The organism is Levilactobacillus angrenensis (assembly GCF_003946085.1).
Classification (GTDB): domain Bacteria; phylum Bacillota; class Bacilli; order Lactobacillales; family Lactobacillaceae; genus Levilactobacillus; species Levilactobacillus angrenensis.
On sequence record NZ_RHOB01000017.1, the window covers coordinates 1 to 53,184 of the forward strand.

General features: G+C 52.1%; 45 protein-coding genes. 5 read left to right on the forward strand and 40 right to left on the reverse strand.

Annotated features, from left to right (window positions below; genetic code table 11):
- Positions 1–206 precede the first annotated feature (206 nt).
- The 11 genes from EKM83_RS09960 to EKM83_RS10010 all read right to left on the reverse strand — a co-directional run bounded on the left by EKM83_RS09960 (position 207) and on the right by EKM83_RS10010 (position 15,860).
- Positions 207–413: a hypothetical protein gene (locus tag EKM83_RS09960; RefSeq protein WP_125577002.1), complete on the reverse strand. Its 207-nt coding sequence runs from the start codon at positions 411–413 to the stop codon at positions 207–209.
- Between the two features lie 160 nt (positions 414–573).
- A complete protein-coding gene (locus tag EKM83_RS09965; RefSeq protein ID WP_125577004.1) occupies positions 574–2,196 on the reverse strand; it encodes a peptidoglycan endopeptidase in 1,623 nt (540 codons plus the stop codon).
- A 494-nt stretch (positions 2,197–2,690) separates the two neighbouring features.
- Positions 2,691–3,719, reverse strand: coding sequence for a DUF1002 domain-containing protein (locus EKM83_RS09970; protein WP_125577006.1), 1,029 nt, complete (start codon positions 3,717–3,719; stop codon positions 2,691–2,693).
- A gap of 114 nt (positions 3,720–3,833) precedes the next feature.
- On the reverse strand, positions 3,834–4,727 hold the full coding sequence (locus EKM83_RS09975; protein ID WP_125577008.1) for a C40 family peptidase: 894 nt from the start codon (positions 4,725–4,727) through the stop codon (positions 3,834–3,836).
- Positions 4,728–5,171: 444 nt separating this feature from the next.
- Positions 5,172–7,190, reverse strand: a complete 2,019-nt coding sequence (tkt, locus tag EKM83_RS09980; RefSeq protein ID WP_125577010.1) for a transketolase — start codon at positions 7,188–7,190, stop codon at positions 5,172–5,174.
- A gap of 313 nt (positions 7,191–7,503) precedes the next feature.
- The gene (gene rbsK / locus EKM83_RS09985; protein WP_125577012.1) at positions 7,504–8,424 is read right to left on the reverse strand and encodes a ribokinase; all 921 of its coding nucleotides are present in this window, start codon (positions 8,422–8,424) and stop codon (positions 7,504–7,506) included.
- 130 nt (positions 8,425–8,554) lie between these two features.
- On the reverse strand, positions 8,555–9,562 hold the full coding sequence (rbsR, locus tag EKM83_RS09990; RefSeq protein ID WP_125577014.1) for a ribose utilization transcriptional repressor RbsR: 1,008 nt from the start codon (positions 9,560–9,562) through the stop codon (positions 8,555–8,557).
- A 312-nt stretch (positions 9,563–9,874) separates the two neighbouring features.
- Positions 9,875–10,864 carry an aldo/keto reductase gene (locus EKM83_RS09995; protein WP_125577016.1) on the reverse strand — a complete coding sequence of 330 codons (990 nt, stop codon included), beginning with the start codon at positions 10,862–10,864 and terminating at the stop codon, positions 9,875–9,877.
- A gap of 706 nt (positions 10,865–11,570) precedes the next feature.
- Positions 11,571–12,482, reverse strand: a complete 912-nt coding sequence (murQ, locus tag EKM83_RS10000) for an N-acetylmuramic acid 6-phosphate etherase (RefSeq protein ID WP_125577018.1) — start codon at positions 12,480–12,482, stop codon at positions 11,571–11,573.
- A gap of 225 nt (positions 12,483–12,707) precedes the next feature.
- Positions 12,708–14,357, reverse strand: a complete 1,650-nt coding sequence (locus EKM83_RS10005) for a peptide ABC transporter substrate-binding protein (RefSeq protein ID WP_125577020.1) — start codon at positions 14,355–14,357, stop codon at positions 12,708–12,710.
- Between the two features lie 12 nt (positions 14,358–14,369).
- Entirely contained in the window at positions 14,370–15,860 is a 1,491-nt protein-coding gene (locus EKM83_RS10010) for an amidase (RefSeq protein WP_125577022.1), read from the reverse strand.
- A 231-nt stretch (positions 15,861–16,091) separates the two neighbouring features.
- Between EKM83_RS10010 and EKM83_RS10015 the strand changes: the two genes are divergently transcribed.
- From EKM83_RS10015 to EKM83_RS13475, 4 genes are all read left to right on the forward strand, one after another.
- Entirely contained in the window at positions 16,092–16,970 is an 879-nt protein-coding gene (locus EKM83_RS10015; protein WP_125577024.1) for a transporter substrate-binding domain-containing protein, read from the forward strand.
- Positions 16,971–16,989: 19 nt separating this feature from the next.
- Complete coding sequence (locus EKM83_RS10020; protein WP_125577026.1) at positions 16,990–17,679, forward strand: amino acid ABC transporter permease; 690 nt, start codon at positions 16,990–16,992, stop codon at positions 17,677–17,679.
- 105 nt (positions 17,680–17,784) lie between these two features.
- A complete protein-coding gene (locus EKM83_RS13470; RefSeq protein WP_225418656.1) occupies positions 17,785–18,099 on the forward strand; it encodes a hypothetical protein in 315 nt (104 codons plus the stop codon).
- Positions 18,100–18,119: 20 nt separating this feature from the next.
- Positions 18,120–18,332, forward strand: a complete 213-nt coding sequence (locus EKM83_RS13475) for a helix-turn-helix domain-containing protein (protein ID WP_164505645.1) — start codon at positions 18,120–18,122, stop codon at positions 18,330–18,332.
- Positions 18,333–18,625: 293 nt separating this feature from the next.
- On the opposite strand, the gene EKM83_RS10030 is transcribed toward EKM83_RS13475, so the two are convergent.
- The 27 genes from EKM83_RS10030 to EKM83_RS10160 all read right to left on the reverse strand — a co-directional run bounded on the left by EKM83_RS10030 (position 18,626) and on the right by EKM83_RS10160 (position 48,867).
- Positions 18,626–19,612, reverse strand: coding sequence for a ribose-phosphate diphosphokinase (locus EKM83_RS10030; protein ID WP_125577028.1), 987 nt, complete (start codon positions 19,610–19,612; stop codon positions 18,626–18,628).
- 492 nt (positions 19,613–20,104) lie between these two features.
- Entirely contained in the window at positions 20,105–22,639 is a 2,535-nt protein-coding gene (recD2, locus tag EKM83_RS10035; protein ID WP_125577030.1) for an SF1B family DNA helicase RecD2, read from the reverse strand.
- Positions 22,640–22,656: 17 nt separating this feature from the next.
- The gene (locus EKM83_RS10040; RefSeq protein ID WP_125577032.1) at positions 22,657–23,340 is read right to left on the reverse strand and encodes a tetratricopeptide repeat protein; all 684 of its coding nucleotides are present in this window, start codon (positions 23,338–23,340) and stop codon (positions 22,657–22,659) included.
- 12 nt (positions 23,341–23,352) lie between these two features.
- Entirely contained in the window at positions 23,353–24,012 is a 660-nt protein-coding gene (locus tag EKM83_RS10045) for a histidine phosphatase family protein (protein WP_164505648.1), read from the reverse strand.
- Positions 24,013–24,750: 738 nt separating this feature from the next.
- Positions 24,751–25,878, reverse strand: coding sequence for a tRNA 2-thiouridine(34) synthase MnmA (mnmA, locus tag EKM83_RS10050; protein ID WP_125577036.1), 1,128 nt, complete (start codon positions 25,876–25,878; stop codon positions 24,751–24,753).
- A gap of 1,026 nt (positions 25,879–26,904) precedes the next feature.
- Positions 26,905–27,249 (reverse strand): DUF1831 domain-containing protein, encoded by a 345-nt coding sequence (locus EKM83_RS10055; protein WP_125577038.1) that lies wholly within the window; start codon positions 27,247–27,249, stop codon positions 26,905–26,907.
- 1 nt (position 27,250) lies between these two features.
- The gene (locus tag EKM83_RS10060) at positions 27,251–28,375 is read right to left on the reverse strand and encodes a cysteine desulfurase family protein (RefSeq protein WP_382337367.1); all 1,125 of its coding nucleotides are present in this window, start codon (positions 28,373–28,375) and stop codon (positions 27,251–27,253) included.
- A gap of 96 nt (positions 28,376–28,471) precedes the next feature.
- Complete coding sequence (locus EKM83_RS10065; RefSeq protein ID WP_125577042.1) at positions 28,472–29,164, reverse strand: 5'-methylthioadenosine/adenosylhomocysteine nucleosidase; 693 nt, start codon at positions 29,162–29,164, stop codon at positions 28,472–28,474.
- 122 nt (positions 29,165–29,286) lie between these two features.
- Positions 29,287–29,586 carry a hypothetical protein gene (locus EKM83_RS10070; RefSeq protein WP_125577044.1) on the reverse strand — a complete coding sequence of 100 codons (300 nt, stop codon included), beginning with the start codon at positions 29,584–29,586 and terminating at the stop codon, positions 29,287–29,289.
- A gap of 9 nt (positions 29,587–29,595) precedes the next feature.
- Positions 29,596–30,138, reverse strand: coding sequence for an NUDIX hydrolase (locus tag EKM83_RS10075; protein WP_125577046.1), 543 nt, complete (start codon positions 30,136–30,138; stop codon positions 29,596–29,598).
- 2 nt (positions 30,139–30,140) lie between these two features.
- On the reverse strand, positions 30,141–30,365 hold the full coding sequence (locus EKM83_RS10080) for a cold-shock protein (RefSeq protein ID WP_125577048.1): 225 nt from the start codon (positions 30,363–30,365) through the stop codon (positions 30,141–30,143).
- A 728-nt stretch (positions 30,366–31,093) separates the two neighbouring features.
- Entirely contained in the window at positions 31,094–33,907 is a 2,814-nt protein-coding gene (gene ileS, locus EKM83_RS10085; protein WP_125577050.1) for an isoleucine--tRNA ligase, read from the reverse strand.
- 620 nt (positions 33,908–34,527) lie between these two features.
- On the reverse strand, positions 34,528–35,238 hold the full coding sequence (locus EKM83_RS10090) for a DivIVA domain-containing protein (RefSeq protein ID WP_125577052.1): 711 nt from the start codon (positions 35,236–35,238) through the stop codon (positions 34,528–34,530).
- 19 nt (positions 35,239–35,257) lie between these two features.
- The gene (locus EKM83_RS10095; RefSeq protein WP_125577054.1) at positions 35,258–36,037 is read right to left on the reverse strand and encodes a YlmH family RNA-binding protein; all 780 of its coding nucleotides are present in this window, start codon (positions 36,035–36,037) and stop codon (positions 35,258–35,260) included.
- Between the two features lie 19 nt (positions 36,038–36,056).
- Positions 36,057–36,338, reverse strand: a complete 282-nt coding sequence (locus EKM83_RS10100; protein WP_125577056.1) for a YggT family protein — start codon at positions 36,336–36,338, stop codon at positions 36,057–36,059.
- 12 nt (positions 36,339–36,350) lie between these two features.
- A complete protein-coding gene (locus tag EKM83_RS10105) occupies positions 36,351–36,788 on the reverse strand; it encodes a cell division protein SepF (protein ID WP_125577059.1) in 438 nt (145 codons plus the stop codon).
- Positions 36,789–36,830: 42 nt separating this feature from the next.
- Positions 36,831–38,099 carry a cell division protein FtsZ gene (gene ftsZ / locus EKM83_RS10110; RefSeq protein WP_125577061.1) on the reverse strand — a complete coding sequence of 423 codons (1,269 nt, stop codon included), beginning with the start codon at positions 38,097–38,099 and terminating at the stop codon, positions 36,831–36,833.
- Between the two features lie 22 nt (positions 38,100–38,121).
- The gene (ftsA, locus tag EKM83_RS10115; RefSeq protein WP_125577063.1) at positions 38,122–39,450 is read right to left on the reverse strand and encodes a cell division protein FtsA; all 1,329 of its coding nucleotides are present in this window, start codon (positions 39,448–39,450) and stop codon (positions 38,122–38,124) included.
- Positions 39,451–39,592: 142 nt separating this feature from the next.
- Entirely contained in the window at positions 39,593–40,453 is an 861-nt protein-coding gene (locus tag EKM83_RS10120; RefSeq protein WP_125577065.1) for a cell division protein FtsQ/DivIB, read from the reverse strand.
- A gap of 46 nt (positions 40,454–40,499) precedes the next feature.
- Positions 40,500–41,597, reverse strand: coding sequence for an undecaprenyldiphospho-muramoylpentapeptide beta-N-acetylglucosaminyltransferase (gene murG, locus EKM83_RS10125; protein ID WP_125577067.1), 1,098 nt, complete (start codon positions 41,595–41,597; stop codon positions 40,500–40,502).
- Positions 41,597–42,976, reverse strand: a complete 1,380-nt coding sequence (gene murD, locus EKM83_RS10130) for a UDP-N-acetylmuramoyl-L-alanine--D-glutamate ligase (RefSeq protein ID WP_125577069.1) — start codon at positions 42,974–42,976, stop codon at positions 41,597–41,599. Before murD ends, murG begins: the two co-directional genes overlap by 1 nt.
- 349 nt (positions 42,977–43,325) lie before the next feature.
- A complete protein-coding gene (mraY, locus tag EKM83_RS10135) occupies positions 43,326–44,297 on the reverse strand; it encodes a phospho-N-acetylmuramoyl-pentapeptide-transferase (RefSeq protein ID WP_164505646.1) in 972 nt (323 codons plus the stop codon).
- A gap of 21 nt (positions 44,298–44,318) precedes the next feature.
- Positions 44,319–46,478, reverse strand: coding sequence for a penicillin-binding transpeptidase domain-containing protein (locus EKM83_RS10140; protein ID WP_125577071.1), 2,160 nt, complete (start codon positions 46,476–46,478; stop codon positions 44,319–44,321).
- Positions 46,478–46,879, reverse strand: a complete 402-nt coding sequence (ftsL, locus tag EKM83_RS10145) for a cell division protein FtsL (RefSeq protein WP_125577073.1) — start codon at positions 46,877–46,879, stop codon at positions 46,478–46,480. Before ftsL ends, EKM83_RS10140 begins: the two co-directional genes overlap by 1 nt.
- A gap of 35 nt (positions 46,880–46,914) precedes the next feature.
- Positions 46,915–47,859 carry a 16S rRNA (cytosine(1402)-N(4))-methyltransferase RsmH gene (gene rsmH / locus EKM83_RS10150; RefSeq protein ID WP_125577075.1) on the reverse strand — a complete coding sequence of 315 codons (945 nt, stop codon included), beginning with the start codon at positions 47,857–47,859 and terminating at the stop codon, positions 46,915–46,917.
- A gap of 21 nt (positions 47,860–47,880) precedes the next feature.
- On the reverse strand, positions 47,881–48,312 hold the full coding sequence (gene mraZ, locus EKM83_RS10155; protein ID WP_125577077.1) for a division/cell wall cluster transcriptional repressor MraZ: 432 nt from the start codon (positions 48,310–48,312) through the stop codon (positions 47,881–47,883).
- Between the two features lie 201 nt (positions 48,313–48,513).
- Positions 48,514–48,867 (reverse strand): DUF3397 family protein, encoded by a 354-nt coding sequence (locus tag EKM83_RS10160; protein WP_125577079.1) that lies wholly within the window; start codon positions 48,865–48,867, stop codon positions 48,514–48,516.
- 441 nt (positions 48,868–49,308) lie between these two features.
- Here EKM83_RS10160 and EKM83_RS10165 point away from each other — a divergent pair, with 441 nt between their 5' ends.
- A complete protein-coding gene (locus EKM83_RS10165; RefSeq protein ID WP_125577081.1) occupies positions 49,309–49,431 on the forward strand; it encodes a DUF4044 domain-containing protein in 123 nt (40 codons plus the stop codon).
- 581 nt (positions 49,432–50,012) lie between these two features.
- On the opposite strand, the gene EKM83_RS10170 is transcribed toward EKM83_RS10165, so the two are convergent.
- Positions 50,013–52,364, reverse strand: a complete 2,352-nt coding sequence (locus EKM83_RS10170; protein ID WP_125577083.1) for an FtsK/SpoIIIE family DNA translocase — start codon at positions 52,362–52,364, stop codon at positions 50,013–50,015.
- An 18-nt stretch (positions 52,365–52,382) separates the two neighbouring features.
- A complete protein-coding gene (locus EKM83_RS10175) occupies positions 52,383–52,895 on the reverse strand; it encodes a tRNA (cytidine(34)-2'-O)-methyltransferase (RefSeq protein WP_125577085.1) in 513 nt (170 codons plus the stop codon).
- Positions 52,896–53,184 lie beyond the last annotated feature (289 nt).

Consider the following 53,184-nt stretch of genomic DNA (forward strand, 5'->3'; position numbering starts at 1 on the left):
ATCAAGCGAGTCAGCTACGGATTCGGTTGTTTTAGTAGCTTTAGATTAAGGATTCATCTAGTATTCGGAATTAAAAAGGCTGCCTAATCATAATACGATTAGGCAACCTCAGACAGCCGATTACCAACAACAGTTGACAAAGAGCCAAAAAAAGAGGATTCAACCAGCCATCGACCGGTTGAATCCTCTTTTTGGTTTGGTTTAGATTAATCCTCGGAGGCCGCCATGGCTTCCAAGATCATGTCCAGCTGAGCGCACTTATTGCTCAAGTCATTCATTTCATCACCGAAGCGCGGCTCAATACGGACCGTCTCCGAGCTTGAATGAACACTCTCCGACTCCTGACGTTTTAGCGTGGCTAATTGGGAATTAGCGCGACGATATTCTTCCAGAATTTCAATTCGATTACTCATCTTTCTCACGTCCTTAACCTAGTTTTATTTATGATTATTTCGTGTCTCTAAATGACAAAAAGAATCATAACACTTAGGCGCGGATTTGTTAACGATAATCTTAACTTTTTTCAGCGAAATTCTAAAAGTGGCTAAAACAGACGGTTGGCCTGAAAGCGCTCTACTTCAAGGTTCCGGCGAAGGATGGCATGAAGTACTTGCTGATCGACTGAACCTTGACGTTTTGCCCGGGTTCTGGTGCCGCAACGAATTGGTTATTCCCTAAGTAGATGGCGTCGTGGTACGTGGCGCCCTTAGAACCCCAGAACAAGATGTCCCCTGGCTTAGCTGAGCCCACGGAATGCGTGGAGACGTAAGCTTCTTGGGAAACCGTGTTATGTGGCAGGCTGACACCCATCGCATGTTGATAAACGTAGGCAACCAACCCAGAACAGTCCATTCCACTCAATGAAGAGCCACCCCAAACGTATGGGATGTTGGCAGAGGCTAATTTCAATGCCAACCCCGTAACTGAACCGGACGTTAAGCCGGCCGTACTGGTCTTCTTCTTGGTGCTAGTACTGGTAGCAACGGCACTGGAACTAGCCGCTGCCGTACTGGAACTCGTTGATCCTTGGGCGCTAGAAGCCGTCGTGGATTGCCGAGCCACCGCAGAACGGGTGGTCGTCTTCAGGCGCTTCGTCTTCTTGGTCGTCGTGGTGGCCGTCGCATTTTGCGTCCCGGTCTTTGTCGTCGCCGCGGTACTCGTCACTGCTGGCGTGGTCGATTGACTGGTCTTAGCTGGTTGACTTTGGCCAGACTGACGCTGTGCCGGTTGACTCGTTGCTGATTGACTTTGACTCGTTACTGTCTTAGGCGCGGCCATCCGGCTTTGACGAACTGGTTTGACACTGCTGCTAGTTGCCGCACTGCTGCTCGTTGCCGCACTGCTGCTCGTTGTGTTTGACGAGGACGTCGTGGTTGGCGTCTGAGTTGCCGCTGACGGCGTTTGGGCCGAGGAACTGCTCGTTGATGCTGATTGCGTAACTTTGGCCTGAGACGGCTGCTGAACGGCTTGTGCGGCCCGTTCATGTTTCATGGTCTTAGTCGTCTGCGTAGCGGTAGACTGATTCGTCGCACTAGATTGCGTTGCGGAAGCCGTTTGCGCCTTGCTAGTGGCCGTTTGTGACTGACTGGTTGTGCGCGTTGACGAGGTTGCCGCTTGACTAGTCGCTGACTGGGAAGCTACCGATTGGCTACTGGTTGCGGCCGCTTGTTTTTGCTTGCTAGCAGCGGCTTGCTGGGCGGCCACGATTTGGGCCTGCACCGCGTTGGCCTTTTGGGTCGTTTGCCGCGTTGCACTAGTCTGTGACGTCTGAGTCGTTGCTGATTGAACGTTCTTATTTGCCGACGTTTGCGGAATCGTTAATTTTTGACCGACACTTAACATGTCACCGGTCAGATGATTGGCCTTTTGTAATTGGGCCACGGAAAGGTGATACGTTTGGGCGAGATCCCACAGGGTATCCCCTGATTTAACAGTGTAAGCCTTGTGGGTATTCTTGGCGGACTTGACCTGAAGCCGCTGGCCCACGAAGATTAGATCTGTCTTGGCATCGATTGAATTCTGTTGTTCTAAGTCCTGAACGGAAACACCGAGTTTTTGTGAAAGGTCCCACACGGTATCCCCTTGCTTAACCTGGATGCTATCCGCATTTGCGGTAATCGTGGCACCCGCCGCGAATGCCCCAATGGCACCGACGACCCCAACAACTGCTTTTGTCTTTCGTTGTCCTGTACTCATCTTCACCAACACGTCCTTTTATGACTTTAGATTTTCGAACAAATTTGAACACGGGTCGCTGAAGTCAACTTAACTTCGTCGCCCAGTCGTTCATAGTCAATACGAATCACAAACTAATATTACCACACGTTTTTCCAGTTTATTGTGAAATATTAAGGAATTATTAACGGATTTCAGCCGATAAACAGATGTTCGCTTATCCCCTTTCTGAAACAAATCCCGTGTCTGAAAGCGCTTAATATCAGCGGTTTTAAACAATTCTTCGCTAAAACATTTGTTCTTTTTCATCCTTCAACCGATTACGTGCCACTGCCACGGATTCGCCAAAATGTGATATTTCACTGCCATTTGCAGAATACAAGTTAATATTGGTATCGCTTTCTGTATCTTACAACTAACGGCCTAGACCCTTCGCTTGTGAAATTTAAAATTCTGCACGAAAAAAACGAGCAAACTGCGCTCGTTTATTTGTTAAGTCGCTATTCTTACTGAAATTAACCGAATAATCCCTTGAACCAATTGACAATCTTTTGCCAAATTTGCACGATGAAGTTCTCCGCCTTTTGGGCATCCGCGCTATTGGCAAAGTCTTTCACACCAGCCATTTTATCACCGATACTATTCGCCAGGTTATTGGCAACGTTGGTGACGTTAGAAATGTAATTCTTACTGGTGGAGACTGGCGCTTGTTGCACCTTGCTCAAAGCGATGGCGATGTTGGTAATCTGTGTCGAACTAGTCTGTCCGTCGATACCCTGCTTAGCCAAGGCCTTTTGCAGCATTTCCTCAATGTCTGCCTTCGTGGCGAGATCATTGCCATTTTGCCGTTGTTTAGCCAGGTCAGAAGAGACTGAACCCACAGCGGACATCAGTTTTCCAGGATACTTCTTGTTGCTACTGTTCGAATCGATTGCCGGTTGCGTGGCATCCAAGACCCCGTTGGCGGCCTGCGTGTTTTCTGAATTCAGTGTCAGACCGTCAGCTGCCAAGGCCTTGTAGACCCCGGTCAATGCTGATTCACCGGAAACGGATTTGTCGGCCGTGACCGTGATGATCACGTCCTTGACCCCCGCCATCGTGGCGACCATGGCGTATTGTTGCGAGGTGACTTCCGTAATGTTATTGCTACCGTTATATTCAGCGATATTGACCTTGACGCCAGTTCCCGGATCAGCGGGGGCTAAAGCGACAGAACTGATCATGCTCGCGTCCGTGGTTCCAGCCGCGTTTAAATATTGTGCGTAATCGCTACCCGTCGCGGTCAACGCTGTGTAGTTGGATTTCACGCCCAAGGCCGTGGCTACGGCATCTTTATCTTCGCTGGCCAATCCGGCCCCGTAGACCACGTAGGCTTTGGAGAGCGCCTTGGTCTGCACCGTACTGCCGCTCGTGGCGGAACTGCTAGTGCTACTGGTAGCGGTCGTCGCATCGGTCGTATCGGCGTGCATCGTTAAAGTTGATCCACCAATGCCCACAGCTAAGGCGGCGACTGCCAGGCTTAAAATAACGCGTTTCATCTTCATGAGTAATCCCTCTCTTTTCATTCGGGCGTCACTTTCCCCTTAAAATAAGTATAGCAGGTCCCCACCCGTTGCGTGAGTTCCTGCCATGAACTTAGAAAATTCTTCAATTTCAGCTTATTGCCAGAAACGCCGGGCACCCGCATATTCCGGTGCTAGCTCAGTCGTCGTCAGTGGCGCCATCTCGACGGCCTTCCCTGGCTTCGGCGCGTGAAGCATTTGGCCATTACCCGCGTACATCCCCACGTGATGGGCTTGTCCCGTCCCGTGATCATGGGCAAAGAAGACCAGGTCACCGACTACCAGTTCTTCTGGCGCTACGGGATAGCCGTTGGCAAATTGGTCCTGGGTATCGCGGGGAATCGTGTAGCCCAATGCCCGGTGCAATGCATAGATCAAGCCAGAACAGTCAAATCCTTGCGGCGTGATACCACCCCAGAGGTACGGTGTATCAATAAATTGTTGGCCCAGCATCAAGAGACGCCGGCCATCGTCTGCCCCATTGACACCGAGCTTAGCCGCGTCCGCTGCGATCCAGCCTTGGCCCAAGGGTGTCACGACTTGAATCCACTCTTCATCTTGACCAGTCGTCGTTAAGATTGTCCCCAGTGGCAGGTCCAGCAACGGTTGGCGGTCAGCGTCCAGTAAAGACGTGCCCGGGTGAACCAGCCGAACCGTCGTGGTGGGATATTCCAGTTCTTCATCACTGGCGGTCAGTTGGGTCAATGGAATCCAGCCCGGATAGCCTCGCCGTTCCTGCCGACCGGTTTGCCGCGTCACAAAAACGTGGGCCCATTCGCCCTCAACACGATCTAAAATCACCCGGTCGTTGAATAACGCTTCCGTGACCGTTCGATTGCGGTCGGCCAACTGTTCCTTTTCCGCGGGCTTCAGGCTGGTTAACCACGCCGTTAGGTCCCCATTCTTTAAGTAAGGTCGATCTGTTTTTGTTACGGCCGTTGGTGCTGACCAGACGAGCGCCGTCGGTACCTTGATCCGTCGAATTTCCATTAAAAACCGCCTCCAGTATCTTTACCCCCAATATACCAATAATTCAACCAACTTACTAGATTATCCCGACACCTTTTCCTGATTTTTTTGCTTTCTGGGAATCGGTTGTCGATTATAGCTTCGTAGTTCGAACTAGTTGCCTACCACCCCAACCAACCGCGGAGCGCTGTGGGCGGACCCGCCCACGGATAAATCCATAGTTGACGGATTCTCAGCTACTAGCGTGTGTGCTAGTAACCGGTCTCTAACACTTTATTGCTGGCTGACGCAGGTTCCTGGTAGCTAGGCCATTTGCTGACCGCCCTCTACTTAACCGCTGACACCTAAATATCGCTAACTCACCAGCAATGGTTCTTCACAGCAAAACAGGCCGTGACCTGTGCCACCGCCTGTTTCACTAACATCCCTATTTTTTCCGATAACTGAATTCCCCGAACCCACCGCTTACAGCGCGAGATAGGCTTCTACGATGCGTTCTGGCGTGAAGCCGGCCATGGCAGTAACGGCTTCGCCTGGACCACTGGCACCGAATTGTTCTTGCGTCAACATGGTGCCATCTAACCCGGTGTATTGGCACCAGCCTAAGCCACTGGCCATTTCGATGGCGACCCGGCGGCGTAAGTGTGACGGTAGGATCCGTTCACGGTAGTCTGCCGATTGGGCATTGAAGCGTTCAAAACTCGGAATGGAGACGACCCGCACGTCGTGACCCAATTCGCTTAATTTTTCCTGGGCTGCTAACGCCAGATTAACTTCAGAACCCGAGGCCATCAAAATGCCTTCAGCCTGGTCATGAGCATCGGTGACCACGTATCCACCGCGCTTTACCCCGGCCTTGACCGCCGTTGGCTTCGGTAACGTGGCTAAGCCTTGCCGCGACAACACGATGGCCGTAGGATGGTCTGTCGCTTGGACCGCTGCTAGCCAAGCCGCTGCGGTTTCATTGCCATCGGCTGGCCGGTAAACCGTCAACCCGGGAATTGCACGCAGAGCCGCTAACTGTTCCACGGGTTCGTGGGTCGGCCCATCTTCCCCTACGGCTAGGGAATCATGCGTGAAGACGTAGGTCACTGGCAAATGTTGCAAAGCGGCCAGACGAATCGCTGGCTTCATGTAGTCTGAGAAGACGAAGAACGTCGAACCGTAGACTTGGGTGCCCCCGTGGAGCGCAATCCCGTTCATCGCGGCCGCTTCCGCAAATTCACGGACGCCGAACCAGAGATTCTTCCCTTGAGGATTGTCCACGCTAAAGCGGTCACTGTCCGCTACCGCCGTCTTATTGGAACTAAACAAGTCCGCTGAACCGCCCCAGAGATTAGGAAGCGCTGCACTCAACTTTTGTAGGACCTCCTGACCGCTGGCCCGTGATGCCAATTTATCCTTCTTGTAGTAGGTTGGCAACTGGTCCGCTAAGTCATCTGGTAAGGTCTTGCTGACGCCTTGGGCGAACCGGGCAGCCAGCTTCGGTTGAACGTCAGAGTACCGGGCAACCAGGTTGGACCATTCTTGATGGCTGGCCCACCCGCGGGCTTTGATGGTGGTCATGAACCGTTCGTGGACCGCCGCTGGGACCGTGAAAGGATCACAATTCCAATTGTAATGGGCCCGCGTCGTCGCTAGATCCGCTTCACTGAGCGGGGCACCGTGAACCTTGTTCGTTCCGGCGTTGGGGCTCCCGGCCCCGATCTGCGTCTTCACTTCGATCAGTGTTGGCCCGCTCTGCGCATTTTTGGCCAACCGAATGGCCCGGTCAATCGCCGCCAGGTCTTCACCGTCATCCACGCGCAAGTAGTTCCAGCCGTAGCTTTCGAACCGCGCGGCCACATCATCATGGCACGCGTTGCTCAGCGGCCCATCTAACGAGACGTCGTTGGAATCATATAAAACGATCAATTTGTGTAACTGTAATTGGCCCGCCAAGCTAGCAGCTTCGGCAGCGACCCCTTCCATCAAGTCCCCGTCACCACACAGCGCGTAAGTGTAATGGTCGACCACGTTCAAGTCGGGTTGGTTGTATTCAGCACGCAAATGGCTTTCCGCCATCGCCATCCCGACAGCCATCCCAATGCCTTGGCCTAAAGGTCCGGTCGTGGCATCCACCCCCGGCGTTACGCCGACTTCCGGGTGTCCTGGCGTCTTACTGCCTAATTGGCGGAAATTCATCAGGTCATCGCGGCCTAACGCGAATCCACTTAAATGCAATAAGCTGTACAGCATCGCTGACCCGTGTCCCGCCGACAAGACGAACCGGTCCCGGTTGAACCACTGGGGAAATGAGGGGTCGACGCGTAAGTGCCGTGAGAACAGCACGTAGGCCATGGGTGCTGCCCCCAACGGCAACCCCGGGTGACCAGAGTGGGCCCGCGAAATCATGTCCATGCTGAGCATCCGCACGGCCGTGACCGCTTGCGTGTCTGTTTCGTCAAAATTCACTTGGTTTGAGATAGCTTCTTCATTCAACATTTTTAAATAACCTCACTTAAATCGGCCGGACCAATCACAGCCTAGTTTTTGGTTGATGGCACAAATCCATTGATTTTACCGGTAAAAATCGATTTCGTTCATCGACTTTCATCACTATACCAATTTAAATTAATTAATGCAACCCCTCTTACAAAAGTTGTTGTACCGGGGATTGTCTTTGAATAAAATCGAATATACCAAATAGACCGATTTATCTCAGTTGCAACCGGTTGTCCCAAAACGCAAAAAAAATCGCCAACTTTTCCGAAAATATCGGTTAAGTTGGCGATTTTACAAATTGTTTTCTGTAAACTTATTTTTGACTAGCCGCTTCGATTTGCGCAACGGTTGGAATCGATGGCATAGCCCCTAAACCTTGGACCGTTAAGGAACTAGCACGTTGAGCAAAGACCAGCGCGGTGGCCACGTTGCTCAGGTCTGGCTTCAATTGTGAGCTGAGGGCCCCGATAAAGGTATCCCCGGCGGCAGTGGTGTCCACGGCCTTGACCTTGAAAGCGGGTACGAAGCCAGAATCCTGTTCGGTGGCGTAGTACGCCCCTTTACTGCCGACCGTGATGATCAGGTTCTTGACGCCCATTTCCCGGAACTTCTTGGCGTTGGCGTCCATGGAGGCCTCATCAGTCACTTCAATACCGGTCAATTCGGCACTTTCCGTTTCGTTTGGCACAACCAGATCAGTGACCTTCAAGATCTCAGGGTCGATGGTTGCGGCTGGTGCTGGGTTCAAGATGGTCGTGACCCCATGTTGCTTGGCAATCTTAAAGGCTGCCAACGTGGCGGCTTGGGGCGTTTCAAATTGGGTCACCAAGAAGTCTGCCTTAGCGATTTCGTCTTCGCGGGCTTCGACTTCTGCGGCCTTGATTTGTTGGTTGGAGCCCCCATAAACCAAGATACTGTTCTGGCCGGCTTCGTCCAACAGAATAAAGGCTGAGCCAGTCCCGACCGTCTTGTCCGTGATAATGGCGCTGGTGTCGATACCATCGTTGTTCAATGATTCGACCATGAAACGACCCGCGTCGTCATTACCGACCTTACCGATAAAGCTGGTTTCCGCACCGGCTCGTGCAGCAGCAACGGCCTGGTTAGCACCCTTCCCACCAGCAGCACTACTCTTGTTTTCTGTTGATAACGTTTCCCCTGGTTGTGGCATCCGCGCCACGCGCAGTGTCGTATCGACGTTCAGGCTTCCCAGAACCGTAACTTTGTTTGACATAATTAACCTTCACTCCTTAAAAAGTGTCCGAATTGTAAAACGTTTTACTCCATGCTGACACGAGGAGCAAACGTCCAGATTACTCCTAGCGTATCATGTTTCGAAAAGGCTTACAAGAACTAATTGAAATTTATTTTAACGGGGCCGTACTCTCGCGCTCCTGGAGGTTGACCGGTAAGTCGACCAATTGGGCTGCTTGCCGTTGATCCTTGATCCGGTTGATGAGTAAGCCCGTGGCTTGTTGGCCCATGGTCACAACCGGTTGATGGATGGTCGTCAGCTTTGGCACCACGTACTCATCGAGGTCGATATCATCATACCCCAGTACCGAAATATCTGCCGGCACCCGAACACCTTGCTCGTGCAAGCCGCGCATGAGCCCCAGTGCCGTTTCATCGTTGACCGCAAAGACTGCCGTGGGGTGCTGCGCCAATACGGCCGCCGTGGCCTGGTACCCACCCAACTTGGTCATCGGTGAATGGATTACGGCCGTCTCGGCCAGGTCAACGTGATTGTCGGCCAAGCGACGTTTGAACCCAGCGACCCGAATCTTGAGGTTTTGTGTCGGTTGGTCTGGCATGACGACCACGATGCGTTGATGGCCCAGCGCCAACAAATGATCCGCGGCCAATTTACCGCCCTGCGCGTCATTGATTTGGACGCGGTCAAGGCTCGGCCCACCGTTTTGATCGATCAGCAGGTACGGAATGCCGTTTTTCTTTAAAATATTATCAATGGCTTCCCCCGTGATGGAGGCGCTGGCAATGATCAACCCGTCCACTGCACGCTTGATCAGCTCTTCGAGGTAATAGCTCTCCAACTTTTCATCGTGGTTAGCCCCAAAAATCAGCGGGATAAAATGACGTTCCCGACTGGTCTCTTGGACCCCCCGGATGAACATACTGAAAAAGGGGTTACCCAGGTTCGGGACTAAGACCCCAATGGTTTGTGCCGACTTCATGATCAAGTTGCGCGCATTAAAATCGGGAACGTATCCCATCTCTTCTTGCAATTGATGGACGCGCCGCCGTGTGTCCAGACTGAAGCGTTCACCCTTGCCGTTTAAAATTTGCGAAACCGTTGTGACTGAAACACCCGCCGCTTCGGCCAGGTCTCGAATCGTTACTTTCCGTGTCATAGTAACCCCCACCGTCTAGATTTAACTTCAGTTTCTGAAACACCGGCTCCCCATTTGCACGACCTAAACGCACATAGCGTAACCTAAGTCTTATTATACCCCATGGGTCCTAGTTTTTTGCGACTATTTTTATGAAAATTGACACCCCAGTCATTTTCATCCGCAAACTGCCCCGAACCAGCGCTGGCGAGGCGACTGGTCAGCTGGCATACCACACTTCCGTGAAATTGTGTGGCCCCGTTTGTGAGCGACAAAAGAGGCATCAGGCGCCCACCTCACGTGAACACCTGGTACCTCTTCAGTTATGGCCGATTAAGCCTTTAAAATTTTATCGATTGCAGCCAGTTCTTCTGGATCAAATTCCAGGTTTTGAACCGCCTTAACATTTTCTTGTAAATGACTCGCCTTGGATGCCCCGGTGATGACACTGGTGATGACCGGGTTGTGCAAGAGCCAAGCTAACGCCATGTGCGACAGCTTTTGACCGCGGCTGTGGGCAATCTTGTTCAAGGCCTGCAGCTTTTGCGTCATCTTATCGCGCCCATCGTCCAAGATAAATTCGTTGGACCAGTGGATATCCACGTCAGCTGGGATCCCATCTAAGTATTTATCCGTTAATAACCCTTCAGACAGCGGTCCGTAAGCAATGGCGCCAGCGTTATTTTGAGCCAGCATGTCGAATAATCCATCGTCATTGGCCGTCTGGTTCAGCATGTTATAGGACACTTGGTCAACGACAAACGGCGTGTGCAAGTCCTTAAAGATCTTGATCATGGCTTCCGCCTGTGGTTTGGTGTAATTGGAGATGCCGACGTACAGCGTCTTCCCTGCCCGAACCAGGTCATTTAAAGCCACGGCCGTCTCTTCTGGCGACGTTTCCGGATCGAACCGGTGGCTGTAGTAAATGTCCACGTAGTCCAGCCCTAAGGCTTGCAGTGAACGGTCCAATGAGGCCGTCAGTGCCTTGCGTGAGCTCATTTGCCCGTAAGGCCCTGGCCACATGTGGAACCCGGCCTTACTGCTGATGACCAATTCATCCCGGTAAGGCTTCAATTCACGTTTAAACACCTCACCAAAGAGACTTTCAGCCGCGTATGAACCGGGGCCGTAGTTGGCCGCCAAGTCAAAGCTAAAAATACCGGCGTCAAAAGCCTTCAGGATAATGTCGCGGGTATCGCCGTAGTTGGCGTTTTCCCCAAAACTATGCCACATCCCAAATGAGATGGCGGGTAGTTGGAAACCCGTGTTCCCTGCCCGTCTGATTGGCATTTTTTCGTAACGGTGTTCATCTGCAAGATACATTCTGCCACATTCCTTTCCACTTATACCTAAATTAAAGTATAGAGAATTGGTGTGGACCAGTCAAGTTTCTTATGTGTATTTTGTCAGAATCGTTCGGGATTTGTCTAACCTCTTACCACTGGCTACCCACATCCAAGCTGGCCGCCTACCGTTCACTAGAAATGCGTTGCAACGCGGTAACAAAAATGCCACCAACACCGTCACAGCAGCGTTGATGACACGCGATAATTCTTAAATTAAAGGTTGAAGCTAGAACCATTGTCACCATACGACTTATGACATTAGAATTAGTCGTTTACAGCTTCGTAGTTTGCGCTGGCCACCTACCGTCCGCCAACTATGGGTTGGAACGCGGTGGGCGGACCGGACCGAGCCTGAAAAGCGGTCTCGGCCTCGCTTTGAGCCGAAAGCCCGCGTCTCAAAGACGCCAGTTGTCTAAGCGGCATGAACCGCGCCGCTAAGACAACTCCCACAGCTGAACCCATATTTGGCGGACTCTCGGTTACAGGAGTGCTTGCTAGTAACAATTGGTTTAGCCATAGGTAGCGGCTGATTTGGCAACTAGTCTTTAACTAAGCCAATGTTGCTGACAATCACCAACCTCGCCGGAACCCTGGCTGACGCAGGCCCTGGTTTCACTAATTTTAGCGAACTGAACACTGTCGTTCCGGGGATTACTGCCCACATTTGGTGAACGGTAAAGCAATCACTTTACCTTGGTGTCGCTAAGCTTAACGGCCTGCGAGACGTGACCGTTGGTGGCGGCGAGGAGTGCCTTGGCCTCGGCAATGGTGCCCTTGGTCTCAATCAAGACGATTGCCAACGGAACATTATTGTCGGACCGTTCCAGCGCGCGTTCTGCGGCCAGCGTTGACGTTTGTGTGGCTTCCGCAATGATCTTCTTGGCCCGTTCAAACGTCTTGTCATTGGTTGGGACTACGTTGATCATCAGGTTTTGATAGACCTTCCCCGTCTTGATCATAATTCCCGTTGACAGCATGTTTAAGACCATCTTTTCAGCGGTCCCCGCCTTCAACAGCGTGGCCCCGGTAATAATTTCGGGTCCCACGACTGGGGTGATTGGGTAATCCGCTAGTTCAGCCAGCGGGCTCCCCTCGATGCAGGAAAAACCGATGCCCACGGCGCCATGGTCTTGGGCGAACCGGAGCGCGGCCAGTGTGTAAGCCGTCTGCCCTGAGGCTGCACTGGCGATAACGATATCCTTATCCGTCAATTCGACGCCAGCCATGTCGGCTTGGGCCATTTCGACAGAGTCTTCTGCGGCCTTGACCGTATGGGTTAAGGCCGTCTCGCCCCCGGCAATCAGGCCAAAGGTTTGCTCACCACTCAGCCCATAGGTCGGCTGGAGTTCTGTGGCATCAATGACCCCTAACCGGCCAGACGTCCCCGCACCGACGTAGATCAACCGGCCACCTTGATCAAACAACGGGTAAGCCGCATCGATAGCCGCGGCAATCTGCGGTAATTGCTTCTGGACAGCGCGCGCCACCCGGTGATCCTCCCGGTTGATCGTCGCCACCATTTCCAAGGTCGATTCCCGGTCGATGTGGGTGGACCGGTGGTTACGTTGTTCTGTCAGTAATTCATCAAATTGCATAGTGTCAGCCTCCAACTCCGATTAATTCTCACGGTTATGTATTCGCTTTCATTGCACCTAATCTAGGTATAACATGTTTCATAATTAATTTCAATTACGATTTTGCTTTTCGCGCAAGTTCCCCGCCTTTTTCCGAAAAATAAAAAAGCAGCTGGCAATTGCCAACTACTTTCATAGAAAATCATCGATTGCATGTTTCGATTTACGTAAAGTTAACTGAAAACTTTACTTTTCAACCTTCATCCACTGGTACCCGCGACTCATCCCCGCTGGGTTCCAAACGTAGCCGGAAACCTTGTCGTTCCACATTTCTACTGTGGCTGGTTGATACAGTGGGATGACGCCTTGTTGCGACATCAAGCGCTTTTCAGCATTGACCAGGTCTTGGTAGCGCGCCGTTGGATTGTTGGCGTCCTTATTTTCAGACGCCTTGACGTAGCTATCGTACTTGGCATCCGAGAAGTCACCGTTGTTATTGGTGTTGCCGGTGCTCATCAAGGATAGGAAGTTGATTGGGTCCGCAAAGTCTGCACCCCAGTTCGTCAAGACCAGTTCGAAGTTCCCGGTGTTGGACCGGCTCAACCGCGTCTTGTAAGGTAACGTGTTGATAGTGACCTTCACGTTCGGCAGTTTTTGCAGCTCTGCTTGAATGTATTGGGCCACGGTCTTGGTCACGCTGGTATCATCCGCCATCAGCGTCAGGTTCAACGACTTGGTGCCGGTTGCCTTGAGGCCAGCCTTCATCAGTTTCTTGGCTTGCTGCAGATCATAGGTTACCCCAGATTTGACGTAGGCGTCCTTGGCAAAATCAGCATTGGTCTTTGGGTTGCGTGACAGGTTTTGTGACACGAAGCCTAATGGTGCCTTAGACCCGTCTCGCAGAACGCTCTTGGCCAATTGTTGCTTGTCGATGGCCATGGATAAGGCTTGACGGACCTTCAAGTTCCGCAGTGCCTTGACCTTCTTTTGGTTCATCTGCATGTAGTACGTGCTTCCACCAACGAAGGTCTTCATTTCCTTATTGTTCTTCAGGTTGGCCACCTGCGTCCCGTCTAAGGTCGTGGCATCCAATTCCTTCTTCTGGAAGAGGCTCAGGCCGGTCGATGGATCCGCTACGACTTGGAAATGCATCTGCTTAAGCGTGATGCCTTTCTTGTCCCAGAACTTGGCATTCTTCTTTAACGTCCAGCTCTGACTGGTCCCTTGCCACTTGGTCATGGTAAATGGCCCATCGTACGCCGTTTGCTGACTAGAATGGCCGTAGTCACTGCCGTATTTCTCGACGACCTTTTGTTCCTGTGGGAAGAAGGTCGGGAAGGCCAGCAGTAGTTTGAAGTAAGCGACTGGCTTGCTCAACGTGACTTGTAACGTGTGTTTATCCACGGCCTTGACGCCCAATTGACTCGGCGCGACCTTGCCATTTTGCACGGCACTGTAATTCTTGATGCCGGCCATCAAATAAGCGTACTCAGAAGCCGTCTTAGGATTGACCGTCCGTTGCCAGGAATAAACGAAGTCCTGGGCCGTAACCGGCTTACCGTCGTTCCAGTGGTTGTCGGACCGCAGTTTAAACGTGTACTGCTTACCGTCCTTAGACACCGTGGTCTTAGTGGCCAAGGCGTTGATCAACTTTTCATTCTTACCGAGCCGATACAGCCCTTCTTGCGTGTGGTACAGCATGGTCAGACTGCTGGAATCTGAGGCCTTTGACACGTCCAGCGTGGTGACTTCTGCTTTGGCTGCGAGTTTGACCGACTGATCAGCCGCCAATTGACCCGACTTTGACGTACTGGTCGATGACTTACCGCAAGCGGCCAAACCGCCAGCAACCAGTAACGCTGCCCCCATTAAAATACCTATCTGTTTTCCCTTCAAAACGTTCGCTCCTCATTCATCTAAAATAGTCTGGTGTAACAATTTTAACTTACCTGCGCGTTCAAATAAAGCCCCAAGCTTCAAGAGGACCATTTCTTGCCCCTTGCCGGCATTAAACTGGATGCCCAGCGGCAACCCGTCAGCGGTGACCGCCGTCGGCAAGCTGATAGCTGGTTCCCCGGTCAGATTAGCTTGTTGCGTAAATGGCGACCGGGTTAAGGCTGGCAGCCATTGGTCATAGATCAGCTGCTTTTGTGCGGCGGGCTTTAGGCTAGCAATGTCGGCCATCTTTGCCGCATTTTCCGCGGAAACCAGGGTATCACCGACTTTCGGAGCAGCCCAAGCCGTAGTTGGCGTCAAAATGACCGGATACTTGGCGTGCAGCTGCGCCATTTGCCAAGCGGCTTGGTCCCATTGCCCCAAGGACAAACTGTATTCGGCGGCCGTCGTGTTCAACCCCGTCTGGTACAGTGCCCAGGTCAACAGTTCCATGTCGTCAGCCGTCAATGGTCGGTCCATGCCGGCCTGCATTTGCCCCATAAAGGCGGCCGTCTCACCAGCATTCATGGTGTAGTAGCTTTCCATCAAGGCCACGCCGTCGATGGGATTGTGGACCTCTTCTACGTCAAAGCCCTGGTCACTCAAGAAGGTCACGGCGTCCTTGACCGCCTGTACCGCATCCGGACTGACCGGCGTGCCGACTGGCGATTCGGTCGTATAGCCGATAACACCGGGTTGTACCGGTTGGTCGAGCTGGGCCAAGAAACCGGGCTGTTCCAGCGGTTGTTGGAAGACCGCGGCGGGCTGAATCGTTTGTAAACTATCCAGTAACGCCGCCGTGTCGGCCACAGAACGGGTCAGACCAAAGTCAATGGCTGCTCCTTCCCACGACCGCCAGTCGCCAGGACCCACGGGAACTCGGCCCCGGGTCGGCTTGAGGCCAATCGTTCCGGACCACGAGGAAGGGATTCGAATCGAGCCACCCCCGTCACTGCCGGCCGCCAGAGGTACCATCCCCGCCGCCACGGCCGCACCGGCTCCACCAGAGGAACCGCCGGGTTGATAGTCGGTGTTCCACGGGTTGTGAGCGTCGCCGTAGATCTGGGCATCCGTGATATTCTTAAAGCCAAATTCAGGGAAATTGGTCTGGCCAATCACGATGAAGCCTGCCCGTTGCAAGGCTTCCACGAAGAAGCTGGTCTGCGTGGCCACGTTATTTTTCAGCAGACGCGAGCCACTCGTACTCGACTCACCCTTGAGCTGTTGGCCCAAGCCTTTCAGAAGCAAGGGTACGCCCAAAAATGGCTGTCCGTGGTCCTCAAGAGCCGCCGCTTCCTGTAGCGCCTTCTCCCGGCGCGTGGTGATGACCGCGTTTAACGTCGGGTTTTGCCGGTCGATCTCCGCTAACGCCCGTTCAACCAGCTCCTGACTAGTGACCTCGCCTGACCGTATGCGCTTAGCCCAGGTCAATGCTGGGGTCCCAATCCAATCCGTAATTGCCAATACAACCGCCTCCTATAATCTATGTAACCTGGCCGCGACCACCACGCCGCAGCTCACCTTTACCTTCACTCACCAAATTATTTTTTCTGCCAACCGTGACCGGTCTGACCACAAAATCACTAATTATTGGTAAGTTAATATCTTCATTCTACCACGTACTGGTTGTAAAAGCGTTTCCAAGTAGTTATACTTAAAAAGTCTTAGGTCACAAACTGAAAGGAATGAAAATTGATGAATAAGACGAAAAAATGGTTGGTTTTAGGTTTAGGGTTAAGCTTAGTGATGAGTGTCGGTCTCGTTGGTTGCGGGAAGTCCTCATCAGAGTCAACAAATACCAAGGTCGCTAACAAGAAGACCTTGATCGTGGCGACGTCCGGGACGCTGTATCCCACGTCGTTTCACGCTTCCAAGAACAGCAAGCTGACTGGCTTCGATGTCGAAGTCGTTCGGGCAGTTGCCAAGGGCTTACATAAGAAAGTCCAGTTCAAGGAACTCAGTGTTGATGGGCAATTGACCGCGGTCAACTCCGGTAAGGCTGACATGGCGGCCAACGACTTCGGTCTGTCCCCCGCACGTAAGGATAAGTACGCCTTGTCGACGGTCTACAAGCACTCATTTAACAGCATCATGGTCCGTAACAGCAATGATTCCGGCATCCACAACTGGGCCGACATCAAGGGCAAGCGGTCCGCTGGGGAAGCTGGCACGGGTTACCAACGCCTCGCACAACAATTAGGCGCCAAATTGGTCAACTACGACAATGTTTCCAACGATGTTTACCTGAAGGATGTCAAAAATGGTAAGACCGATTTTATCATGAACGACTACTACCTGCAGAAATTAGCATTGAAGGCCATTCCGAACAACGGCTTACACCTGGTCAAGAACATGTACTTCACCACCAGTGATGACGGCCAAGGGGTCGGTATCCTGATGAAGAAGAGTAACACCAAACTCAAGGCCGAAATCAACAAAGAAATCAAGAAGCTGTTGAAGGACGGCACCATCAAGAAATTGTCCGAAAAGTACTACGGCGCTGACGTGACGCAAAAGCCAAACGTCAAGATTGCCAAGAACTTTACGATCAAGTCCAAGTACACGGGCCAATAGAAAGTCAGGTGGCGCCACTGTGCTCAAGTATTTCTCGATTCCGGGCTTCTTTAATGCCAAACTGGCGTGGTCGTCGATTCCCCAAATCTTAGCGGGGCTGCCGATGACCATCTACCTGACCGTCATGGCCTTTATCCTGGCAACCATCCTGGGGATGTTCCTCACGCTGGCGCAACTCAGCCACATTCGGGTGCTCCACTGGCTGGCGCGGGCCTACATTTCCTTCATGCGGGGCGTGCCGATGCTGGTCGTCTTGTTCATCGTCTACTTTGGCTTTGGCCTCACGGCGATTCCAGCGGCCATCATCTCGTTTACCATCGGGGCAGCGGCCTTCGTGTCCGAGGTATTCCGGTCCTCATTTCTGGGGATCGACCACGGGCAGTACGAGGCGGCCTACTCGATTGGCTTACCCTATCGGAAAGTCATGCGGTTAATTATCATTCCGCAAGCCTTTCGCATCAGCATTCCCGCGCTTGGCAATATTTTGCTCGACATGTTCAAGGGCACTTCGCTAGCCGCCATGATCACGGTGACCGAAATGTTCATGGACGCCAAGATCGTTGCCGGCGCCAACCAGGACTACATGACCATCTACATCACGATTGCCATCCTGTACTGGCTGTGCTGCGTGGTCTTGACGGCGGGGCAAAACCAGCTGGAACGGTACTTAGACTACGACCGGAAAACCATTCACATGAAAATGATTTAACGTTTAAAGCCGCGTTCGCTGGGCAGTAATTCTGTGTTATGATCCCTTTGTGGTTGTCAGATGAAATAATATAAATTCATCTGACAATGACGGAGGGATTTTTGTATGCCAAGATTTAAGTATACTGCCATAGAGAAGCTGGCATTGATTAATGAGTTTGAAGCTTCAGGGCTTTCAAGTAAGGCCTTTGGGAAGATGAAGGGCTTAGGGGCAAAGACCATTGCCCCGTGGTGCGATCGATACCACCGCGATGGCCTTGACGGACTGAGAGAGGCCAAGAAGAATCAACACTATCGTGAAGCCCTCAAGCTTCAAGTCGTTCATGCTTTCTTGCGCGGTGAAGGTTCAAGGCAAGAGGTCATGATGAAATATGGTTTACGTTCAACTTCTCAAGTATGGGCCTGGGTTTCCAGGTCCTGAAGATGAGCCGTAAAACCACATTGGAAGAACGCATTGAAGTTGTCGAGTACGTTACCAATCAGAAGCACTCATACAGTGAGGCCACCGAACGATTCCAGGTCTCATACCAACAGGCCCGTTCTTGGGTCCTAAAGGCCAATCTACGTATTCGCCAATTAGAAGGCCAAGTAGCTGACATGAAGCTATTGGAGGAATTCGTAAAAAAATATCAGGAACTTCAGCGCAAGGGGTGAACAAACAGCATCGGCAAGCTTACCAGGCAGTTAATTCTTTTACTAAAGGCGTCTTTTTCTGAATACTAAATTTAGTATCCCCATCCTAGTCCCCCTTCTCCTGGAACTCATTTCTCCCCCGGTTAGATAGTTCTATCATGCAACCAAGCTGAACCACTTCTTTGACACTGACTTGGGTTCTTAGAACCGTTACGCAAAAAGAGAGCTTGGGTAGCATTGTCCCAAGCTCTTCCGCCGTACTATATGTCAAAAACTGCCCGGCACCAAGTCCGAGCAGTTTTTTTATCTTTCATTTACTGTTTCTGCCGACCGGTCACCTTGGTAAACAAGGAGTCGACGGGTTCTTCATGGTAAATCAGGTCGATGGCCTTGCCGAACATCTCACCGACAGACATGATGGCAAATTTATCGCTTTGTTTGTCTTCTGGCAATTGAATCGAGTCGGTAATGACGACCTTCTTCAATACAGATTCGTTGATCCGTTGGGTCGCGTCACCGGACAAGACGGCGTGCGTAGCTGCCGCGTAAACGTCGGCGGCACCGGCCTTCTTCAAGGCATCGGCGGACACCGTGATTCGGATAGCCGTGTCAATGATATCATCGACCAAAATGGCATGCTTGCCCTTCACATCCCCAATCACGGCCTCTGGATGCGCGGCGTTTTCAGTATCGGAACGGTTGTCGATAATCGCAATCGGCGCGCCCAACAATTCAGCTAACCGCCGAGCCCGACTCACACCGGCATGGTCAGGTGCGACCACGACGATGTCTTCGTCCGCCAGACTGGTGTTTTCTTCAAAGTAACTGGTCAATAACCGGTCGCTTTGCAGGTGGTCAACGGGGATATCGAAGAAGCCTTGCAGCTGAGCCGCGTGCAGGTCCAACGCAATGACCCGGTTGACACCGTCCATTTGCATCAATGACGCAATCAACTTGGCCGTGATGGGTTCGCGGGACCGAGCTTTGCGGTCGGCCCGTGAGTAACCGTAGTACGGAATCACCACGTTGATCTTTTCCGCGCTTGCCCGCCGTGCGGCATCCACCATGATCAACAGTTCCATCAGGTTCGTGTTCACGGGATCGGAAACGGACTGAATCAGGAACAATTCATCCCCCCGGATACTTTCGTCAATACTGATCTGAATCTCCCCGTCACTAAAATGCTTGATTGTCGCCTTGCCCAGTTCCACTCCGGCCGCCTTCGCGATTTTTTCCGCGAGTGGACGGTTAGAATTCAACGCAAAGACTTTCATTCTACCAGCTTCGACGTGTTCTGCCATAACAGCCTCCCTGTGGGATTACCACAAAATTCATCTATTTTCTGTTCTTATTATCGCAATCTTTGCCCGGAAACGCAACGGTTGGCCCTGCAAATTTATGATTGTCTTGGGTTAAGCGCTAAATCACGGTTTGAACTGGCCGCCTATCGTTCGCTAGAGATGAGTTGGAACGCTGAGGGCGCCGGGCCAAGCCAAAGAACGGTCTTGTCCCTTAACTTGGAGCCGAAAAATCACGTCTCCAAGTTACCAGTTTCCTAAGTGCCATGAACCGTGCCACTAAGGGAACTTCCACAGCTGAACTCATCTCTAGCAAACTCTCGGCTACGATGGCGATTGCTGACAACAATTGGTTTAACCCATTTTGCAATTGCACACCAATTAGTGGCTCACCAAACCGTTCTTAACGCCACAGTCCGTCCACATAGCGTACCGACACATCTGGTGCAACGCAGCTAGCTCCCGTCTTACCATAACCATGGGGATCTCGCATCATTAATTTTGAGACGCTGCCGGCATAAATTGTTGCGGGGACACGCCCTGCATCCCAATCATCGGGTCAATTTGCCGGCTCAACACCAGTTCCGGTGTCAAACGGTAATCCTTGGGCGCGGTCGACTCCGGTGCCTCAGTGGCCGTTGGCGTTGAATTCGTTGCCGTAGCATCAGCCGGTTGGTCCGTCGCATTAGCCGTCTCAGTATCAGTCGTTGGGACCTCTTCGTGGGCTTTAGCCGCCCCATCCGGGTCTAAGACCGTTTGAATCCGCGTCGTTAACGTGGTATGGCGGTTAACGGACAAATTGGTCACACAGGCTTCAAAGGCTTGCGGTTCACCAATCAGGATCAACATATCGGCCGCCCGGGTCACCGCCGTGTACAGCAAATTACGCTGGAGCATGCGGTTGTATTGGCCGACCATCGGCAAGATGACCATCTTGAATTCGGACCCCTGCGACTTGTGGATCGACATGCAGTACGCCAGCGTCAGGCGGTTCCAGTCGTTTTTGGCGTAGGTGACTTCGGTCTGTTCAAAGGCAATCGTCAATTGGTCGCTCTTGGCCTTACTGTGCTTGTCGTTGGCCAAATCAATCCCGGTGATGACCCCAATATCCCCGTTGAACACGTTATTTTCCGGACTGTTGACCAGGTGTAAGACCTTGTCGCCAATCCGGAATTTTTGGTTACGGAAGGTGACTTCCTTTTGCCGGTCGGACTTCTTCGGATTCAAAATGTCTTGGAGCACCACGTTCAACCGGTCGATACCGGCCGACCCGCGGTACATCGGGGCCAGCACCTGAATGTCACTGGCACTAAAGCCCTTGGCGTGCGCCTTACCCACGATTTGGTCGATGACATTTTCCACTTGGTTAGCGTGGCAGGCGATGAAGGAGCGGTCCTTTTGGTTCTGGGTGAAATCCGCCGGCAACTTGCCCGCCTTGATGGCATGGGCCAACGGGATGATGGACGAGCCATCCCCCTGCCGGTAAATGGTATCCAGCTGAATCTTCTGGAGTTGGTCGCTGGCCAACAGGTCGTGAAAGACTTGGCCCGGCCCCACGGAAGGTAGCTGGTCCTTATCCCCCACCAAGATGACCTGCATGCCAATGGGCACAGCCTTTAGTAGCGTCTTCATCAAATAAACGTCGACCATCGAGACCTCGTCGATGATCAGCAGGCCACCTTCGAGGTCGTTGGTCGCGGCCTCGTCGGGATCCGCCTCCCGTCCGGTCAATCCCAACAGGCGATGAATCGTACTAGCAGGCAAGCCAGTGGACTCACTCATCCGCTTCGCTGCCCGCCCAGTTGGCGCGGCCAGCAAAATCGGGAATGGTTTGTCTTTGTACTCATTGATATCTAGTGAGACCTCGTGTAACCGGGCGTACAGGTTGACCAATCCACGAATGATGGTGGTCTTCCCGGTCCCGGGTCCCCCCGTCAGTAGCATGACCTTGGCCTGAATGGCGGCGGTCAACGCGGCGGTTTGCGATTCGTCGTACACGATGTCATTTTGTTTCTCAACGATGCGTAATTGCTTGTGAATCGCGTCTTCATTGAACTTGGCCGGCGTATCGTCGCCCTTCAACAGGCGTTGGAGGTGTTCGGCGACCTGCCACTCCGCATCATAGAGGGATTTCAAATAAATGCGTTGGTCATCGCCTACGACCTTTTGTTGCTTAGCCAGCTCGAGGAGTTGGTCGGCTAGCTTGCTGGGGTCTAAGCACACATTGCGCGCGTTTTCCAACAGGCTCAAGGCATTAGCTAGCAACGGTTTGGCGGTGGTATAGGTATCGCCGTTGGCCACCGACAAGTCATTGAGCGTTTGTAATAAGCCCGCCTGCAAACGTTCCGGTTTATCGGCTGCATATCCCAGTTGGGTGGCGATTTGGTCCGCACGCCGGAAGCTCACACCGTTGATGTCCTCGGCCAACTGGTACGGGTTTTCGTGGATGACGTCGAGCGTCTTTTCCTGGTACCGGTTGTAAATGGCCGCCGCCAAAGTACTGCCGAAGCCGTAGCCATTTAAGCCGATGATGATCTGCTCCATCCCGTTGTTGGTCTGAAGTTGACTGACCAGGGTCGCCGAAACCTTGGCCGACAAGCCCAGCGGTTGGAGCACGGCCGAGTCGTTTAAAATCTCTTCGATCGCGTTGGTTCCCAGCGCATCGACGATTTTTTCAGCCGTCTTCTTGCCCAGACCAGGAAAGTCCTCGCCACTAAGGTAGGCCACGACGCCACTCCGGGTCGTTGGCGTTTCATTTTGATAATTGTCGGCCTGGAATTGCACGCCGTACTTGGGATGCTCCACCCGTTTGCCCGTGAACCGGTACGTCACGTCGTCCTTGATGTCGGCGAAGTTCCCGGTCACCACGATCTCGTCTTCGTGCCAATCCAGACTGGTCTCGGAGACCTTGACCAACATGACCTTATAAAAGCTGTCATTGCTGGCAAAAAAGACCGCACTGACGGTGCCGACCACGTAATCGGCCTGCTGAGGATCATCCGCAAATAAATTGAGTGATTCGGTTGCCATCTGCTAGTCTTCCTCCTTTACTGTGGCTGGTCAGGTGACCGTTGTGCTTGCACGAAACGTTCGATATCGGCCAGCCGTTTTTGTCCTTTTTCAAAATAAGTCGGGTCTAACTGCTTGGCTTGGGTGAAGTAATCCTGGTACGGTTCGCCCTGAACCATGGCGACTAAGCCCCGGTCAAATTGCGCATGGCCGTTTTTCGGATTCACTGCCAACACTTGGTCGTAGTACTGGGCGGCTTGGGCCATGTTACCCAGCGCCAAGAGGTTTTCGGCCATGACTTGCAAGGTTGCCTCGTCTTTCGGCTGGCTCCCCAATGCAGTCAACGCAAAAACCAATGCACGTTTGTGGTCACCATTGGCCATGTAGCTTTGGGCCAACATCAAATAGCCGGCACCCTTCCATTGGTCGTTCAACTGGTCAAATTGTTGGATAGCTTTCGGGTAATCCTGGGCGGCATAATACACATTGCCCAGACCATAACGGAGCTTTTCTACCGTAGCCGGTTGGGTGGCGAACAACCCCAGCGCCTTCATCAAGAGCTCCTCGGCTTGCGCGTAGGACTTCAAGTCTACCAGTACCGTCGCCAGTTCGTAATAGGCGTCCGCATCGCCCGGATGGGTATCGATGCGCTGCACCAATTGATGGACTAATTGTTCTGATTTTGCTTTATCTGCTTGACGGTCAATTTTCTTCTCTGTCATTTTATTTATCACCTAAATCGTATCGGTTGCCGTGGGCTTCGCCGTCAAAAAACTGGTGTCGTTCCAGTCGATCAGGTCGTAATGCTGCCCGTCTAATGTCTCTAAAATGGTCACGCTGGTATTGCGCAGACCGCCACGTTTCCGCAGGTCAGCCAGCGGCGTTCCCAATAAGCCGTTGATCTCGGCATTGAGCGCGGCCCCGTGACTGAAGATCAAGACGTTATCTTGCGGGTCAGCGTTGGCGGCCACGATTTTTTGGATAGCGGGCGTCATCCGGTCGATGACCTGGGTAAACGTCTCCCCGCCAATCTTTGCGGCGTCGTATTGGTCGGGATGATTGCGGAAGGCGTCTAATTCGGCCGGAAATTGCTTTCTCACGTCGTCAAAGGCCATCCCCTCCATCTGTCCCAAGTGGAACTCTTCCAGGCGGCTAACCAGCGTTAACGGCACCTGATGATCAAGCTCCTTGATGACGTGCTGGGCCGTGACCCGTGCGCGCTTGATGGGGCTGGCATACGCGTGGGTAAACGGCGTGTCCTTTAAGAAACGGCCAACTTGAACCATTTGTTCGTAGCTCTCCGGTAACAGCGGCGAGTCCCCACCAGCGCCTTGAAAGCGGCCCTCAAGATTCCACTGCGTCTTACCATGACGAATAAAGTATAATTTCAAAATTTGTTGCCGTCCTTTCCGTGAAGTCACATAGTCTATATTATGCCAGTTTTCGCTGGTTTTTCAAAGGAACTGGCCGGGAAAACGATAAATTTCGGTGGAAAAACTTTCGATTTAGCTTTCCCTGTTGTTGGGAAGGTAGTCGCTTGCCAAAATATAGAGAAGCGCTGGCCGCCTTACCGCCTGCTGGATATGAGTTGGAACGCTGAGGGCGCCGGCTTGAGCCAAAAAACGGTCTTAACCCCCACGGCTGAGCTCATATCCAGCAGGCTCTCGGCTACGGTAGTGACTGGCGGTACCAATCCACTTAGTATCCCAGCGCTACTTTGCACCGTGAATTAGGCGATTCTGGCCACTTTCCAATTTATCCTCACACTCTTACTAACGAAATGGCACCATCTTTTGTAACCCCCATGATAGAGTTCTTAACCACTTCTTTAGAAATCGTCACCACAGTTGGTGAGTGTCGATAGTAGCGGCGCTAGCATCACCTAATGCGGTGGGCTAAGCCGGGGAATTTATCAGTGGGTTTTGCTGACAAATTGGTGACTTTGAAACAGTGACCTGCTGGCTCAAAGCAAGCGCCGAGACCGTACTTTGGCTCGACGTCCTCCCCAGCGTTCCCACCTGGAGTTTCACGTAACGGTAGGCGGCCAGCACAGATCACGCCATCATTGCCAACACAAAAAGAGCCCAACCAACCGGCACGCTGCCAGTTCGTCAGGCTCTCATTTTAATGACTTAGATTAACTGTAACTCACGGTCCTTGTTGTAAGCAGCGTCAATGATGGCGCTCCCCAAGCACTCGTCGCCATTGTAGAAGACAACGGCCTGACCAGGGGTGATGGCCCGGGCTGGATCGTCGAATTCAACAGTGACCTGCTGGCCGTCTTCACTCAAGTGTACGGTCACGCCGGTATCCTTTTGCCGGTAACGGAACTTCGCCGTGCAGTGGAAGTCACTGCCGCGGTCGATCGTGTTGACCCAGTGAATGTCTGAGGCCGACAGATGCGTCGCGTACAGATGTGGATTGTGGTAACCCTTGCCCACGTACAAAATGTTCTTGGTCAAGTCCTTACCGATCACGAACCAAGGCTCGTTGTCCTCACCGTCACCACCGATACCTAAACCGCGGCGCTGACCAATCGTGTAGTACATCAAACCGGCGTGGTCACCCTTGACCTCACCGTCGACCGTCATCATCTTGCCGGGCTTGGCTGGCAGGTAGGTGTTCAAGAAGTCCTTGAAGTGACCCTTTTCACCGATAAAGCAGATCCCCATGGAATCCTTCTTATCAGCGGTTGCCAGGCCAGCTTCCTTCGCAATCTCCCGTACTTGTGGCTTGACCAAGTCACCGATTGGGAACATAACGCGATCCAGCTGCTCCGTGGAGAGCTGGCTCAAGAAGTAAGTCTGATCCTTGTTCTGGTCAACGGCACGCATCAAGTGGGCGTCGCCGTTCTCATCACGCGTCAACTGAGCGTAGTGCCCGGTTGCGATGTAGTCGGCACCCAGCTCCAAGGCGTAATCCAAGAAAGCCTTGAACTTGATTTCCTTGTTGCAGATCACGTCTGGGTTCGGAGTCCGACCCTTTTTGTACTCATCCAAGAAGTACGTGAACACACGGTCCCAGTATTCCTTTTCAAAGTTGACGGAGTAGTAAGGAATGCCAATTTGTGAAGCAACCTTAGCTACGTCCTTGTAGTCTTCTGTGGCGGTACAAACCCCGTTCTCGTCCGTATCGTCCCAATTCTTCATGAAGACGCCGATCACGTCATAGCCCTGCTGCTTCAAGCGCAAAGCGACAACGGAGGAATCGACCCCGCCACTCATACCAACGACAACCCGTGTTTGGCTGTTGTCCTGCATGATATCACCATCATTTCTCTCAGATTCTGGAGAATCTACGATTTGAAGGTCGCATAAATCCAGTATTGCCTAGTTTACCCATTTTGCACCGCTTTTGCAAGCCTGGTGTTCCCTGTCACCGGTTGGCCTTCTTTGGTGAAATCAGACGAGGCAAATTGCCCACAGCATTGGTATCAAAAACAGACTAACATTAGTGGTGAAGATTGATTCGACGGAATCTTTCTTCACCACTTTCGTTTTGGCGTAAAGAGAGTGGGACAAAAGGCGGTTAGCAGCTGAAGGTTGAAAGTATCACTAACGCGGTAATTCCCGAAACAACAGTGTTCTGTCCACTGAAATTGGTGAAACCAGGAGCCTGCGTCAGCCAGAGATTCCGCCTGCTCTGGGGAACACCTCCAGCCTGAGAAGCGGTCTTCCGGTTCGCTTGAAAGTCTGGCACAACCCGCCAGTCTCCCAAGTCGTCCCACGCTGTAGGCTGAGAAAGAACCTCAGCCAACACCGTCGACACAGCTGGCTCCATCTCTATCTGTCTCCGGCAGATTGATGATTATCAGCAACACTGTGTTAGAGACTAGTCGCTAGATCAGCCGCCACCTGGGGCTAAGCCGACTTTTACTGGCACACACACTTGTAGCCGGGAGTCCGCCAAATATGGGTTCAGCCGTGGGAGTTGCCTAAGCGGCATGGTTCTCATGCCACTTAGGCAACTGGCGTCTTTGAGACGTGTTCTTCGGCTCAAAGCGAGGCCGAGACCGTTTCCCAGGCTCGGTCCGGTCCGCCCACCGCGTTCCAACCCATAGTTGGCGGACGGTAGGCGGTCAGTTCTCGCTACGAAGCTGTAAACGACTAATTTTTACGTCATCAGTCGCACGGTAACAATGGTTCCAGCTGATTTCCATCTTTCAACCTTCAGTTATCAGTTTTAAGCGGAACCAGTTGCCCTTTGGCGCAGGTTTCAGCCATTTAAAGTTGATGCACAAAAAGAGTTTGGGAGGTTTTGTCCCAAACTCAATTTTTAGTTAACCGCTAATCCTTTTTCTTTAAGATTTCACGGTCAATCAAGTTTTGTAAGATAAAGTGGTATTGTTCCACGTTGCCCTCGGCATGGGAACCCTTGAAGATGTTGACACGGGCATTGCCAGAGGCATTGGTGGTGGACATCTTGAAGCCGCTGAGGTCTTTGGCCACAACCACCTTGAGCATTTGGTTCTTGTTGTACGGTGACGTCGGGTCGACCGAGCGTTCCAGCGTGTAGTTGCCGGCATTTGACACTTGGAAACCGACATCCTTTAACGCGTAAGGCTTAATGTTGGGGTGTAAGACGTAAGTATCTGTATCCCCCGTAACCTTCATTTCTTTTTCAAACAACATGTTACTTCACCTCTGTCTTTGAAAGTCGCTGAACGATGGCACTCACGTTCTTCACGAAAGCGTCGATATCAGCGCTAGTCGTTTGGCTCCCAAAGGATAACCGAATCGACTCGGCAATCCGCGGACTGTCTTCGCCAAACATGGCCGTCAAAACGTGTGACGGTTCGATGGACCCCGCCGTGCAGGCTGACCCACCGGACACGGCAATGCCCGCCAGATCCAGGTTCGTTTGCATCACGTAGGTCGAAATGCCCTTGATCCAAATATTCAAGACGTGCTCTAAGTTGTCACCGGTCAATGAGCCATTGATCTCAAAATCAACGCCGTTAGCCTTGAGGCCTTGAACGACTTGTTCCTTGAAACCGTGGAACCGGGCCCGCTTTTCTGCCTTAACTTCGGGCGTCAACAGCTTGGCAGCGACCGCCATTCCGGCAATGGCTGGCACGTTTTCAGTCCCCGCCCGTCGCTTTTCTTCTTGGTCGCCCCCCTTGATCAAACTGGGGAAGTTGACCCCTTCACGTTTGTACAAGAAGCCAATCATCTTGGGACCGTTGATCTTGTGGGCCGACGTCGACAGCATGTCGATGTGGTCGCGTTGCACGTCGATGTCCAGTGACCCGTAGGCCTGAACCGCATCGGTGTGGAACCAAGCTTGGTGGTCCTTTAAGATTTCACCAATCTCGTGAATTGGCATCCGACTGCCGACCTCATTGTTGCCCATCATGATGGTGACCAGAATGGTGTCATCCCGTAGCGCCGCTTTGAAATCATCCAGACTGATGCGCCCGTGTTCGTCAACGGGGAGATAGGTCACGTCAAAGCCCTGTTCCTCCAAGGCGTGAAGTGGCCGCAAGACAGCTTCGTGTTCGATTGCCGTGGTAATGATGTGCTTACCCAGGCTTTGCCGAGCAATCGCCGTTTGGGTAATCGCCGTGTTATCACTTTCGCTACCACCACTGGTGAAGATGATCTCTTCATCGTGAGCCGCGTTGATGCTCTTGGCGATGACCTGACGACTATTTTCCATGACCGTGTGCGCTTGGCGACCCAAGCCGTATAGCGTTGAGGCGTTGCCGTACACGTTGGCCATCTTGTCGACCATTTCATTTAAAACTTCCGGAGCCATCGGTGTGGTGGCCGCGTTGTCCAGGTAGATTTCCCGGACGGCATTACTGTTATCAATGTGAATCTCTTGCACCCTAAAAACCTCCTGAAAGACCCGCTAGTTCTGTGCGGCTAGCAAGGCCAGTAACATTTGTGCAGAGCGGTGCCCCGCGTCAATAATAAAGTCATCAAAGTTTACGCCGGAATCATTGTCGGCGTTGTCGGACATGGCCCGAACCACCACGTAAGGTACGTCAAATTGGTGGGCAACTTGGCCCACGGCGGCCCCTTCCATTTCACCGGATAAGGCGTCTGGGAAGTGGCTCATGATGTCCTTGATGGTCTCGGGACTGTTTAAGAATTGGTCACCGGATACGATCAGGCCCAGCTTGGTCTTCAAGCCCGTATTGGCCGCAGCCGCCACGATTTTTTCGCCCCATTCTTTGGACGCTTCGAAACGTGCTGGTTGTTGTGGCAATTGACCGTATTCGTAGCCAAAGGCCCGGGCGTCAGCATCGTGGTAAGCCGTTTCGGTGGAAACCACCACGTCACCAATGTTCAAGTCCGGTGCCAAGGCCCCAGCAGAACCGGAGTTAATGACGATGTCCACGTCAAATTGCGTGATCAGCAGGGCCGTCGTTAAGCCGGCTTCAACCTTACCAATACCCGAACGCACTAAGACCACGCTTTGGTTGTGGATAGTCCCTTGGTAAAATTCCAACCCGTGAATACTGGTCGTTTGGGCGTTGTCGAGTGCTTCGTGCAGTTCCTTGATTTCTTCTTCCATGGCGCAGAGAATGCCAAATGTCATGTCTTGTGTCCACTCCTATTCGTTTTGTCTTTTCATTGTTAATTGTGATGGTTGTCCGCCTGCCGTTGCGCGAAAATGGGCGGGAACGCGGTGGACGGACCGGTTGTCACGGCCACGTTGCTTTAGTCTAAAAAGAACAGAATCAAATACACCGCCACAATCAAGAGCACCAGCCAGAAGATAGCCCAGTTCAGGCGGGTCTTCAGTCGCTGTTGCTTACTGTCGGCTGGACTGACGCGTTGTTCGTGAACGTTGTCGTCATCATCTGGTGTGGCCCCACCGTGGTTGCGGGCGTATTCTTTTTCGACTTGAACGCGCTTGCGGTCACGTTCTTGAAACTCTTTTTCGGCCTGTTCCTGTTCCCGGCGGTAATCCGCGCGGGTCTTGGGTTGGTGAGTGTCTTGCTCGTCATCTGGATGCATCGCTGTCACCTACTTTTGTAATAACCAGTAATAGATGGCCGTAATCGTCTTGGCGTCATTGATCTCGCCGCTGTCGATCATGGCCTTCGCCTGATCTTTAGTGACCGTCAAGAGTTCCAGGTTTTCCCCTTGGTCTCGCGGTAATTCCGTGGTGACCGGCTTCAAATCAGTTGCCAAAAAGAGCGTCATGTATTCGTCAGAAAACCCAACGCTGGAATAAAATCCGGTAATTCGTTTTAAATTGCCTGGTTGGTAACGAATTTCTTCATTGAGCTCACGCATCACGGCGTGTTCCACGTTGTCCGCATCCCGGCTGTCCAATTTACCAGCAGGGATTTCCAACGTGGCAGCCGCGATTGGCGCACGCCATTGCCGTTCCAAAATCATCTTGTTGTCGGCGGTCAGGGCTAAAATGCCCACGGCCCCCGCGTGACGCACAATTTCACGAGTCGCCGTATCGCCATTGGGCAAGCGAACTTGTTGCCGTTCCAGCTTAACAATGACGCCATCGTACAATTCTTCAGTTGACTCAACGTGTTCTTCCAAATCCATTATTACGCCTCCTCGCTACTCCCCGTCACAACAGGGGTAACCTTTGCCGCTTGGAGACCACGCATGCCTTGAACAATCACAAATTGCACGGTTTGACCCACTTCTAGCTTCTTGAACCCTTCACCAACGATGGCCGTGTAGTACACGAACACGTCGCCGTCTGCGGGCGTGGTGATGAAACCAAAACCGCGTTGTTCACTGTAACTCTTTACTTTTCCGGTTAACATGCTTGATTCCTCCCATACATAGTCCAAATTATACTCGCTTGACCAGTCGACCGCAAACAATGGTCCTCCACTTAGCATTTCCTTTTAAAATGGTCACCCTAATACCGCCTGCCGTTGCGCGAAAATGGTACCCCGTCTCGCCAGATGTCTGCGGCTGCCAGGGGTTCCGCCTGCTATGGGGAACGGCTCCAGCCAAGAGGCGGGCTTCCACCTCGCTTTGAAGCCTCGCAAAGTCCGCAAGTCTCCAAAGTCGTCCCACGCTGTAGGCTGAGACAAGACCTCAGCCAACACCGTCGTCACAGCTGGCTCCACCCCTGGCTGCCTCCGACAGGCTGGTGATTATCAGCAACACTGTGTTAGGGACCAGTAGCTAGATCAGCTGCCACTTGGAGCTAAGTCGACTTTTACTGGCACGCACATCTGTAGCCGAGAGTCCGCCAAATATGGGTTCAGCCGTGGGAGTTATCTTAGCGGCGCGGTTCATGCCGCTTAGATAACTGGCGTCTTTGAGACGTGACCTGCGGCTCAAAGGCGAGGCGTCGAGACCGTTCTTTGGCTCGACCCGTCCGTCCCAGCGTTCCAACCCATATTTGGCGGACGGTAGGCGGCTAGTCTTCACTAAGATGCTGTAACCGACTAATTTTCGCGCAACGGCAAGGCAACCATGACACTGTTGCTGACAAAAAATGCCGGCCACCAATAACTGGCAGTCGACATTTTGCTAGAGCTTATTTTTCTTCAAAGCCTTCAGTTGCCGTTTCAGGGTAGTTGGCCCGAACGATTGCGGCACAGCGGGCACAGAAGTGTGGGTAGTCTGAATCACTACCGACATCTTCCTTGACCAACCGACACCGTTCGCAAACCTCACCAGCCGCTGGCGTTACCTTAACGGCCACGTGGTCGAAGGTCAACGCGTCAGCTGGGGCATCTGCCAACTTGGCGATGTCCAAACCAGAAACCAAGAGAATCTGTTGAACGTTGACGTTGAGCTTGTCTAATAAGGCTTGCGTGTCGTCATCGACGTACAGATCAAGATGCGCTTCGGCAGCCTTCCCAATCAATTTCGCGTCCCGAGCTTCTTCCAACGCCTTCAAGACGTGGCTCCGCAGGTTCATGAAATGATCCCAGGCAGACTTGTGGTCATCATCTTCTACTTCATTGGCATCAGTCATATCCAGCACAGCTGGCATTTCAGCTAATTGTACGAAGTCTTCTGGTTCTTTCAAGAAGCCCCAGATTTCTTCGGCCGTGTGTGGCAGGATTGGCGTGATCAACTTGGTCAAGTTGACGGCAATTTGGTAGAAGACCGTTTGCATGGAGCGCCGAGCTGGACTGTCTTCAGCTTCGATATACAAGATATCTTTGGCAAAGTCCAGGTAGAAGGCGGACAGGTCACTAACGACAAAATTGATCAATTCCTTGTAGATGTTCAGGAAGTCAAAGTGGTTGTAATGGTCTTCCACGCTCTTGGTAAAGGCGTTTAGCTTGTACAGCATGTGCCGGTCAACGGCCGTCAACTGGTCAGTGGCCACAGCATCCGTCTTGGGATCAAAGTCACTGGTGTTAGCCAACAGGTAACGCATCGTGTTCCGCAGCTTCTTGTAGCTGTCAGAAATCTTCACGAAGGATTCTGTTGAGACCCGCACGTCGGCTGAAGTATCCACAGAAGTGACCCAGAGGCGAACGATGTCGGCCCCCATCTTCTTGATGATTTCATCAGGCGCAATCGTGTTCCCGATGGACTTGGACATCTTGTGACCGTCCTTATCCAGCGTAAACCCTTGCGAAACGACCTGCTTGTACGGAGCCTTCCCAGTAGCGGCAACACTCGTGATTAAACTCGAGTTGAACCAGCCACGGTATTGGTCAGAACCTTCCAAGTAAAGGTCGGCCGGGAAGTCCAGGTAGTCGCGTTCCGCCAGAACACCTTGGTGAGACGAACCGGAATCAAACCAAACATCCATGATGTCGTTTTCCTTCGTGAATTCGCCATTTGGTGAGTGTTCACTGGTGAAGCCTTCTGGTAAGAGGTCCTTGGCTTCGCGTTTGAACCAAATGTTGGAGCCGTACTTGCCAAAGAGATCAGCCACGTGGTTGACCGTTTCTGGCGTGATGATAGCTTCTCCATCTTCACCATAGAAGATTGGTAGCGGCACACCCCAGACCCGTTGCCGGGAAATAACCCAGTCGCCACGGTCCTTGATCATGTTTTCCAAACGACGCTTACCCCAATCTGGTTGGAATTTCACGTCCTTTAAGCTGGCTAAGATTTCATCACGAATCTTGTCGACAGAAGCGAACCACTGTGGCGTTGCCCGGAAGATGACGGGCTTCTTCGTCCGCCAATCGAATGGGTAGCTGTGTTCGTATGGCATGTACTTCAGTAAAGCGTTGACTGCTTTTAATTTATCCAAAGCAATCTGGTTAGCATCTTCATAGAACACACCGTCAAAGTCTTCGCCGGCTTCAGCGGTCATGTACCCTTGATCATTCACGGGTACTAAGACTGGCAAGTTGTAAAGCTTACCCACGTTAAAGTCATCTTCCCCTAAACCTGGTGCGGTATGAACCAAACCAGTCCCGGAGTCAGTCGTAACGAAGTCCCCTAACATCACGACCAGTTTCCGGTCGGCGATGAATGGGTGTTGGGCAATGATGTTATCCATCTCTTGGCCCATCACGGTCTTCAAGACCTTAACGTCTTGCCAACCGAAACGTTCCGCATTTTCAGCGACTAAATCACTGGCCAGCACGAATTTCCGGTCCTCGCCAGCGGGTTGCACAACGGCATATTCGATCCCCGCATCGATGGTGATCCCTTCAGAACCCGGAATCGTCCATGGCGTCGTAGTCCAGACAACCAGGTACGTATCGTCGTCTAAGACCCCCTTGCCGTCAACGACCTTTTCGCCGTAAAACGCGGATGGTGAGGTCACATCATGGTATTCAACTTCGGCTTCAGCCATAGCTGATTCGGAAGACCATGACCAGTAAACCGGCCGCTTACCTTTATAGATCAAACCGCGCTTGGCAAATTCACCAAAGACCCGCACTTCAGCGGCTTCAAATTCAGGCTTCAAGGTCAAGTAAGGCCGGTCCCAGTCAGCCGCAACACCTAGGCGTTTGAACCCATCACGTTGCAAGTTCACTTGCTTCAAGGCGTAGTCACGACACAGGTCACGGAATTCAGCCGTGGACATCTTCTTGCGGTCGTAGCCGGCCTTGGTCAGTTGTTGTTCGATTGGTAATCCGTGGGTATCCCAACCAGGAACGTAAGGTGCCCGGTAGCCGCTCATTGATTTGAAACGAACGATGATATCCTTGGAAATCTTGTTCATAGCATGGCCCATGTGAATCGGACCATTGGCGTATGGCGGCCCATCATGGAGAATAAAGGTGGGCTTCCCTTCATTTAATTTTTGCCGGGCTTCGTAAATCTTGTTTTCAGCCCAGATCTTTTGCCGGTCAACTTCTTTGACTGGTAAATTTCCGCGCATTTTAAACTTGGTCTTACCCAGGTTAAGCGTGTCTTTCACTCGCATACCGTGTTTCCTCCTTAAAATTTTTGTTCCTCGGTTGGTGAACCGGTGAGCTCAAGCCATCCGGCCTCAGCTCACCGGTCAACCGACCGCTTTGTTTACATGTCGTTAAATGACGCCTACCGCAGCGCCCAATTCGATTGCCCAAACCAGTTGCCTGCGGCTGCCAGGGGTTCCGCCTGCTATGGGGAGCCAAAAAGCGGGCTTCCGGTTCGCTTGAAAGCCTCGCAAAATTCACGAGTCTCTCAAGTCGTCCCACGCTGTAGGCTGAGAAAGAACCTCAGCCAACACTGTCGACACAGCTGGTGCCACCCTTTGGCTCAATCCGCCCACAGCGTTCTAACCCATATTTGGCGTCGCGGGCAGCGGCCAGCAGAGCACAAACAAAAAAACGGCCTCGTCGCTAGGGACGAAGTCGTTTTCGTGGTACCACCCAAATTTAGTGCGCCCCGCCTAAGCGAGACTCACCCTCAAACGACGTAACGTGCCGTTCACGCTGTAGCTTACTATTGGTTCAGCCACAGGGCTTTTAAAAGTGATACCAACCAAAAAGAGTGGGTGTTAGCCTTCCACCGTCGCTAACTCGCTAGAACCATCTTTTCGTTGGGCGTCTTTCTCAGTGCCTATTGTTTGTCTTTATCAAATTGTGGTTGGTCATTGTCAGGGAAAATCACAACGGTTTCCCCATTGTCATCCCCACTGTCCGTGACAGGGGCTTCCGTCACCGGTGCTTGATCCGCTACCGGTTGGGATGCTTCTGAGTTTACGCCCTGTGCCCCTTCGTTGTCAAGCCGGTCGCCGACGACCTTCTTGATTTCTTCGTAGCTGGACATGGACCCTTCCTTCAACAGGCTGTCCCAGTCGTTGGACTTGACCACTTCCAATTGGCTTTCCAGCATGACTTGTAAGCGTTGGCGGAAGACCCGCGTGCTCTTCTTCAAGTCGTCGGTCTCCACGGCCAGCTTCTTTGCCCGCTTGGATGCCTCGTTCATGATCTGGTTACCCTTGTTCGTGGCTTCAGAAACGATGTCAGAACTTTGCTTCTGGGCTTCGCGAATGATAATTTCCGATTCCTTTTGGGAGTTGGCCTTAACCTTATCGGCGGCCTCTTGCGCAACTAAGATGGATTGGTTCAAGGAATCCTTCAAGTCGTTGAAGTACTTGAGCTTTTCGTTAGCCGCATCCAGTTGTTCCTCTAACTCTTTGTTGTGGTTCAACGTGATTTGGTAATCCTTGATCACTTGATCTAAGAAATCATTGACCTCATCAACGTTGTAACCGCGCATCTTGGTGCCGAACTCTTTATTATGAATGTCTAATGGACTTAAAACCATTGCTCTGTTCCCTCCACATCTATTTCTGCAGTACCGCTAGGGTGACCCGAATCTTTTCTTTCTTGGTTCGGCCGCCAACTTCATCCAGCCGAATTCGGCCAAATCCCCGAACGGAGACGATGTCCGCGACGTCTAACTCGAAATCTGGCTTCAGCGTTTCCGCCCAGTTCAATCGAACCTTGCCACCTTCGATCAATTCCTTGGCCCGGTGGCGGGATAAATGAAACCCAGTCCCCACGATATTGTCTAACCGCAGTGACGACAGGGTGGCCCCTTCCGTCTCCCACTCATTCATGGGAACCAATAAATCATCCCAAGTATCCGGTTGTAACCGGGATTTGACGCGGCCGATGTGGTCCACTTGCCCGACCAAATAGTCCGCCATTCCTGACTCGGTAATGACTTGCCAATTCGTGCCATCGGTCAGAATATCTCCAAGAATTTCTCGCTCAATACCGGCACCCAACAAGGTTCCTAGAATTTGACTGTGATGAAGCGTCGCGAATTTTACGGGATAATCGACCTTGAGCACCGTCAGTTCAAAGTCCTGCGGCGTCGGTTCGTAGTAATCCGGATAAAATAACGCCCGCTGCATTTCAGCGTGTTCGTGACCACCGCTAAAGCGCACGTGCTGGTCCGCCCGTTGCGCTAAGGTCGTCGCGATGTACACTTGCCGGGGGTTCAAGAAATGAGTGAGAACGGGACGATATTCGTCTTGAACTTGTTGGATCCAACCGCCAATCGCGTCGATCAGCGGCGCTTCATCCGGCCGAAAATGTTGTAGGACATTCTCATCCAATTCCTTCCCCTCCTCTTTCTTACAAAATTAGGCCAAAAATCATTTGCTCTAACGCTGATAGTCCGTATTGGACCAACGTGAGTACGATAATGGCCACCACTGGTCCAAAGCCAAGCGGTCCCACCGAAACGAAATCAAAGTAGTGGAGGAACGGTTCGACTAAGCGCCCAATGATTTGACCAAATTTAGACTGGTAGCCACCAGGGAGCCAACTGAGCAACGCGTACACCACGATCAGTAGGATGTAAGCACTCACGGCCCAGTTCAGGACTTTAAATAGCAAAAGTATGAATTGTATCACTGTGAAGCTCCTTTATTGTGTGACTTGAGTCCCTAGGTTAGCGGCAACATCGCCACTGACCTCAAAATTGTGGGGCGTGCAGAGAAAAATCTGCTCGCCGATACGTTTGATTTCGCCACCCACGGCAAACGCGGTTCCATTTAAGAAATCCACGATACGTTGGGCCTGGGCTTCATCCACCCGGGCGAAATTCACGATAACGGCATCCCCACCGGTAATTTGTTTCGCAATCGACTTGGCATCCGAATAGATTCGCGGTTCGCAGATCGCGATATGACTGGTACTTGGCTTTGCAGATCGCATGGCAACCACCTTTCGACTATCGACTGGCCGATTTGGGGTAGTTGGCGTTGACTGGGCTGTGGGGGTTGCCTTCGGCTCGTCCTCATAGTCTTCGTCATACTCGTCGTTCATTCCGAAAAATTTGCTTAGACTAAACTTCTCCGCCATGGTACGCCACTCCTCTCAACACGAATTCTATCTGAACTGCTACTATTTGCGCCGCCGCTTGAAGAATGGAGGCGTATCTTCACCCTGATTATCGTCTCCCGCAGAGGTGTCGTGATCACTTGGGTTGAAGATGTTGAAATCTGGCTTGTCAACCCCGGCAAATTCATTGCTGGCATTGTTAGTGCTCTTCGGTTCGGGCCGGTGCGCCGGTTCGCGAATGTCCCAGTTGCCGAATGGATCCTTGGTGTTTTCTTGCGTTGGAGCATCGTTGCGGCTATCCGTTGGACGATTGTTCGTTTGGTTGTCCGCCCGCCGTGCGACACGACTGTGCTGGGCAGCTTCCCGTTCTTCTTTCTTCTTATCGATCCCAGTAGCGATAACCGTGACCCGAACTTCATCACCCAGGTCTTCGTCGATCGACGTCCCGAAGATGATGTTGACGTCGCTAGTAGCGGCATCGGAGACGATTTGTGAAGCAGCTTGGGCTTCAAACAAGGACAGGTCTGGCCCACCGGTGATGTTCAACAGCACTTGTTCGGCACCATCGATTGACACTTCCAACAATGGTGAGGAAATGGCCTTCTTGGTAGCGTCTTCCGTGCGGTTTTCGCCGTTGGCAGAGCCGATTCCCATTAAGGCGGCCCCTTGATCCTTCATGACCGTCTTCACGTCGGCAAAGTCCAAGTTGACGTAACCAGGACTCGTGATCAAGTCAGAGATTCCTTGAACCCCTTGACGTAACACGTTGTCGGCTTCTTGGAAGGCTTCCATCATTGGCGTCTTCTTGTCGACGATTTCTAACAAACGGTTGTTGGCAATGACGATCAACGTATCGACGTTTTCCTTCATCGCAGCGACCCCTTCAGCGGCGAAACGACCCCGCCGTGGGCCTTCAAAACTAAATGGCCGGGTGACAACACCCACCGTCAAAGCACCGCCTTCTTTGGCGATCTTTGCGACGATTGGGGCAGCCCCGTTCCCGGTACCACCGCCCATGCCGGCAGTGACGAAGACCATGTCGGCCCCTTGTAAGGCTTCCGTGATTTGTTCTTCACTTTCTTCAGCGGCTTTGGCCCCAACTTCGGGGTTGGCACCAGCACCGAGGCCCTTAGTCAGCTTCGGCCCGAGTTGAATCTTGGTTTCAGCCTTTGAGGCTTCGAGGGCTTGCACATCCGTGTTGGCCACGATAAATTCGACACCCTTGACGTCTTCAGCAATCATCCGGTTAACGGCGTTGTTACCCCCGCCGCCGACGCCAATCACCTTAATGATGGCGCCGTTATTTTGAGCAGAATCTAGTGAGTATTCCATTTGTGTATTCCTCCATCTCGCGTTAGTCGAAGAAGTCGCTGAAGAACTTCTTGATGCCTTCAGTCCGATTTTTCTTCTTTTTTGGTTTCGGTTGCTTACCCTGATTTGATTGCGTTGGTGCGGCTTGCTGGGTCTCAGCGGCCTGTTCACGTTGGCGAATCTCATCGGTTTCATCGGCTAGTTGGGTGGAGCCCGTCAAGGCACTCTTGATGAGCAGGTCGATCTCACTCAGCCCCCCAAAGTATTTCACTAAGGCCAGCGCCAACGTAAAGGACGGATGGCGTAACCCCATTTGATCTGGCACGTAAACCCGAACGTTAGTGTTAAATTCGTCGGTCGCCAAATCGGTGATGCCTGGTAAGGCGGCAACCCCACCAGTTAAGACGATACCACCGGGGAGATCTAAGGCTTGCACCTTATCCAGGTTTCCACGGAGGTGTTTGAAGATCTGGTCCAAACGGGCCTCAATGATCTCCGCTAAGTATTTTTCAGACACTGGCGTCGGCTGGCTTTGCCCAACCACGTCAACTGGGAACTCATCTTCATCACTGGCCTGCGTCGAGTCAGCGTAACCGTAGTCGCGCTTGAGCTTCTCCGCACTGTCCAGTGACGTGTTTAAGACCACGGAAATATCCTTGGTGATAAACTGACCGCCCTCTTGATCGACATCAATGTATTTTAACTGGTGATCATGGATGACAGCGGCAGTGGATTGGCCACCGCCCAAGTCGATCAGGATGGTCCCGAAGTCTTGTTCGCCATCATTCATCACCATCATGCCTTGAGCCATCGGGTTGATGACTGTGCCCCGTAGCTTCAAGCCGGCTTGTTCCACGGCTTTGCGGGTGTTGTGCATGATAGTCTTGGGGCCGGTAAACAGGGTCCCGTGTAGCTCTAGTCGAACACCGACCATGCCCCGGGGATCCTTGATACCGTCAAACCCGTCGACCACGAATTCATCGGACAGAATATCAACGACTTCGCGTTCCGGCGGTAGGCTTTGGATCAACGCTGCCGTCGCCACGTTCCGTACGTCGCGTCCGGTGATTTCGCGGGACTGGTCATCAATGGCAATCATGCCACTGCAAGGTTCAATTTTTAACATATTTGCGGGAATTCCCACAATCACATCGTGAATTTCGATGCTGGCCTTCTCTTCGGCTTGCCGGACGGCCCGTTGAATTGCTTCAGCGGCTTTGTCAATATCCACGATTACCCCGCGGCTGACACCGTTCGAACGTTCGTTTCCCACGCCAATAACGTTCATCTGCCCTTTAACATTCTCAGCAACAATGACTTTTATTGAGGTGGTTCCTATATCGAGACCAACGTACATCCCTGAATTATCCATAGAAAAAGGAACCTCCTAAGTTAATCAATCTAATAACACTGCATGAATTCGCTTTTTCCCTAATTATTTTACAGTTTACCACATTTGCTAGGGGTTAAAAAAGCCTTTACGACGCTTTTTATTCGCTGCAATCAAAATGAAATCATTTCTTAAAGGCATACGAGTAAGCGCCCACTTCCAAATTAACAACGCCCTTTTGCTTCATCTTGGCCGCAATCCCCGGGTAATAAGGCATTTTCTTAGCAAAACTCGAAACACTTGCGTAAACCTCGTTACCATCGTTCATGAATAAATGGACCCGGTCAGGATTATCCTTGGTCGGTGCGTCCTGAATCTCACTGATACTGCGCTTGATGTCGCCGTTCAATTGCGCATACTGCAAAATCATGCGGTGTAAGGTTTTGGCTTGTTTAAAATGGCCGTAAACCGGCGTCCCACTCTGAGGTTGGGTCACCGATTGTTGGCTCACCACGCCGTTTTCCAAGACTTCATAGTAGCGGTTTTGTTTCATCACGTAACCAGCCGTCGCAAATTCCTTGACGTGGATGGTTACCCGATTCGGCCGCTGCAAGGTGATGCGGACCGCCTTGAGCCGCGTGTTGCGCTTGCGAGCCTGTTGCGCCAGCCGTTGTTCGTGGCCCAACACCTTAAACACGGAATCGCCCGCATGGATGTGGGCCGCGCGCTGGACCTGTTTGGCCGACAACGCCGACGTGCCGGTGACTTGGACCGCGGGAAAATGGCTCAGTGGCGACACCAGGTAGACCATGGCCAAGATGACCACGGTGAAGGTCGTCAACAGGATGGTCAACCGCCGGATCAATTTCCGGTTGCGCTGGTGCTTCAACCGCGGTAACTTGTCGCCGATTCGTTTGGCCTTGTGGATCCACTTGGGCGTCTTGGCTTGTTTACGCTTTTCTTCGGCCTGTTCCTGATAGGCTTCCCAGGGGGTCAAAGGATGCTGCTGTTGCTTTGATTCATTACGGTTCAAGCGAAACTTCACAGCCGCCCACCTCCCATCCACTGATTTTTTCGGGTTTTGGCAAAGACTACTTTGTCTGTTTTAAGGATTCGACCACGTCAAGGACGCGATCAGCGGCGTCGGGAACCCCCAACTGCTTAGAAGCCGCTGCCATGTCTTGACGCAAGGCGTCGTCTTTCATCAGTTGGTCGGCCTTACGCAATAGGGTCGTGCCACTCAGATTTTCTTCGGTGATAATTTCCGCCGCGCCAACCGTTGCCAGTGACTGGGCGTTTTTCATCTGATGATTGGCTGTGACGTAAGGACTCGGGATCAAGATTGAAGGAATCCCATCGGCGGTGATTTCCGCCAGACTCGTTGCACCGGCCCGACCGACGATTGCGGCGACCTTGGGCAAGACCTCTGGCATATTGCTGATGTAAGGCTTGATCACCACGTTATCGGCGACCGTCACGTCTTTGAGCTCCGCCATGACGCCATCGTAACGCTTCTGCCCCGTAACGAAGACCACTTGGTATTTGCGCTGGTTGAATTCGGGAATCGCGGCCACCGTGGCGGCGTTGATCTTCAAGGCACCTTGCGACCCCCCGAAGATCAGTAACGTCGGCACATCATCCTTGAGACCATATTCGGTCCAGCTAAAATGACTGACGATTTCCGCAGCTTCTTGCGCCCGCGGATTCCCCGTCTTGACCATCTTGGTAGCGGGCAGCTGATCCAACGCTGCGTCAAAAACGTAGGCAATGCGGTCCACGTACCGGCTCAAGAACCGATTCGTGATCCCGACCACACTGTTTTGTTCATGAATCAACGTGGGCACATGCAACCGGGCGGCGGCATACACCACGGCACCGGATACGTAGCCCCCCGTTCCCACGACCACGTCCGGCTTGAATTGCCGAATCATTTTCTTGGCCGCATGGACACTCTTCAAAAAGAGATAGACGGTTTTAAAATTTTCTAGTGATAATGAACGCTTAAAGCCTTGAATGCGCGTCGATTGAAACGGGATGCCCTTGGCAGGCACGATGCTGCTTTCCAGCCCCCGTTCGGACCCCACGTACATGACGGCGGAATCTGGTTCCCGCTTCTTCAACGCCTTGATGAGCGCGAGTGCCGGGTAGATGTGGCCCCCGGTACCGCCCCCCGATACCATTAATCGCATTATTTTTCCTCCTGTTTCCCGGTCAGCTGTTCAACAGCCTTGATAAACCGGTCACCACGAACCTCAAAGTTCGGGTATTGATCCCAACTGGCATTGGCTGGTGATAAGAGCACGATGTCCCCTGGGTCACTCAATTCGTAAGCCAACGGCACGGCCGTTTCCACGTTATCGGTCAACTTGATCGTCTGGATTCCCGCTTGTTTGGCTGTATCTTCCAGTAACTTGGCGGTCTGGCCAAACAAAATGATAGCCTTGACGTGGGCCTTGAAGGCCGGAATCATTTTTTCAAAGGTGTAGCCCCGGTCCAAGCCGCCAGCCAATAAGACGACTGGCGCCTTGAAGCCCTTCAATGCCATTTCCGTTGCTTCCATGTCGGTCGCCTTGGAATCGTTGTAGTACTGGCGCCCTTCTGCCTCGAGGACAAATTGGGTCCGGTGCCGCACACCGCCAAAGGTTCTGAGGACCGCCACGATGGCCGCTGTGCTGACGCCTTTGATCTTAGCGACAGCAATCGCTGCCAACGCATTTTCAACGTTGTGGTCCCCAGGGACCTTGACCTCGCTAGCCGGCATGATGGCTTCTTGCTTGAAGTACAAGGTGCCATCCTTTTCGTAGGCGCCATCTTCGGATTGGTCTTGCCGTGAGAATGGGACCACTTGGGCCTTGGTGTTTTGGCTCAAGTCCCGCCATTCTTGGTTATCGAAGTTCACCACGAAGTAGTCGTCGGCCGTTTGGTTGGCCGTGATCTTCATCTTAGCCGCCACGTAATTGGCCCGTGTCTTGTGATAGTCCAGATGGTTAGAGAAGATGTTGGTCAGTACGGCGATGTGGGGATGAAATTCGGTCGTCTCGGCCAGCATGAAGCTGGAAACTTCCAGCACTAAGGTGTCATCTGGGGTGACCTCTTGGACCACCTTGCTGGCCGGAATCCCAATGTTACCGGCATAAACGGCCTTCCCCGCTTGCCGGTCATGGTCGACCATCTTTTGAATCATCGTGGTCGTCGTGGTCTTCCCGTTGCTTCCCGTGACGGCGATCAATTCGGCATCGGCAACTTCGCCAACCAACTCCATTTCACCAATGACTGGAATCTTTTCGGCCAATGCACGCTGAACCACGGGCACATCGTAAAAGATACCAGGGTTCTTGACGATATAGTCATAGCCCGGATCCAATAAGTCAGCCGTTTGTTCGCCCGTAATGACGGTGAAGCCAGCATCCTTCAAGGCTTGAGCATCAGGATTTTCAGCCAACGGTTTAACATCACTGACGGTTACCTGTGCGCCTAAACGCTTTAATAAATGCGCTGCATTGACCCCACTTTTCGCCAATCCCAAGACCAGCACTTTTTTGCCTTGATACGTCGTGATTTGTTTCATAATAACCGCTCGCTCTCCATTCTCTTTGATTAATCGTTTTTTAGTTTTTTAACATTCATTGCTTTCACTGCTAGCCACTTGATGTTTTGCCGGCAGTAATCAGCCAAGTCATGTCTGCAACTACGTTCAGCATAACCGAAACCAATGCTTCAGCAACTAGACAAAACCTAACTAACTGCCTAAACCTGTCGCCACCACCCTAACTGGGTAGGGCACTTGCGTTTTTGCCAGGTTTTGATTCGAACCAGAAGTCTGCCCTTTGCTGAAGGTATCCTCATAGCAGGTAGCTGCAGACAAAAAATGGGCTAACCAGCGCTAATGAGCCAGTTAGCCCATTAGTCGTCAGCAGTTATTTTGCCAAGATGGCCCACACACCGGTCAACGCGGTAACCAAGCCAATACCCCAGAAAGTGAAATCAATCTTCCATTCACTCCAACCCTTCATTTCGAAGTGGTGGTGAATCGGACTCATCAGAAAGATTCGCTTACCCGTTAGCTTGAATGAGGCAACTTGCAAAATAACACTCGCCGTCTCAATCACAAAGACTAAACCAATCCACAGCAGTGACAATTCGTGATGCAACAGAATTGAAACTGCGGCCAAGGCGCCACCTAAGGCTAACGAGCCGGTGTCACCCATGAAGATTTTAGCTGGTTTGTGATTAAAAATGAGAAAACCGAGGAGACTGCCGACTACGGCAAAACAGAATAAAGCAATATTCATTTGGTGTTGTTGCCAGGCGACGATACCGTAAGCCGCAAATGAGATGCTGGCTAACCCACTTACCAGGCCGTCTAAGCCATCGGAGAGGTTCACGGCATTACTGAACCCAACTAACCAAATAATTGCGAAGACGGCATACCAGCCACCCATGTGCCAGTTACCGAGCCCCGGAATGTGTAATTCCATGGGCAGTTGTTCGTGGGTGTAGACCCAAAAGAGGATCAGCGCGCCCACGATTTGGCCCAGCAATTTTTGCCAAGCCTTCAACCCTTCATTTTGCCGGTGGAACAGCTTGATGCTATCGTCCCACATCCCCAACGCACCGTATAAGACCAGGATAAAGAGCAAGATCCAAGTCGTTGACAGAACGTGGTGTGGGGCCAGTGCCCAGCTCGTGACCAACGTCATGATCACGATTGCAATAATGAATAACAGGCCCCCCATGGTCGGAGTTCCCGATTTCTTTTCGTGCCACGTGGGCCCTTCTTCACGAATCATTTGCCCTTCGTGCCGTGCCCGGAAATACCGGATCAGTGACGGCATAAAGGCCGCCGTAATTATAAATCCACCCAACAGTGGCAACAGTACATTCATCATTGTCTTTCTCAATCCTCATTCTCATTTATTTTGTTTCAAAGTGACCGTTAGCCCAGCGCCAGAACCGACAGTGGTGCCCGCCTTGACGCTTTGCTTGGTGACGTACCCGTCGCCGGATACCGTCAGTTTCAAACCTTCTAACTGTGCTAATTTTACCACATCGCCCTTAGACCAGCCGGTTAAACTTGGTAAAGCGACCGTGCCGCCGGTTTTTAAGAAGACGCGTTGGCCCTTGTACAGGGTCGTCCCCGTCTTCACAGACTGACTCAAGACCTTACTGCCAGAGCCTAAGGTCGTCACGGTCGCACCGGCCTTGGTCAGTGCGCTCGTGGCCTTAGTGACGGACTTGCCAGTCACTGCTGGCATCTTGGCATCCGTGGTATTCTTGGTCTCAGCATCCTCTTGTAATGCACGGGCCATCACGGGTTTCATGATCGATGCCAACAGTTGCGTGGCGGTCTTACTGCCCAGATGGGGTTGCTTCATAGTGATGTACATCACGTACTTCGGATTGCTGGCCGGGACCATGGCCGCCACAGAGTACAGATAGCTGTCGTCGCCGGATAAATAGCCGCTCCCGTTGCTGACTTGGGCGGTCCCCGTCTTCACGGCCACGCGCTCGCCACTCATTTTATAGTCGCCCCCAATACCATAACTCTTATAGACGACATCTTCCATGTGTTTGCGAACCGCTTTAGCCGTTTTGGCGGAAATGGGGTTGCCGACGGTCTTCGGATCGTACTTGGCAACGGTCTTATTGGTGTTCGGGTTAACGACCTTACTAATCACGTAAGGTTTCATCATTTTCCCGTTATTGCTGACGGCGGTCAATGCCTGGAGCATTTGGAAAAAGGTGACTTGAATCCCTTGACCAAAGGAGGTATCGGCCTGTTCAATCGGACGCTTGAAGGCAATGCTACCGGTCAGTTCGCCTGGCAACCCCGAATGGGTGCTCTTCAAGAAATGGAACCGATCAATGTATTTCTTCCAGGTCTTGGACCCCATCTGCTGTTCCAAATGCGCCATAGCCACGTTACTCGAGAGGGCAAACCCCTTGTCATAGGTGATAGTCCCCCAACCAGACGTGTTCCAATCAGGCACCGTTTGCGTCCCAATCGTGTAGCGCCCGGATTGATACGTGGCGTTGCCGTTGTAATTTCCACTGTCAATGGAAGAAGCCAGCGTGAAGATCTTCATGGTCGAACCCGGTTCGTAGGCGTCTTGGACCAGCGTGTTACGCCAAATCTGACCCAACCCCGCCTTGGTCGATGCATTGAAGGTCGGCCGTTGCGTGGCTGCTAAAATGGCTCCGGTCTTGGCATTCATCAAGACGGCATTCATGGAATTGGCCTTGACCTGGTCTTGAACGTTGCTCATTTCCGTTTCCAGTAGCGTCTGTAGGCGGGTATCCAACGTGGTGTACACGTTGTCGCCGTTTTTAGCCTTCTTATATTTCTGCTTGGTCCCCGGCAACTGGTAACCGTACATATCTTTCTTGATCTTTTGCGACCCGTTTGTCCCGGTCAATTGCTTGTTGAAGGCCTGTTCCAGCCCCATTGTCCCAATCAGTGACGTCTCTCCCGCCTTATTGGTCTTGGATTCGGCCAAGCCAACTAGGTGTGACGCGAAGATGCCGTTCGGGTAGAGCCGCGCTTCTTGCTGAATGAAGTTGACCCCACTTAAATGGGCCTTTTGAATCTTTTGCTTGGTCGTTAGCGAAATGTTTTGCCCCGCCGTCCCAAATTCTACTTGGAAGGTATTCTTCTTGCTGGGGTTCAACGTTTTGAGTGCCTGTTTGCGGCTGATGGGCAAGTACTTGGCCAGAACGGTCGCAATCTTTTCCTTGTTCGTGGCGTAAAGCTTCTCGCCGTTCAAACCAACCTGCCGCTTATCCAAGACCACGTACAAGGAGTACACACTGGTATCTTCCGCAATCGCCTGGCCGTTGGCATCGTAAATGGTGCCCCGCTTGGCCTTCAGCGTTTCGTTAGCCGTATACAGTTTTTGCGCCTGTGAGCTCAAATTGACATTTTGCACGCTCTTACCGATGGCGATATACGAAAAGCGGCAAACGATAAAAATAAACAACAGGCAGATAGCGTAAAACAGAAACCGGCCAAGACTCTTGCGGTTTCTGTTCGGTTGCTTATTCATCGTTTGACGCTCGTGGGAATCTTTCATTATTTGTTTACATTCCTTATTCTGGCATTTTCTAAACTCAAGCCTTGCTTTTTAGCAATTTTATCAAGTCGGCTGCGACTCTGCAACTCATTAATCTGTTGTTGCGCGCTGGTGTTGTGATTTTGCACCGTGGTCACTTGATTGTTGATGCTTTGCAGATTGTGTTGCGCGTTGGTCAACGCGATCTTCGACGACACGACACACACCATCATCACGGCCAAGACTAAGCCGCACGCGGTTAAGAGACACTTTTCGAATTTAGAAACCGGCAACTTGTGACTGTTCGGGTGCTGCTGCGGGTTAATCTGCGGCTGCGCCTGACGTTGCGGCTGTTCTATGTTTGGGCGTTGTTGGGGTTCCGGGGTTAGGGGAACCGCTTCAGCTAAATTATTCTGCGCCATAAATAATCATCTTCCTATGTCGATATTTATTTGATTTATTTAATTTTCTCTAAAATTCGTAATTTTGCGCTGTGTGCGCGGTGGTTCACCGCAAGTTCTGCTTCAGATGGTGAAATAGGCTTGCGATTGACTAGCTGAAAATCAGGTTGCAAGTTATCTGGAATCACAGGTAATCCCTGTGGTAAGTCTGGCAGAGACGATTGTTCGCGGAACATGGTCTTCACCAACCGGTCCTCTAAGGATTGGAAGGTGATGACACTGATACGGCCGTGGAGATCCAATAAGGACACGGCTTGTTCCAAGGAATCTTCCAAGGCACCTAATTCGTCGTTGACGGCGATGCGGATGGCTTGAAAGACCTTCTTAGCTGGATGGCCGCCGTGGCGTCTAGCAGCGGCGGGAATCCCCTCTTTGATAATGTCGACCAGTTGGCCGGTCGTATCAATCGGTGCTGTCGCTCGGTGACGCTCGATGGCTCTGGCAATTGGTTTGGCGAACTTCTCTTCTCCGTAGCGATGGAAAATCCGCATCAGATCGTTAAATTCCCATTCATTGACCACGATCCACGCCGTCAGCTTTTGGCTTTGGTCCATCCGCATGTCTAACGGGGCATCGTGTTGGTAGCTAAACCCCCGGTCGGCTTCGTCAAACTGGGGAGAAGAAACCCCCAGATCATACAAGATACCGTCAACGGCGGTTACGCCTCGCTGATTGAGTTGGGCTTGAATGTCGCGGAAATTGCTCTTGATAAAGGTTAATTTACCTTCGTCGATGTATTTTTTTAAGTGTTCTTGATTATAAGTAATGGCTGTTTGATCTTGGTCAAAGGCGTACAGATGGCCGGTCGTTAATTGCTCTAAAATGCGTTGGCTATGACCGCCGCCACCGAGAGTGCAGTCAACGTAGGTGCCAGTTGGCTGAATGGCTAATCCTGCCACCGCTTCTTTGAGTAAAACCGTTACGTGATGAAAGTCTTCCATAAACACTCTCCTTTCTTAGCGCTACATACCAAAATCAATGAGATTTTCAGCAATATCGTCGAAATCTTCTTCGGCCTTGGTGGAGAAATCAGCCCACCGGTCGGCACTCCAAATTTCAAACCGATTCGCCACCCCGACGATCACGCATTGCTTAGTCAACGCTGCGTGGTCTCGCAATGACTTGGGTAAATTGATGCGCCCCTGCTTATCCAACTCGCACTCAGTTGCAGCGGAGTAGAAGAAGCGGACGAAGGCCCGGGCATCTTTGCGGTTGACTGGCAAGGCTTTTAGCTTTTCTTGCAGCGTCTCCCACTCAGTCATGGGATAACCGAATAAACACCCATCCATGCCCCGGGTCACAACAAATTGTTCTCCCAGTTGCTCACGAAATTTGGCGGGAATGATCAGCCGGCCTTTGGTGTCTATCGAATGTTCAAACTCGCCCATAAACATAGCCAATCACTCCCATTTGTAACTATCACCAAGTTTACCACACCCCCCCACTTTCTACCACAACGTTTCCGAATTTTTATAAATTTCCCCACAAATGTTAAAAAAGCCGCGGCGAACAAGTGTTCACCGTGGCTTAACAGCGTTTATAACGCTTACTAAAAATGAGTTGTTACCCAAAAATATTAATATTTATGCATTAATTTAACTAATAACTAATAAAAAGCAGACCGCGAATCCGGCGACCCAATACAGGTCCGTCAACCGCCAAAAAGTCCGGAAAAAAGTGGTGTAAAGCAACTCTTTGTTGTGAATGGCCTGTAGAAGTGTCACACCGATACCGATCAGCATCCAGCCAATCACCAGCCACGGGAAAATTTGACCCGCGCCCAAGGGAATCAAGATCATAGCCGCGACGAAAAATAACGGCGCCATGACGTCCCACGTATTGATTTGTGCTGGCCAGTGCCGTTTGAACAGCCGCTTGACCCCGCGAATCACTAACCACCCGATTGCCAGAATGGCCAGTGTCCCCGCTGGTGATACCCAAAACGCCATGTTGTTTCCCCCTACTTCCGTTGCTTGCTAAAATTCTCGGGCTCAGCACCAGTCGTTGGTGAGCTGGTGCTAGGCATTCCGTTTAATTATAAGGATTTCTCCCGCCCGTTGCAATCACTGCTGTCAACCGCTAACAGAACTTAAACTTTACGACGGAGGGGCTAGCGGGCCGTTCACGAGGGTGTGTTAGCATAACGCGTGCTGTGGTCGTAAATGCCTCGTGAGGCCATCATTATTGACTTTCATCGCTGTCAGCGTTGCCCCCAAGCCAGTTAAGCCTGGTTTTTCTCTTTTGCTTCGTCTAATTTTCCCTCTGACCCCCGGCAGTCCAAGTCATTTTCCGAATTATCCGCCATTACTTTTCGCCTGGCGGTTGCAATTCTCTAGCGACCACGGTAAACTAATTGAGTAAATTGGACTTAAAGAGGTGGCTAAACCCGCATGGAAAAAAAGAAAAAATCAACTTTTCAAAAAATTACCAACGTTTTCGTCTGGATCATGATTATCGCAACCATTGGATCACTGGTCTTTGGTGCCATTTCCTCACTTGGCTTAATGGGCTAATCAGATCTCGTCGTCCCGTTCTTCGCAGAATGGTGGCGGCTTTTTTTCTGCGCGACTGTCAAGTCACCAGTTTCAGAAACGCATATTAATTAATCAGCTGAATACTGAGCTAAATGCTTGCACCAGCCGCGCTGAGATAAAGCGTTTGCACGGTTAGCTAACTTATTACGAGAGCCGACCGCCTACCGTCCGCCAATATGGGTTGGAACGCTGGGGCGGACGGGTCGAGCCAAAGGACGGTCTCGACGCCTCGCTTTGAGCCGAAAGCCCGCGTCTAAAAGACGCCATTTGCCTAAGCGGCCAAGACCACCGCTAAAGCAACTCCCACGGCTGAACCCATATTTGGCAGACTCTCGGCTACAGGAGTGCATGCCAATAATAATCGGCTTAGCCCCAGGCGGCAGATCTAACAGCGGGGCTCTATGCTGGTAATTACCACCCCCGTCGAAGGCAGCAGGCAGAACTCCGACTGACGCAGGCGAATTTTATCAATCCGAAAACCTAACAGCTCACAATTAAAAAGGTGTTTCTCCCCGCCGCCATTTTTGACGACCTCAGGAGAAACACCTTTTTCATTTTGACTAATCATCAGACTGATCAGCATTACTATCCGGTTGCTTGTAGACCTGGCGAGGCTTACTACCCTCTTGGGGGCCGATGTAGCCGCGCTGCTCCAAATCGTCCATGATGCGGGCGGCTCGGTTGTAGCCAATCCGGAAGCGCCGCTGCAACAGTGACGTGCTGGCCTTTTGCTGATCGACCACGAAGGCCAACGCATCATCAAAGAGCTCGTCATCACTATCGCCAGCCTCTTCTTGCTGGATTTCTTCGTCGCTGACCATCATGTCTTCATCATAGTCCGCAGACTGCTGTTGTTTGATGAAATCGACTACGTTCGCCACGTCCTCGTCTGGGATGAAGGCCCCTTGGACCCGCACCGGCGAGTTGGCATCAACGGGTTGATACAGCATATCCCCGCGACCTAACAGCTTTTCAGCCCCATTGGTATCCAATATGGTCCGCGAATCGATCCCACTCGACACCGCAAAGGCAATGCGTGACGGCACGTTGGCCTTGATCAGACCGGTGATGACGTCGACGGATGGCCGTTGCGTGGCCAAAATCATGTGCACGCCGGCCGCCCGACCCATTTGTGCCAGGCGAATGATGGCGTCTTCCACTTCGCTGGAGACCGTCATCATCAAGTCAGCCAATTCATCAACGACGACCACGATGTACGGTAGCATCGGCCGGGCTTGATCGTCTTCCGCGTTCGCCTTTTGCACGAAGGCGTTGTACCCCGAAATCTTACGTTGCCCAAATTGTGAGAACAATTCGTAGCGCCGTTCCATTTCAGCCACGACCTTGTGCAAGGCCCGCGCCGCCTTCTTCGGTTCGGAAACCACGGGCGTCAGTAAGTGGGGAATCCCGTTGTAAACGCTCAATTCCACTTTTTTCGGGTCGATCAGCATCAATTTCAGCTGGTCTGGCCGCGCATTCATCAACATGCTGGTAATAATGCCGTTGATGGCCACGGACTTCCCACTCCCGGTCGCCCCGGCAATCAGTAAATGCGGCATCTTGGTGAGGTCCATGCTGACGACCTCACCCGTCACGTTACGGCCCAGTGGCACCTCCAACGGCTTGTTGGGGTGCGGCGGCTGGTCCTCGACCACGTCTCTAAAGGCCACGGTCGAGACTTCCTTGTTAGGCACTTCAATCCCAATCAAGGATTTTCCAGGAATCGGCGCTTGAATCCGAATCCCTTTGGCAGCCAGGGCTAAGGCCAGGTCATCCGCTAAATTCACGATGCGTGAGACCTTCACCCCGATAGCCGGATGCAGCTCATATTCGGTAACGGACGGCCCCAAGCTGACATTCTTTACTTCCGCATCGACGCCAAAACTATCGAGCGTCTGCTTCAAAATCTTGGTATTGGCGTCAATGGCGTTGACCTCTTCCGTCTGGTCAGTTGGCGGCACTTGCTTCAGCAGGTCTGCCGTGGGCAACTGATAGTTGGGATCCACGGGCGTACTGTTAGCCAAGGCATCGGCCACAGCACTGTCGTCGGACTCGTCCGCTTTAGGTTGGGGCGTCTGCTTAGGCTTGGCATCGGCCGCCACTGTGATGTGGTAGCTCGGTTCTGCCTTGACGGGCGCCTGTTTGTCATGGGGTTCCGGTAAGTCTTTGTCAGCCGGATCCGCTGGTTTTTCAACGGCCGGTTTGGCGGGATGCTTGGGGTGCTGGTCCGCGCGTTTAGCCTGACGTTTCTTGGCGAGTTCACCGCCCCGTTTCAACGCCGTTCCGCTAGCCGCTAAGCCCGAACGTAGCGTTGCCCAAACACGTTGGGCACCCTGCTCGACGCTGGCCAACGGAATCTGGAAGAAGACCATGACCCCGCCTAACATAATCAGCCAGGCCGCAATTTGCGCGCCAATCAAGGCAATCAACCAGGCAATCACGCTGAGCAATAACGCACCAATCACGCCACCGCCCAACTGTGAGGTCAGCCCGCCGCTGGTCAAATCAGCCAGGCCGTTGTGCCACACGGTCGTGAGAAATTGACTGTGCTGGTCAACAGCCAAGAACTGGCTGGCACTCATCCATAGTAGCCAGCCCGCGTAAACGAGGCCGCCACCAATCAGGTAGTGCCGCGCAATCTGCGGCAGCGTGCCGGTAACGGTGAGGGCTACCCCCACCGCGGCGACTAAAATCAGCCCAAATTGGTAACTGTCCCCCACCACTAGGCGCACCAGATTGGCAGCGAGGGTCCCCAGCAGGCCCAGGTTAAAGAGTCCCAGACCAGCCAAGGCCAGCAGGACCAACCCAATCACATTTGCGGTATAGGGAAACGGCTGTGATTTGGTCGTCTTCCGCCGCGTGGTTTTACGCTTGGTTGGACGCCGGCGAGTTGTTTTTCGTTTGGTAGCCAACCGATGGCCTCCTTTCGCTTACTTTAATTTATCGTGCGGGTATTTGTGGACCCGTTCCAACTTGGGAAATTGTTGTTGACGCAGAACTTCATAGATGACGATGGCCGCACTGTTGGACAAGTTCAGCGCCCGAATGTGGGTATCGTCTTGCGGAATCCGAATGCATTTTTCGGCGTGTTTGCGCATGAAGGGTTCTGGCAAGCCAGTCGTTTCCTTCCCAAATAAGAAGTAATGGTCGTTATCATTGACCTGGTAGTCCGGTTCCGTGTAGTCTTGGTCAGCGAATTTGGACACTAAGTACAATTGCGTGGGGTCACTGACGGTTTCTAAAAAGGCCGGTAGATTGTCGTGATAACGAACATCCACCTTGTCCCAGTAGTCCAAACCGGCCCGTTTTAAGTGGGCATCGTCAACGGAAAATCCGAGGGGCTTGATCAAGTCCAAAATGGTGTCGGTGCCGGCACAAGTCCGGGCAATGTTACCGGTGTTGGCCGGAAACAGCGGTTCAAATAAAACGATGTGATTGCTCATAAATTCTCTTCTCCGTTCTGTTATCAAACATTCGTTCTGTCCCATTATTATAGCCATTTCGGGGTTGCTTTGACAAGGGGCTGGGGCAAATCCACCAGGTCTTTCATGCGTGATAATTAAAAGGCTCAGGCGCCCAATTGTGGCTCTTTGTCAACTGTTGTTGGTAATCGGCTGTCTGAGGTTGCCTAATCGTATTATGATTAGGCAGCCTTTTTAATTCCGAATACTAGATGAATCCTTAATCTAAAGCTACTAAAACAACCGAATCCGTAGCTGACTCGCTTGATTA

Excerpts from the sequence above, each read along its gene's own strand:
- EKM83_RS09960 (WP_125577002.1), bottom strand. The coding sequence starts at position 413 with ATGAGTAATCGAATTGAAATTCTGGAAGAATATCGTCGCGCTAATTCC.
- EKM83_RS09965 (WP_125577004.1), bottom strand. The coding sequence starts at position 2,196 with ATGAGTACAGGACAACGAAAGACAAAAGCAGTTGTTGGGGTCGTCGGT.
- EKM83_RS09970 (WP_125577006.1), bottom strand. The coding sequence starts at position 3,719 with ATGAAGATGAAACGCGTTATTTTAAGCCTGGCAGTCGCCGCCTTAGCT.
- EKM83_RS09975 (WP_125577008.1), bottom strand. The coding sequence starts at position 4,727 with ATGGAAATTCGACGGATCAAGGTACCGACGGCGCTCGTCTGGTCAGCA.
- tkt (WP_125577010.1), bottom strand. The coding sequence starts at position 7,190 with ATGTTGAATGAAGAAGCTATCTCAAACCAAGTGAATTTTGACGAAACA.
- rbsK (WP_125577012.1), bottom strand. The coding sequence starts at position 8,424 with ATGTCAAACAAAGTTACGGTTCTGGGAAGCCTGAACGTCGATACGACA.
- rbsR (WP_125577014.1), bottom strand. The coding sequence starts at position 9,562 with ATGACACGGAAAGTAACGATTCGAGACCTGGCCGAAGCGGCGGGTGTT.
- EKM83_RS09995 (WP_125577016.1), bottom strand. The coding sequence starts at position 10,864 with ATGTATCTTGCAGATGAACACCGTTACGAAAAAATGCCAATCAGACGG.
- murQ (WP_125577018.1), bottom strand. The coding sequence starts at position 12,482 with ATGCAATTTGATGAATTACTGACAGAACAACGTAACCACCGGTCCACC.
- EKM83_RS10015 (WP_125577024.1), top strand. The coding sequence starts at position 16,092 with ATGAATAAGACGAAAAAATGGTTGGTTTTAGGTTTAGGGTTAAGCTTA.
- EKM83_RS13470 (WP_225418656.1), top strand. The coding sequence starts at position 17,785 with ATGCCAAGATTTAAGTATACTGCCATAGAGAAGCTGGCATTGATTAAT.
- EKM83_RS10030 (WP_125577028.1), bottom strand. The coding sequence starts at position 19,612 with ATGGCAGAACACGTCGAAGCTGGTAGAATGAAAGTCTTTGCGTTGAAT.
- recD2 (WP_125577030.1), bottom strand. The coding sequence starts at position 22,639 with ATGGCAACCGAATCACTCAATTTATTTGCGGATGATCCTCAGCAGGCC.
- EKM83_RS10040 (WP_125577032.1), bottom strand. The coding sequence starts at position 23,340 with ATGACAGAGAAGAAAATTGACCGTCAAGCAGATAAAGCAAAATCAGAA.
- mnmA (WP_125577036.1), bottom strand. The coding sequence starts at position 25,878 with ATGCAGGACAACAGCCAAACACGGGTTGTCGTTGGTATGAGTGGCGGG.
- EKM83_RS10055 (WP_125577038.1), bottom strand. The coding sequence starts at position 27,249 with ATGTTGTTTGAAAAAGAAATGAAGGTTACGGGGGATACAGATACTTAC.
- EKM83_RS10060 (WP_382337367.1), bottom strand. The coding sequence starts at position 28,375 with ATGGCTCCGGAAGTTTTAAATGAAATGGTCGACAAGATGGCCAACGTG.
- EKM83_RS10065 (WP_125577042.1), bottom strand. The coding sequence starts at position 29,164 with ATGACATTTGGCATTCTCTGCGCCATGGAAGAAGAAATCAAGGAACTG.
- EKM83_RS10070 (WP_125577044.1), bottom strand. The coding sequence starts at position 29,586 with ATGCATCCAGATGACGAGCAAGACACTCACCAACCCAAGACCCGCGCG.
- EKM83_RS10075 (WP_125577046.1), bottom strand. The coding sequence starts at position 30,138 with ATGGATTTGGAAGAACACGTTGAGTCAACTGAAGAATTGTACGATGGC.
- EKM83_RS10080 (WP_125577048.1), bottom strand. The coding sequence starts at position 30,365 with ATGTTAACCGGAAAAGTAAAGAGTTACAGTGAACAACGCGGTTTTGGT.
- ileS (WP_125577050.1), bottom strand. The coding sequence starts at position 33,907 with ATGCGAGTGAAAGACACGCTTAACCTGGGTAAGACCAAGTTTAAAATG.
- EKM83_RS10090 (WP_125577052.1), bottom strand. The coding sequence starts at position 35,238 with ATGGTTTTAAGTCCATTAGACATTCATAATAAAGAGTTCGGCACCAAG.
- EKM83_RS10105 (WP_125577059.1), bottom strand. The coding sequence starts at position 36,788 with ATGGCGGAGAAGTTTAGTCTAAGCAAATTTTTCGGAATGAACGACGAG.
- ftsZ (WP_125577061.1), bottom strand. The coding sequence starts at position 38,099 with ATGGAATACTCACTAGATTCTGCTCAAAATAACGGCGCCATCATTAAG.
- ftsA (WP_125577063.1), bottom strand. The coding sequence starts at position 39,450 with ATGGATAATTCAGGGATGTACGTTGGTCTCGATATAGGAACCACCTCA.
- murG (WP_125577067.1), bottom strand. The coding sequence starts at position 41,597 with ATGCGATTAATGGTATCGGGGGGCGGTACCGGGGGCCACATCTACCCG.
- murD (WP_125577069.1), bottom strand. The coding sequence starts at position 42,976 with ATGAAACAAATCACGACGTATCAAGGCAAAAAAGTGCTGGTCTTGGGA.
- mraY (WP_164505646.1), bottom strand. The coding sequence starts at position 44,297 with ATGATGAATGTACTGTTGCCACTGTTGGGTGGATTTATAATTACGGCG.
- EKM83_RS10140 (WP_125577071.1), bottom strand. The coding sequence starts at position 46,478 with ATGAAAGATTCCCACGAGCGTCAAACGATGAATAAGCAACCGAACAGA.
- ftsL (WP_125577073.1), bottom strand. The coding sequence starts at position 46,879 with ATGGCGCAGAATAATTTAGCTGAAGCGGTTCCCCTAACCCCGGAACCC.
- rsmH (WP_125577075.1), bottom strand. The coding sequence starts at position 47,859 with ATGGAAGACTTTCATCACGTAACGGTTTTACTCAAAGAAGCGGTGGCA.
- mraZ (WP_125577077.1), bottom strand. The coding sequence starts at position 48,312 with ATGTTTATGGGCGAGTTTGAACATTCGATAGACACCAAAGGCCGGCTG.
- EKM83_RS10160 (WP_125577079.1), bottom strand. The coding sequence starts at position 48,867 with ATGGCGTTTTGGGTATCACCAGCGGGGACACTGGCCATTCTGGCAATC.
- EKM83_RS10165 (WP_125577081.1), top strand. The coding sequence starts at position 49,309 with ATGGAAAAAAAGAAAAAATCAACTTTTCAAAAAATTACCAACGTTTTC.
- EKM83_RS10175 (WP_125577085.1), bottom strand. The coding sequence starts at position 52,895 with ATGAGCAATCACATCGTTTTATTTGAACCGCTGTTTCCGGCCAACACC.